The sequence below is a fragment of the Dactylosporangium salmoneum genome, assembly GCF_039532525.1.
GTDB lineage: Bacteria > Actinomycetota > Actinomycetes > Mycobacteriales > Micromonosporaceae > Dactylosporangium > Dactylosporangium salmoneum.
The window spans coordinates 395,010-448,794 of sequence record NZ_BAAARV010000005.1; the positions used below are offsets into that span (position 1 = coordinate 395,010).

A 53,785-nucleotide genomic window follows, 5' to 3' on the forward strand; every position below is an offset into this window, starting at 1 on the left:
GAATGAACCGCGGTCGAGCCGGTCGAGCCAAGTCCCGGCCGCGGTTACCCAGCATTCGTCCGCGCCTGGTTCCCGAGCGGACAGGTTGCCGCCCGAGCCCACGACGAGTCCGGCCTCCACGACCGCGCGCCCCACGAAAGAGAGCTGGTCGCGAAGGTCCCGCTGCGTCGTCAGCGAGGCGCCTTCTTGGTCGCGCGCTTGCGCGGCGGCGTCAGAAGGTCGGCGATGGTGCCGATGGCGGAGGGCACGAGGCGGTAGAACGCCCACACACCCCGCTTCTCGCGCTCCAGCAGACCGGCCTCGGTCAGAATCCGCAGGTGGTGGCTCACCGTGGGCTGCGAGAGCCCAAGCGGAGCCGTCAGGTCACAAACACACGCCTCACCGTCAGGAGCCGACTGGATCAGGCTCAGCAGCCGGAGTCGGGCCGGGTCGGCGAGCGCCTTCAGCACGCTCGCGAGACGCTCGGCGTCAGCGCGGTCAATCGGCTCGCCAGCCAGCGGCGAGGTCTGGGGCAGGGTCATCTCAGCCAGCGCAGTTCCCACGTTTCCATCCTTCCACCAACACCATCGACCCGCCTGCATATGCGCAGGTCCGAATCGACAATTTTTCAGCCCTGTTGGCCGAGGTCGGCCAACGAAAATGCTGAGCGATAGCTCAGCCCCGCGGCGCGAACCGCCTTTTCCGCGCCTCTATCGACGATAACGGCCACACCGACCACATCGGCGCCCGCCTCTCGCAGCGCCTCCACGGCAGTCAGCACACTTCCACCTGTAGTGGAGGTGTCCTCGACCGCCAGGACGCGCCGGCCGGCAACGTCGGGTCCTTCGATCCTCCGCTGCAGACCATGAGCTTTGTCACTCTTACGGACGACGAACGCGTCGAGCGGGCGTCCCCCGCGGGCAGCCGCCGCATGGAGCATCGCGGTGGCCACCGGATCGGCGCCGAGGGTCAGCCCTCCCACGGCGTCGAACTCCCAGTCGTCGACCAGATCGAGGAGGACTCGGCCGACCAACGGCGCACCAGCATGGTGCAGCGTCAAGCGACGGAGGTCCACGTACCAGTCGGCAACTTGTCCTGACGACAGCGTGACCCGTCCGTTCACCACGGAAAGTTCACGTACGAGTTTCAGCAGGTCGTCACGGTCGGTCATGACCGAAGCGTACGCGCTAAACCTCCGCGGTGAATCGATGACCCGCACTCTTGGCCAAATTTAAGGCCGTCAAGTGGACAAGGGCGAATACGAAGGTGATCGCAGCGATCACCACGAGTGACGCGAGGGGTGACGGTGACGGGGGATAACGATACGCCGATGGCCGGATGGCGAAACCGAATCTTGCTCTCATTGGATCGTTGCAATGCTCGATACATGCCCCTGACCTGGGAAAACACCCAAACGGCCAGCTCTGGACCGTCCGGACGCCCATGTGAGCGCTTCCATACGGCCATCGTCCGAACGTACGTGACTACAATCATGTTCGATACACAGGAAATTCAAAGCCAGGCTCAGCGCTCGTCGTGACCGATGCGTCCCCTCGCGTCCGTTGCCGCCCGATGCAGCAGGCCGCGCGGCATGTGCCGCAGGCCGAAGACCGCCAGCTTGTACTTCCAATCGGGCACGCTCACCATCCGCCCCCGTCGAAGGTCGCGCATCGCGGCCCGCACCACGTCCCGGGCGTCCAGCCACACCCAGCCCGGCATTCGGCCGGTGTCGATGCCGGCCCGCTCGTGGAACTCGGTGCGCGTGTACCCCGGGCACAGCGCCATGACCCGCACGCCGGACGGCCGCACCAGCAGGGCCTGCGACTCGCTGAAGTTGGTCACCCACGCCTTGCTCGCCGGGTACGTCGAGCCAGGCATCAGCGCCGCGAACCCCGACACGGACGAGACGTTGACGACGGCGCCCCGCCCGCGCTCGACCATCCCCGGGAGCGCGGCCAGGGTCAGCCGCATGACCGCGTGGATGTTGAGCCGCAGCAACGCTTCCTCGAGCTCGGCCGTGGAGCGCAGGAAGGAGCGGTTGAGCGAGCGCCCGGCGTTGTTCACGAGCAGGTCGACCGGCCGGGCCGGGTCGGCGAGCCGGGCCGCCACGGCGTCGCAGCCGGCCTCCGTGGCGAGGTCGGCGGGAAGGATCTCGACGGGGACCGGGAGCTCGGCGGCCAGGGCCGCGAGCCGGTCCCCGTCGCGGGCCACGAGGATCAGCTCGTGGCCCTCGGCGGCGAGCTCACGGGCGAACGCGGCGCCGATGCCCGCGGTCGCCCCGGTGACAAGGGCGGTCAACTTACTGCGGTGGCGGCCCGAAGCCCGGCTGGCCCGGCTGCGGGCCCTGGTACCCACCGCCGAAGCCGGGACCGGAGCCGGGGGCCGGGGGCTCCCACTCGGACTGCTGCTTGCGGAAGTACGGGTGCGAGGCCGGCAGGGCCAGCAGGATGATCGGCAGCAGGATGGCGATGATCAGCAGGATGCCCAGGACGGTGGTCACCGGGCGGTACCAGCCGGGCACCTGCGCGTAGACGATGCGCTGGTACTCGTCCCACGTCGGCAGCTCGGTGCTGGTCTTGCGGGCCTGGTCCCAGATCGTCTGGGCGAACAGGGTCGAGCCGACGGCGAAGAGGCTGCAGCAGAACGCGATGCCGCCGAAGACCCAGGTGAGGATCCGGGCCACCTGGTTGCCGCGGCCGACGAAGAAGCCGAGCAGCACCAGGATCACGATGATGATGAAGCCGATGACCACCTCGATGGTGGTCCCGGCGGTCAGGCCGGCGTTGCCGGTCTGCACGCCGGCCCGGTCGTAGATCTGCTTCGTGGCGTCCGCGATCTTCTGGGCGTACAGCAGCGACAGCACCACGCTGATGACTTCGATCGCCGCGGCCGCGAACAGCAGTACCACGGCAAGGCTGACGGTGGACGGCCGGGCGCGCGGCGCCCCGGCCGGAACGGCGAATGACATGGGGCCCACCGTATCGACGCGACGTGAATCGCGCAGGCTCAAAACTAATCGCGCAGCCGGTCCGCCGCGTAGCGCCCCACCGTCGTGCTGCCCATGATGCAGCCGTTGAACGTCTTCACCTCGGCGTGCGAGTCCTCCAGCCGCAGCCAGGCGGCCCGCCCGGCCGCCGCGTCGGCGTGCGTGAGCAGCTCGGCGGCGTAGACCTTGCCGGCCGGGGTGGCCCGGTCGAGGAGGGCCTCCAGCCGGGGACGCAGCTCGTCCCCGTGCTGGCGCAGGCCCTCCTCGACGGCGAAGTACGCCTTGGTGGCGGGCAGGAGGGTGCCGGCGATGCCGACGCCGCCGAACGCGAGCGTGTCGGCGTCGGCGAGCTGACGCAGCTCATCGTCGAACTGTTGCTTCTTCCAGAGCATCTGCCGTACCCCTTCGGACTGCACTTACCCGGCGGTCACCGTGAGCGCCTTCTTGTCGTCGGACAGGTCGACCACGACGCGGTCGCCGTCACGGATCTCGCCGGCCAGCAGCGCTCGCGCGAGCTGGTCACCGATCGACGTCTGCACCAGGCGGCGCAGGGGTCGGGCACCGTAAACGGAGTCATACCCAAGACTGGCGAGCCAGTCACGCGCCTGGTCGGACACCTCGAGCGTGAGCCGCCGCTCGGCCAGTCTCCGGCCCAACGCATTGAGCTGGATCTCTACGATCGCACGCAGATCCGCCTGCGACAATGCGTCGAACACCACCATGTCGTCGAGCCGGTTCACGAACTCCGGCTTGAAGTGGCCCCGTACGGCGGCGATCACCGCGTCGCGGCGCTGGTCGGTGTTGAGCGTCGGGTCGTCGGCCAGCACCTCCGAGCCGAGGTTCGACGTCAGGATGAGGATCGCGTTGCGGAAGTCGACCGTGCGGCCCTGCCCGTCGGTGAGCCGGCCGTCGTCGAGCACGGCCAGCAGAATGTCGAACACGTCCGGGTGGGCCTTCTCGACCTCGTCGAGCAGCACGACCGTGTACGGCCGCCGGCGCACCGCCTCGGTGAGCTGGCCGCCCTCCTCGTAGCCGACGTAGCCGGGCGGGGCGCCGACGAGCCGGGCGACGGTGTGCTTCTCGCCGTACTCGCTCATGTCGATGCGCACCATCGCGCGCTGGTCGTCGAACAGGAACTCGGCCAGCGCCTTGGCCAGCTCGGTCTTGCCGACGCCGGTCGGGCCGAGGAACAGGAAGCTGCCGGTCGGGCGGTCCGGGTCGGCGATGCCGGCCCGCGCGCGGCGCACCGCGTCGGAGACCGCCTGGATCGCCGCCTCCTGGCCGACCACCCGGGTGCGCAGGGAGTCCTCCATGCGCAGCAGCTTCGCGGTCTCGCCCTCCATGAGCCGGCCGGCCGGGATGCCGGTCCAGGACGCCACCACGGCCGCGATGTCGTCCGCGGAGACCTCCTCCTTCAGCATCGCGCCGGAGGACTGCAGGGCGGTGAGCTCGGCCTCGGCCTGGCTCAGCTCGTGCTGCAGCTGGGGGATCACGCCGTAGCGCAGCTCGGAGGCCCTCGCCAGGTCCCCGTCGCGCTCGGCCCGCTCGGCCTCGCCGCGCAGCGTCTCCAGCTGCTCCTTGGTGTTGGAGATCTTCTGGATGTGCTGCTTCTCGTTCTGCCAGCGATCGGTGAGGGCGGTGAGCTGCTCGCGCCGGTCGGCGAGCTCGGCGCGCAGCCGCTGCAGCCGCTCGGCCGAGGCGGCGTCGGGCTCCTTGGCCAGCGCCATCTCCTCGATCTCGAGCCGGCGCACGTTGCGCTCGACCTCGTCGACCTCGGTCGGCCGGGAGTCGATCTCCATGCGCAGCCGGGACGCGGCCTCGTCGACCAGGTCGATGGCCTTGTCGGGCAGGAACCGATCGGTGATGTACCGGTCGGACAGCGTCGCGGCGGCGACCAGCGCGGCGTCGGTGATCCGCACGCCGTGGTGCACCTCGTAGCGCTCCTTCAGGCCGCGCAGGATGCCGATGGTGTCCTCGGTCGAGGGCTCGCCGACGACCACGGGCTGGAAGCGCCGCTCCAGGGCGGGGTCCTTCTCGATGTGCTCACGGTATTCGTCCAGCGTGGTCGCGCCGACCATCCGCAGCTCGCCGCGGGCCAGCATCGGCTTGAGCATGTTGCCGGCGTCCATCGAACCCTCGCCCTTGCCGGCGCCCACGACGGTGTGCAGCTCGTCGAGGAAGGTGATGACCTGCCCGTTGGAGCCCTTGATCTCCTCCAGGACGGACTTGAGGCGCTCCTCGAACTGGCCGCGATACTGCGCGCCGGCCACCATGGCCCCCAGGTCGAGGCTGACCAGCCGCTTGTCCCGCAGGGACTCGGGCACGTCGCCGGCCACGATCCGCTGGGCGAGGCCCTCGACGATCGCGGTCTTGCCGACGCCGGGCTCACCGATCAGAACCGGATTGTTCTTGGTACGGCGGGAAAGCACCTGAATCACCCGGCGGATCTCGGCGTCGCGGCCGATCACCGGGTCGATCTTGCCGTCGCGGGCGGCCTGGGTCAGGTCGACGCCGTACTTCTCCAGCGCCTGGAAGGTCTGCTCCGGGTCGGCCGTGGTCACCTTACGGTCGCCGCCGCGCACCTGCGGGAAGGCCGCGACCAGGGTCTGCTCGGTCGCGCCGGCGTCCTTCAGCAGCGTGGCGACCGCCCCGCCGACCCGGGCGAGGCCGGCCAGCAGGTGCTCGGTCGAGGTGTACTCGTCGCCAAGGGGCCGCGCGATCTGCTCGGCGGCCGCGATCGCGTTGGCGAACTCGCGGGCGACGTTGGGCTCCACCACGCTCGAGCCGCGGGCGCTGGGCAGCTTCTCGACGGCGTGCAGCGCGGCGCGGCGCACGTCGGCGGGGTTGGCCCCCACCGCGCGCAGCAGGCCGGTCGCGGTCGAGCCGCCGGTGTCCAGCAGCGCCAGCAGGAGGTGCCAGGGTTCAACGGTCGCGTGTCCGCGCTGGCTCGCCGCGTCCACGGCGGCCTTGATGACCTCGCGACTCTTGGTGGTCAGGCGTTCGGCGTTCATCGACTCCTCGTTCCAGTGCGCGTCCTACGGTAGGTACGACACCACCGAACTTGAGTCTATTCCACTCAACCTAGGTTTCGCTCGTCGTCACCGCGCACTGACCGCGACGTGGGCCCATTCGCACAGTTTGTCGTGAACGGTGCACAGCCAGACCTCGCCGGACTGCTGGGCGGGGTAGCCGAGGATCGTCGTGTCGTCCAGGCGCCGGAGCCGGAAGATCAGGCGCGCGCCGGGGTCGCGGATGCGCTGGCCGGTGTCGACGATCCACACGCCCTGGTTGCTGGCGATCAGCACCGCGCCGCCGGGCAGCACCTCGGCGCTGAACACCTCGGCCACCTCGCGCATCGCGGTCGCCTCGACCCAGCTGTTCGAGCCGGGCTGGCGGCGGGCGGCGAAGTGCGCGCCGACCAGCCACACGTCGCTGCCGTCGGGGCTCACCACGGGCCGGGCGGTCATCGTCGGGTCGATGCCGTGCGCGGTGCCCTGGGCCTGCCAGGTCTTGCCGTGGTCGGCGCTGGACCACACGGTGATCGTCGCGCCAGGCTCCTGGGAGGCGGTCGAGTCGGCCTGCGCGGTCAGCCACAGCGTGCCGTCGGCCGCGGCGGTCAGGCCGGTGAACCGGTGCACCCCCGACGGGCGCGACGGCAGCGACCGGCGCACCCCGTCGTCGCCGATCACCCAGGGCTGGACGTCCGGGCAGCCGCTGGCCGCGAGGTCCTGGCAGCCGACCGAGTACTGCGGCTCGGCCAGCTGGAGCTCGGGCGGCGGCGGGGTCAGGGGGCGCTTGTCAAAGGTGCGGCCGGTGTCCCGGGAGACGAAGTAGCCGTCGGGCGCGGCCTTGATGATCAGCACGTTGCCCCGGCCGACGTGCATGTCGACGTCGATCGCATCGTTGAAGGGCAGGTCGCGGGCGACCCAGCTGCCCCCGCCGTCGAGCGTCAGGGCCAGCCCGGCCAGGCAGGCCTGCCCGGCCACGCAGGAGGTGAAGAGGGCGTAGCCGGTGTTGGGGTCGGCGAACTCGACGCCGCGGGGCGAGGTGCCCTTCGGGACCGGCAGGACGTTCTGTCGGTTGTGCGGGTCGTCGGACGGGTTGACCGTCGGGATGTCCTCGTAGGAGACGTCCTCCTGGGGCGTCTCCTGGGGCTGGGCGGAGGGTGTCGGGGCGCACGAGGCGGCGGTCAGCGTGGCCAGCAGGGCGGCGGCCAGCGCGACGGCGAGGGCCGGACGGCGCAGTCGCCGCGGGGCCGGCGCTCCTACCACCGCCACCGCCAGAACCGCCGCTGGTAGCGCACCCGCACGCTACTGCTGCGCACCTCGCCGCTGATCCGGAACACCACGCCCTGCCCGGGTGCGGCGTCGTAGGCGGCCGGGACCTTCTGCTTCAGCGAGCTCGCGCGCGGGGCGATGCTGTCGATGTCGGCCGTGGCGCCGCGCGGCAGCACCAGCTCGATCGAGCTGGAGCGGGCCTCGAGCTGCACCTGCACCGACTGGCTGGTGAACACCGCCTCGGTGAAGTCGAGCTTCACGTTGCCGGCCCGGGTGGTGATGAGCACCCGGCGGGGCACGGTCCAGCGGCCCTGGCGCTTGAGGCTGGAGGCCTGGTTGCGGATCTCGATCTGCTCGGGGACCGTCATCGGCCCCTTCTGCGGCAGGTCGCCGACGTAGGGCTCGATCTCGCCGTAGGTGCGCGAGCGCAGCACGCCGTCCACTCGCTCCTCGAACTCCGCGAGGGTGAGCCGGCCTTCGGACACCGCCGTGTTGAGCTGGGCGACCACGAGCTCCCGCTCGGCGTCGGAGATCCGCATGTCCGGACGGTCCGTGCTCACGACGACACTGTAGACCCCATCGGGAGTCATTGACATCCTGCGTTTCCGCGCCCTCTTTCGGGCGAATCATCCGCTTTTATCGACGTTCACCGAGAGTAAGGGGCCGCTTCCCCTCTTCCCATGCCGCCTGGTGGCGGGCTAAGTTGTCGCCGAAACCAGGACCACGGCGATGTGGCGGCATCGCCGGTGATCCACCCGCTGGCCACGGGAGCTGATGGTGAGCGTGACACAGGCGGGATTCCGGGGCTTTGACAACCCGGTCGACCCTACCGCTGCGGAACTGCGCGCGTGGGCCTACCACCCCGACGCCTCCGTGCTGCAGACGATGCCCCCGGACTGGGACCTGCTGGTCGCCGGCGACCGGCTGATCGGCACGCTGTTCGAGCTGGCGATGGACCCGGCCTGCCCGGCCCGCCGCTTCGCGCTGCACTGCCTCTACATCTACGCGGCGGACGGGATCCGCACGCACTTCCGGGCCCATCCGAAGCGGCGGCTGAAGAAGTTCGTGGAGCAGGCCGAGGAGAACGGCGACGAGCTGCTGACCACCTGGGCGCACAACGCCCGGATGCTGCTGGCCCGGCCGGAGCTCTTCGAGTACCACGACTGGTGCGAGGGCGGCCTGGTCCGCCAGCCCCGGCGGATCAGCTGAAAAAGGGGAGAGGCCGACGGCCCCTCCCCTTTCACACGAGCGTTTCGCGCGAGCCCGGACTCCCGGGCTAGCTGCGCATCTTCAGGCAGAGCACGAAGTCCTGCGCGTTGTCCTGGCTGTCGAAGAAGTAGTGATGCGAGTAGCCGGGAGTGCCCTCGCACTTGCTCTTGTCGGTCGTACCCATGACCCGCTTGAGCACCTCGTAGGTTCCGACCGCGCACGGCGTCTTCTGCATCACCGGCTTGTCGTCGTTGCCGCTGACGTTCTTCAGGCACTCGCCGATCTTCACGGACGCCGCATCGCCGGCTTGGATGCCGCCGCCGCTGGCCTTGCCCGACGGGTTGCCGCTGGGCGCGCCGCCCGAGGGCTTGCCGCTGCTGTTGTTCGCGGGGGCCGACGAGGAGGTGCCGCCCGGCGAGGCGGTCTTGTCGTCCTTCTTGTCGCCCTTCAGCATGTACCAGGCACCGGCCCCGACGCCGCCGATCAGGAGCAGCACGAGCAGGCCGACCAGCACCGTGGCGCCGCCGGAGCGCTTCTTCGGCGGCTCGGACGGCGGGGCCCACTGCGGCGGGCCGTCGTTGTAGCCCGGCGGCTCGTCGTCGTAGGGCCGGTAGCCACCCGACTGCTGGTAGGTGCGGTCGTCGCCGTAGCCGGGGCGGTCGTCGTACCCCTGGCCGGGGTAACCGCCCTGGTTGCCGTAGCCCTGATTGCCGTAACCCTGGTTGCCGTACCCTTGGTTCCCGTAGCCCTGGTTGCCTTGGCCACCTTGGCCACCTTGGCCACCTTGGCCACCTTGGCCGCCGTAGCCGCCGGCACCGGAGCCCGGATACGGCTCCGGCTCGCCCCACGACGGCTGGCCGTATGGGTCATTCTGGCCGCCCCCGCCCCCCTGCTGCCAGGGGTCCTGAGGTTGACCCCGGTACGGTCCGCCCGGCGGTCCGTAACCCGACATGATGCCCTCCTGGTCCTCGGCCGGTGGTAGGCGTCGTGAGCCTATCCGCGTCGATGCAGCCACGGTAGCGCCACCCGGGCCGCCGGGACCTCACGGATCCGCGCCAGTCAGCCTTCGGACAGGCGTCAGATCAGTCGAAGCTGTCGATCTTTGGGCTTACGCGGGGCCGCCGCGCCGCGCCGCTCCAGCAGGCCGGGGTCGATCGCGGCGAGGAACGGCGAGGGCGCCATCTCCCGCTCCGAGCCGTGCCGGAAGCGGCTGCGGCTGTGCGAGACGAAGAGCCGGTCCTGGGCCCGGGTGAGGCCGACGAAGAACAGCCGGCGTTCCTCGGCGACGTCGTCCTCGGACTGCCGGGCGCCGGCGTAGGCGCGCAGCGGCAGCAGCCCGTCCTCGACGCCGACCAGGAACACGACCGGGAACTCGAGGCCCTTCGAGGCGTGCAGGGTGAGCAGGTTCACGCGGTCGGCCCGCGGGTCCCAGCCGTCGACCTCCGCGCCGGTGGCCAGCGCGCCGAGGAACTCGTCGAGGTCGGCGCCGGCGCGCAGCGCGAGCGGCGTCATCAGGTCGACCGCGTTCCACACGTCGGCCTCGCTCAGCCCGATCAGGTCGCTGTCCAGCTGGCCGCAGCGGCCGGCCACGACCTGGCCGGCCAGGCGCACCCGGGCCGCGATCGAGCCGCCGAGGCCGTCGGCGTAACGCAGCTCGCGGGCGATGGCGGCCACGCCGGGGCGGTCGAGCAGCCGGTCGTGCGAGCGCTTCTGCACCGGCACGCCGGCCCGCGACAGCGCGTCGACGACCGGGGCGGCCTGGGCGTCGGTGCGGTAGAGCACCGCGATGTCGGAGAACGACATCGCCCCGACCGCGGTCCGGGAGTCGACCCGCCCGTCGTGGGAGCGGTGCGTGAGGCCGCCGACCAGCTCGTCGACGGTCCGCACGACGAAGTCGGCCTCGTCGGCGACGGAGTTGGCCGGGTACAGCCCGACCATCGGCGCTTCCAGGTCCAGCCGGGCCGGGTCGAGGCGCCGCCCGGGCACCAGCGTGGTGGGGGCGATGGCCTGCACGGCGGCGGCCAGGATCGGCGCCGACGAGCGGTAGTTGCGGGTCAGCCGGACCACCCGGGCGTCGACCTCGGTGGTGCTGAAGTCGGCCGTGAAGCGCAGGAAGAAGGAGACCTCGGCGCCGCGGAAGGCGTAGATGGCCTGGTCGGGGTCGCCGATCGCGCACAGGTTGCCGCCCGGCGGGCACAGCAGCCGCAGCAGCTCGTACTGCACCGGGTCGACGTCCTGGTACTCGTCCACGAAGATCCACTGCCAGCGCGCCCGGTAGCGGTCGACCAGCGCCGGCGACTCGCTCAGCAGCTGCACGGTGAGCGTGAGCAGCTCGTCCAGCGACACCAGGTCGCGCGCCCGCAGCGCCTTGGCCAGCGACTCCTTCGTGGCCGGCTCCATCGTGGCGAGCGCCTTGCGGGCCTCCCGCTCCGGCAGCGGCTCGAGGGCGGCCAGCAGGTCGGCCTCCTCGGCGATGCGGAACTGCGGGGTCAGCCCGACCGCGGCCGCGTGCTCCCGCAGGATCGACAGGCCCAGCGCGTGGAACGTGGAGACCGTCACCGCCTCGGTCACCGGCCCGAGCAGCCCCTCCAGGCGCTCGCGCAGCTCCTCGGCGGCCCGCCGGGTGAACGTGATGGCCAGGCACTCCTCGGGGTAGACGTCGAGCTCGGCGCACAGGTAGGCGATGCGGTGCGTGAGCGTGCGGGTCTTGCCGGTGCCGGGGCCGGCCACGATGAGCAGCGGCCCGCCGGGCGCGGAGGCGGCCACCCGCTGCAGCGCGTCGAGCCGGTCGAGCAGCCCGGTGCCGACCTCCTCCATGCCGGCCAGCATCGGTTCGAGCGGCTCGTGCGGGGAGGGCGGCGGCGCGATCGGGGGCGGGGGCGGCGCGGGCTCCGCGGGTTGGGGCCGGCGCCGCTTGGCCTGGGCCTTCGGGGCCGCTTCCGCTTTGCGCTGCTTGGGAAGAACCGGCATCGGTACGTCGAACAGCACGTCCTCGTGCGCGCTCCCGCGCAGCTCGGAGGGCTCGAACAGGCGGATCACGCCGTACTCGCCGTCGTACCCGGGCGTGCGGTGCACCTGCCCGCGGCGCAGCCGCGCGATGCCCTCCCCGAGCAGCTCGCCACCGGCCCGGGTCACGTCCTCGACCGGCACGTCGCGCAGGATGGCCAGCTCCGGCCCGAGCTCGGCGACGAGCCCGGCCAGCTTCTCGTCGACCGTCTTGGACTTCGCCCCGACGCCGTTGATCTCGCCGAGGATCTCGTGCAGCTGGATGAGGTGGGTGACCTTGGGGGCGCCGTCCGGCACGTAGCCGTCGGGCCGGTCGGCCAGCTCCTCGACGCGGTGCAGGACGCCCACGGTGAGCGGCTTGCCGCACTCCGGGCAGCGCCCCTGGGCCTCCCGGGTGCGGGCCGGCGGCCAGTTGACGTCGCACGCCCGGTGCCCGTCGGCGTGGTACTTGCCCTCCTCGGGGAAGAACTCCAGCGTGCCGGCCAGCCCGTCGCCGGTGCGCAGCATGTCGCGCACGCCGGTGTAGGACAGCTCGCCCCGCAGTACCGTCGCCTCGCGGGCCAGCGCCGGCGCCGAGTGCGCATCCGAGTTGGAGACCAGGCGGTAGCGGTCCAGCGACGACACCCGCCAGTTCATCTCCGGGTCGGAGGACAGGCCGGTCTCCACGGCGAAGATGTGCTCGGCCAGGTCGGCGTAGCAGTCGGCGATCGCGTCGAAGCCCGACTTCGAGCCCAGGGCCGAGAACCACGGCGTCCAGATGTGGGCGGGCACCAGGAACCCGTCCGGGCTCGCCTCGAGGGTGATCTCCAGCAGGTCGCGGGAGTCCAGCCCGAGGATCGGCCGGCCGTCGGAGCCGAGGTTGCCGATGCGCCCCAGCGCGGTGTTGAACCGCCCGACCGCCTCGAAGTCGGGCTGGTAGATCAGGTGGTGGACCTTGCGGGTGCGGTCGCCGCGCTTGTAGATCGTGGAGATCTCGACCGACAGCATGAACCGCACGGCCTGCTCCGAGATCGCCAGCCGGGCCGGCAGCCGGCGCAGGATGTCGGCCTCGCGGTCCGGGTGCAGCCGGAACAGGCCCGGCTCGGCCGGCACGAGCGCCTCGCGCAGGTGGTCGTGCCAGGCGGGGTGGGTGAAGTCCCCGGTGCCGAGCAGCGTGATGCCCTTGCGCCGCGCCCACCAGGTGAGCGTCTCGATGCTGAGGTCGCGACTGCACGCCCGGGAGTACCGCGAGTGAATGTGCAGGTCGGCGACGAACGTCTCGGGAGGAGCGGCGTTCGAAGGCACGCTGCATCCAATCACAGGCGCCAAGGGCGGCGCCGCTTACGCGCCGTGCAGCTCCACCACCGAGATGTCCGGCGGCGCGCCGAAGCGCACCGGCGGGCCCCAGAAGCCCGCACCCCGGGTGACGTACACCTGCGTGCCGCCCACCTTGCCAAGGCCCGCCACGACCGGCTGCTGCAGCCCGACGAGCAGGTTGAACGGCACCATCTGCCCGCCGTGCGTGTGGCCGGACAGCTGCAGGTCGACGCCGCGCTTCGCCGCCTCGTGGGCCTGGACCGGCTGGTGTGCGAGCAGCACCACGGGCCGGGCGGCGTCGCGGCCGTCGAGCGCCTTGGCGTAGTCGGGGGCGTCGCCGGAGCCACCGCCCGTGGCGTCGTTCACCCCGGCGAGGTCAAGGCCCTGGATCTCCAGCCGCTCGTTGCGCAGGACCCGCACGCCGAACGAGTTCACCTCGTCCACCCACTCGCGGTAGCCGGAGAAGTACTCGTGGTTGCCGGTCACGAAGAAGCTGCCGTGCCTGGCCCGCAGGTCCTGCAGCGGCTCGGCGGCCGGGCCGAGCTCGGCGACGGTGCCGTCCACGAGGTCGCCGACGATCGCCACGAGGTCGGCCTCCACCCCGTTGATCATCCGCACGATCCGCTCGGTGTGGGCGCGGCCGAGCAGCGGGCCGAGGTGGATGTCGGAGACGAGCGCGATGCGGAACCCGTCCATGGAGGCCGGCAGCTTGGCCAGGCGGATCGGGACCCGCTTGAGGTTGGGCGGCCCGAGCGCCTGGTACGCCCCGATCCCCACGGCGCTCGCGGACAGCACCCCGGCGGTGGCGGCGAGGGACCGCCCGAGGAACAGCCGCCGCGACTCGGAGACGTCCTCCTCCGGTGCCGCCGGCGCCTCGACCACGTCGACGGCCGCGGCCACCACCTTGGCGGGGCGCTTCCACAGGCGCAGGGCCAGCCGCGGGATCTCCAGGATCAGCAGGGTCACCAGCAGGTAGAACATCAGCGCGAGCCACAGGAAGCCGGGCCACGCGACCAGCGCCTGCCGGGAGTGGGGCAGCGTCCGCGACAGGGCCAGCGTGGCCGGGATGACCAGCGCCAGGAGGACGACCAGGGCCGTGCCGATCCGGCGGGCGCGACGGGTGCGGGTGGTGTCCTTGACGAGGCGCTTCCAGAGGTACCAGTGCAGCGCCCCGACGATCAGGAGCACAACCGCCAGTAACGCGACGATCACCGGCTCAGCCGCCCGCGAACGGCGGGAGCACGTCGACCGTGGCGGAGGCCGGCAGGGCCGCCGCCCGGTCGCGCCAGGACACGCCGTCGACCAGGAAGGAGCAGGCGGTGAGGACGGCGGCCAGGCGCGGGCGGTCCGCGGTGATCGCGGCCTCCAGCTCGCCCAGCGTCGCCGCCTCGAGCTTCTCCTCGGACACGCCGGCGGCCGCGCGGGCCCCGGCGAAGTAGCGCACGAGCAGCACCTTGAGGTTCAGCCTCCGATCGCGGACATCGGGCGGGCGGGCTGCAGGAACCTGGGGTCGTCGATGCCGTGCCCGGCCGGCTTCGCCCACATCGCCTTGCGCCACAGGTCGGCGATCTCCTCGTCCGTCGCCCCGGCGCGCAGGGCCCCGCGCAGGTCGGTCTCCTCCTGGGCGAACAGGCACGAGCGCACCGCCCCGTCGGCGGTGAGCCGGGTGCGGTCGCAGGCGCCGCAGAAGGGGCTGGACACGCTGGCGATGACGCCGACCCGGGCCGGGCCGCCGCCGACCGCGGTATACCCGTCGACGACCCAGGTCTCGGCGGGGGCGCCGCCGCGGGCCTGCGGGTCGGGGTGCAGGACGAACGCGGCGCGCAGCCGGGCCAGGATCTCGGCGCCGGTGACCATCTCCTCGCGCCGCCAGGTGTGCCCGGCGTCCAGCGGCATCTGCTCGATGAAGCGCAGCTCGTAGCCCCGCTCGAGGGCGAAGCGCAGCAGCTCGACGGGCTCGTCGTCGTTGAGGCCCCGCAGCAGTACCGCGTTCATCTTGACCGGCAGCAGGCCCGCCTCGGCCGCGGCGGTGAGGCCCGCGACCACGTCGGCGTGGCGGTCCCGGCGGGTGAGCTCGCGGAACCGGGCCGGGTCGGTGGTGTCCAGCGAGACGTTCACCCGGTCCAGGCCGGCGGCGGCCAGCGGGGCGGCCAGCCGGGCCAGGCCGATGCCGTTGGTGGTGAGCATCGTGCGGGGACGGCCGGGCAGCGCGGCCACGGCGCGGACAATGTCGACCAGCCCGCGGCGCAGCAGCGGCTCGCCGCCGGTGAAGCGGACCTCGGTGACGCCGAGGCGGTGCACGGCGAGGTCGATCAGGCGCACGACCTCGGCGTCGGTGAGCAGCGACGGGTTGGGCAGCCAGTCGAGGCCCTCGGCGGGCATGCAGTACGTGCAGCGCAGGTTGCACCGGTCGGTGAGGGAGACCCGCAGGTCCGTCGCCACGCGGCCGTGCCGGTCGGCAAGTCCGGCCCCTGGCGGCTCGTGCGGCTCCGAACGGGTCATGGTTCGAACGGTACCCGAATACCCGGGCGTCACTACAGCGTGCGCAGAAGGGCCCTTACCGACTCGCGGTAGGCCGCGCCGAACAGCGCCGTGTGGACCAGCATGAGGTACAGGCGGTGCAGCCCCAGCCGCTCCTGCCAGCCGTCGGCGAGCGGCCACGCCTCCTGATAGGCGGCCAGCACCCGGTCGTGGTGCGGCACCCCGCCCCACAGGCCGAGCAGCGCGACGTCGGTCTCCCGGTGCCCGCCGTGCGCGGCGGGGTCGACCAGCCAGGCCCGGCCGCGGCGGTCCCACAGCACGTTGCCCGGCCACAGGTCGCCGTGGATGCGGGCGGGCGCCTCGTCACCGCCGTATGCGGCGATCCCGGCCATGATGTGCTCGACGCCCGCGATGTCGTCGGGCGCGAGCACGTCGACCGACGCCTCCAGGAACGGCCGCAGCCGGCACTGGGCGAACCAGGGGCCCCACGGCAGCGCCGAGGGCTCGTTGGGCATCGGGAGCCTGCCGATGTACCCCGGCCAGGGCGCCCCGAACGCGTCGGCCCCCGCGCGGTGCAGCTCGGCCAGGCCGCGCCCGAGCTCCTCGGCGCCCTGCGGGGTCGCCTCACCGTGGTCGATCCACTCCAGGGCGAGCAGGCCCGGGGTCTCGGCGATGATCTCCGGCACCGCGACCGCGCCGGCCTCGCGCAGCCACCGCAGGCCGGCCGCCTCGGTGGCGAAGAACCCCGGCGGCGCGTCGGCCAGGGACTTGGCGAAGACCGAGGTGCCGTCGTCGAGGGTGAGCCGCTGGGCGGCGCAGATCGACCCGCCCGGCACCGGAGTCTCGCGGATGCGCTGGTGCTGGATGAACGTCGGGAGCTGGGCCGGGTGCTCCCTGAGGTACTGCAGGTCCATCAGCCAGACTCTTCCAGGTGGTGGGTGGCCGCGAGGGCGGGTGGCAGGAGTGCCCCACCGACGAGGCTCAACAGGCTCAGCACCCGGTCGGCGGTGCCCATCTGCCCGCCGTGCAGGGCGTGGAACCCGAAGTGCAGCGTCCCGAAGACCGCGGTGGCCAGCCCGGTCAGCCAGCTCACGGCCGGCCGGTCGGCCACGGCGGCGCCGAGGAACAGCACGGCCAGCGTCAGCATGGTGGCGCCCAGATCGACGATCAGATGTTGGTTGTACGGCGGATAGGCCGCCGTCCAGTGCAGCCCGCCGCCGGGGAAGGTGGCGAAGAAGTGCCGCGGCGCGGCGACGGCCCACCCGCCCCAGGCCAGGTTGAGCAGGCCGAGCAGGGCGAAGCCGCCCCGGCGGACGGCCCGGACGACCCCGGGCGGCGGCAGCAGTGAGCGCAGCACGGGCGTCATCGTACGAGCGCGGCGCTGTCCCCCTCCCTCGGGCGGCATGGCGGCACGGACCGCGTCGTGCTGTCCCGACACGTCACGCCGCGGCGGCAAGGGCGGCACAGGCCTCGTCGTACGAGCGCAGGACGTCGTGCACCGGTTCGACGATGTGCGTGGCGGCCACCGAGGCGATCGACGCGCGCAGCCGGCGCTCGGCCCGGGCCCGGGCGCGGCGGGCGCCGATGGCGACGAAGGGGCGCACCACGATGGCCAGCAGGAGCCCGAAGAGCAGGCCGCCGCCGAGCAGCACGGTGGCCAGCGGGACACCGGCGCCGACCGTCGGCCCCTCCACGCTGGGCAGGCCGAGCAGCGCGAAGACCGCCCGCACGGCCAGCCAGAGCAGCCCGGCCAGCGCGGTCGCGGCGCCGAGCCACTGCAGCGCGCCGACCATCCGCCACCACAGCGGCCGGCGGTCCACCCCCAGGTCGGCCGAGGCCACGGCCACGTCGAGCGCGTCGGGCACGTCGTCGACCCGCGAGCGCGACGCGGCGGCGATCGCGGCCGGCCACGGCTCGGGCAGCCCCTCGGCGGCCACCGCGGCCACGTCGCGGGACGCGAGCCCGACGGCCGCCTTCTGCGCGGCCGTGGACTCCGGCAGGGAGCTGGCCGCGGGGCGCTCGGTCGGGCCGGACTCCAGGTGCAGGCGGCGCAGCGGGTCCGGGCGCAGCCGGCGGCCCCAGCGCAGCAGCGGCCAGCCGAGCGTGCCGGTGGCGCGGTGCCGGTAGGTGCGCTCGGTCGCCGCGGCCACGATCGGGGCGCCCGCCGCGTCGCCGAGGGCCCCGGCGAGGCGGTCGACCGCTGCCTGCGGTACCGCGGCGGGAACCTTGGCGGGCGAGGACACCAGTGGCTGCAGGCCGGCCACCGCGTCGGTGACGTCGCCGCCGAGCCGCAGCAGTGCGGCCTGCCGGGTGGCCACCGCGCGCTCCAGCGCGGCGCGCAGCTGGCCCTGCCCGGGCTGGCCCTTGGCCGAGGTGGCGAACGCGGGCACGCCGGTCAGGCCGTCGGCGTCGAGCAGCCGGCGCAGGTCGGCCACGAGCCGCTCGGTGTCGGCCCGGACGAGCCGGTCGGCCTGGTTGAGCACGACCGCGGTCACGTCGCGATGGCGCTGGAAGTGGGCGAGGTACTGCTGGTGCACCACGCGGTCGGCGTACTTCTGCGGGTCGAGCACCCACACCACGAGGTCCACCAGGCGCAGCATCCGGTCGACCTCGAGCCGGTGGCGCTCCTCGACCGAGTCGAAGTCGGGCAGGTCGAGCAGGACCAGGCCGCGCAGGGCGGCCTCGTCGTTGCCGTCCAGCGCGCTCTCCCGGGTGAAGCGCCGGTTGGGCGGCACGCCGAGCCAGTCCAGCAGCGGGGTGGCCCCGGCCTGGCCCCAGACGCAGGCGTGCGCGACGCCGGTGGTGGGGCGGCGCACCCCGACCCGGGACAGCTGGAAGCCGGAGATGGCGTTGAACAGGCTGGACTTGCCGCTGCCGGTGGCCCCGGCCAGGGCCACCACCGTGTGCGCGCGGGAGAGGGCGAGGCGCTCACCGGACCGGTCGATCACCGTGCGCGCGGCGACCAGCCGGTCCTCGGGCACGTGCCCCTCGGCGGCCCGCACGAACCGCTGGAGCCCCTCGACCCGCGTGACGAGGTCGTCCACGTCGACCGGCGTGGCCTGACGCGGTACAACCTGCTGCTTGATCTTGTCGACCAGGCTCATTCGTCAACCTCGGACCGCGCGTGATGGATGGTGACACTCAGCGCCCGCAGGCGGGGCGACAGTTCCTCGTCGACGCCGGCCCCCTCCAGCGCGCTGCGGAAGCGGCCGGCCTCCTCGTCGAACAGACCGGCGACGCGCTCCTCGAGCTCGCGGCGGGCCCGGTCGGCCAGCGAGCGCACCGCCTGGTCGCCGAAGATCGCCTCGAGGACCTTCTGCGCCGCGAGCGTGGTGCCGCCGGCCACCACCACCTCGGCCCCGGTCGGGATGAAGGCGGTGGTCGCGAAGACGCTGATCATGACCAGCAGGCCGGTCGCGTTGACCGCGTAGGCGCTGGCCTTGGCGATCACCCGCTTGTCGCCGGCCTCCCGGCGGACCAGGTCGAGCACCGAGCGCTGCCAGTCGCGGATGAGCCGGTCGATGCGGGCGGCGAGGTCGGACGACGGGCGGACCAGCTCGGGCGCGGCCTCCAGCAGGGCGGCCCCGGCCGGGTGGGACCGCCAGGCGCTGCCGGCCCGCTCGGCGGCGTCGGTGGCCGCCCCCTCGAGCAGCATCCCGAGCCCGGAGCCGAGCGCCTCCTGGAACTGCTCGCCCGGGGCGGGCCGGCCGGTGATGGCGGCCACCGCCCGGTCGCGCAGCTTGCCGACCCGGGCCTGCAGGGCGCGCATGATGTCGCCGGTGCCGACCAGCTCCTGCCAGCGGGCCAGCACCTCGCCGCGCAGCAGCGCGCCGTCGTGGATGCCGTGGTCGACCGACTCGGTCGCCGCCCGGTAGGACGAGTGCACCGCCTCGGCGAGCGCCCCGGCCGCCGCGACCTGGTCCTCGGCCGCGGCGGCCAGGATGACCACGTCGACGGTGAGCGCGTCGATGGCGCCGCCGACGGTCTGGCGCACCACGGCGGCCCGGGCCTCGGCATCGCGGGCCAGCCGGCCCAGCCAGCCCTGCAGCGGGCCGATCTGCGCCTCGGCGAGCAGCCCCTGGCTGTCGAGGCGGGTCTCCGGCAGGACGAACAGGGGCACCCCGCCGAGGTCGTGGTCGCGCAGCATCTGGGTGAGGTGCGGCCCGATCTCGTCGGCCGCCCCGTCGCCGGGCACCCGGTCGAGCACGAGCGCGACGGCGGTCCCGCGGTTGCGGGCGGTGCGCAGCATGCCCCAGGGCACGGCGTCGGCGTACCGGGCGGCGGTGGTGACGAACAGCCAGAGGTCGGCCGCGGCCAGCAGCTGCCCGGCCAGCTGCCGGTTGGCGTCGACCACGGAGTCGATGTCGGGCGCGTCGAGCAGGGCCAGGCCCGGGCTCAGCGCCGGGGCGGAGACGACCTGCAGCGAGCGCGGGTCGCTGCTCGGGCCGGACGTGCGGGTCAGCGTGGGCAGCAGGTTGGCCCGGGAGAACCACGACATGTCGGCCGGATGGCAGACCAGGACAGGGGCGCGGGTCGTCGGGCGCAGCACCCCGGCCGGGCTGACCGGAGTGCGGATCAGGCTGTTGACCAGGGTGGACTTGCCGGCGCCGGTGGAGCCGCCGACGACCACGAGCAGCGGGGCGTCGAGCCGTTCCAGCCGCGGCAGCAGGTAGTCGTCGAGCTGGCCGACCATGCCGGCGGCGACGGTGGCGGCCCGCTCGGCGCTGGGCAGCGGGAGCGTGAACCGGGTCGCCTTCACGCTGTCGCGGAGGCGGACGAGGGCCTCCGAGAGAGGCTCCTTCTGCTCATCCGCGGGGCGCGGGCGTGGTGGACGATCGGTGGACGGCCCATCCGCCGAAGGGGTCACGGCCGTCGACCGGACGGACGCCGACTCGCCCTGAGTGGTCACGGGTAAAGCGTGCCCGATGCGGCTCGTCAGCGCTACGCAATGCGCGTGACCATCGATACCACCGAGCGCAAACCAACCCGGGAATCACCCGGGCCCTCCGAAGGTTGCGTCTGTCAGGCTCAAGGTTCCACTTGACGATCGTGAGTCTCGTGGCACTATTGAGTGACAGTCACTCAACTTCGCAGCCGGCGGACCGCGCCGACTGCCGCATGGAGGTCTAGCAGCTATGGCACGTGCGGTCGGCATCGACCTCGGAACCACCAACTCGGTGGTCAGTGTCCTGGAGGGCGGCGAGCCCAGCGTCATCGCCAACGCCGAAGGTGCGCGCACGACGCCCTCGATCGTCGCCTTCGCCCGCAACGGCGAGGTCCTCGTCGGTGAGGTCGCCAAGCGGCAGGCCGTCACCAACCCGGACCGGACCATCCGCTCCGTCAAGCGTGAGATGGGCACCAACTGGGCCATCGACATCGACGGCAAGAAGTACACCCCGCAGGAGATCTCCGCGCGGGTGCTCATGAAGCTCAAGCGCGACGCCGAAGCCTACCTCGGCGAGCAGATCACCGACGCGGTCATCACCGTGCCGGCATACTTCAACGACGCGCAGCGCACCGCCACCAAGGAGGCCGGCGAGATCGCCGGGTTCAACGTCCTGCGCATCGTCAACGAGCCCACCGCCGCCGCGCTCGCGTACGGCCTGGACAAGGGCTCCAAGGAGCAGACCGTCCTGGTCTTCGACCTCGGCGGCGGCACCTTCGACGTGTCCGTCCTGGAGCTCGCCGAGGGCGTCGTGGAGGTCAAGTCGACCTCCGGCGACAACCACCTCGGTGGCGACGACTGGGACGAGCGCGTCATCGACCACCTGGTCAAGACCTTCCGCGGCCAGCACGGCATCGACCTGTCGGCCGACAAGATGGCGATGCAGCGCCTGCGCGAGGCGGCCGAGAAGGCCAAGATCGAGCTGTCCGCGGCCACCACGACCTCGATCAACCTGCCCTACATCACCGCCGGCCCCGACGGCCCGCTGCACCTGGACACCCAGCTGTCGCGCTCGGAGTTCCAGCGGATGACGCAGGACCTGCTGGACCGCACCAAGGTGCCGTTCGAGCAGGCGATCAAGGACGCCGGCATCAACGTGTCCAAGCTCGACCACGTCATCCTGGTCGGCGGCTCGACCCGTATGCCGGCCGTGACCGACCTGGTCAAGCAGCTCACCGGCAAGGAGCCCAACAAGGGCGTCAACCCGGACGAGGTCGTCGCCGTCGGCGCCGCCCTGCAGGCCGGCGTGCTCAAGGGCGAGGTCAAGGACGTCCTGCTGCTCGATGTCACCCCGCTGTCGCTGGGCATCGAGACCAAGGGCGGCATCATGCACAAGCTGGTCGAGCGCAACACGACCATCCCGACCAAGCGCTCCGAGGTCTACACCACCGCGGACGACAACCAGCCCTCCGTGCTCATCCAGGTCTTCCAGGGCGAGCGGGAGATGGCGGCGTACAACAAGCGGCTCGGCACCTTCGAGCTGACCGGCATCGCGCCGGCGCCGCGTGGCGTGCCGCAGATCGAGGTCACCTTCGACATCGACGCCAACGGCATCGTGCACGTGTCCGCGAAGGACCTGGGCACGGGCAAGGAGCAGTCGATGACGATCACCGGCGGCTCGGCGCTGCCGAAGGACGACATCGAGCGGATGATGCGCGACGCGCAGGACCACGCCGACGAGGACAAGCGCCGCCGCGAGGAGGCCGAGACCCGCAACCTGGCCGAGGCCCTGCAGTGGCAGACCGAGAAGTTCCTGGCCGAGAGCGGTGACAAGATCCCGGCCGACGCCCGCGAGCAGATGAACGAGGCGCTGGGCGACCTGCGCAGCGCGCTCGGCGGCAACGACACCGAGCGGATCAAGGCGGCGCACGAGAAGCTCGCCCAGGTCTCCCAGCAGGCCGGCAGCGCGCTCTACGAGCAGCAGCGGCAGCAGTCTGCCGGCGACGCGAGCGGCGCCACCGGCGGCGCGGGCAGCACCGGCGCCCAGGCCGGCAACGGCCCGGACGACGTCGTCGACGCCGAGATCATCGACGAGGACAACAAGAAGTGACGGATGCTCAGGAGCCGGCCGCGCCGGAGGCGCCCGCAGCCGAGGCCGACGCGGTCGAGGAGACCGTGACGGCCGAGGCCCCTCCGGAGCCGGAAGCAGAAGAGGAGAAGCCGGTGGAGGGCGAGATCGTGGACGAGGAGTTCACGGTCCACGCCCCGCCCACCGAAGCACCGAACCAGGCGGCGGCGCAGGGCACGACCGACGACGCGCACCAGCACGGGCTGGGCGCGGAGCTGGCGGCCCTGCGCACCGAGCTCGACGAGCGCACGCGTGACGTGCAGCGGGTCTCCGCGGAGTACGCCAACTACCGCAAGCGGGTCGACCGCGACCGGGCGTTGGTGGTCGAGCAGGCCAGCGCCAACGTGCTGGGCGCGCTGCTGCCCATCCTCGACGACCTCGACCGGGCCCGTGACCACGGCGACCTGGTCGGGCCGTTCGGGGCGGTGGCGGACCAGCTCACCACGGCGCTGACCAAGTTCGGGCTGACCGTTTTCGGGGCCAAGGGCGACCCGTTCGACCCGACCCGCCACGAGGCGGTGGCCCACCTGACCTCGGCCGAGGTGACCGAGCCCACCTGCATCGACGTGATGCGCCGCGGCTACCTTCTCGGCGAACGGCTACTGCGACCGGCGCTGGTCGCGGTAGCCGACCCGGAGTAGACGAACGCCTGGAGGAGGTGGCGCAATGAGTTCGAAGGACTGGTTGGAAAAGGATTTCTACGCGGTTCTGGGCGTCACCAAATCCGCTCCCACCGACGAGATCAAGAAGGCGTACCGGAAGCTCGCGCGCGAGCTGCACCCCGACCGCAACCCCAACAACGCGGCGGCCGAGGAGCAGTTCAAGGCGGTGTCGGAGGCGTATGACGTGCTCTCCGACCCGGCGCGGCGCAAAGAGTACGACGAGATGCGGTCGCTGTTCGGCGCCGGCCAGTTCCGCCGTAACGCCCGGGCCGGCGGCCCGGCGGGCGCGGGCGGGCCGGGGTTCGACTTCACCGATCTGTTCGGCAACAACGCCGGGGCGGGCGGGCCCGGCCCGTCCGCCGGCGGCGACCGCCGCTTCGGCGGGGCCGGCTTCTCGGACCTCTTCAGCTCGATCTTCTCGGGCGGCGGGGGCGGCGGCACGGCGACGGCCGGGCGCCGCAGCCGCGGGCGCGACGTCGAGACCGAGGTCGTGCTCAACTTCGTCGACGCGGTGCAAGGGGCGACACTGCCGATCACCCTGCGCACGCCGGGCACCTGCGAGACCTGCCACGGCAACGGCGCCGCCCCGGGCTCGTCCCCGCGGACCTGCCCCAAGTGCCGCGGCCTGGGCGTGGTGAGCAGCAACCAGGGCTCGTTCAGCTTCACCGAGCCCTGCCGCGAGTGCCAGGGCGTGGGCACGATCGTCGACGAGAAGTGCCCGGAGTGCTACGGCACCGGCGGGGTCACCAAGACCCGCACGATCAACGTGCGGATCCCCGCCGGCGTCTCCGACGGCCAGCGCATCCGGCTGGCCGGCCGGGGCGAGCCGGGCGCTCGGGGCGGGTCGCCCGGCGACCTGTTCGTGCTCATCAAGGTCCGGCCCGACCCGGTCTTCGGCCGCAGCGGTGACGACCTGACGCTGACGGTGCCGGTGACGTTCGCGGAGGCGGCCCTCGGTGCCGACCTGCGCGTACCGACCCTCGACGCGGCCGTGACGCTGCGGGTGCCCCCGGGCACGCCGAGCGGGCGGACGCTGCGGGTGCGCGGCAAGGGCGTCGCCCGGCGCGACGGCAATGTCGGCGACCTGCTGGTCACCGTCGACGTTCACGTGCCGGCCGAGCTGTCCGAGGCGGCCCGGAAGGCTCTGTCCGACTATGCGGCCGCGGCGCCGCCGGCTCCACGCGAGCGGCTCGACGCGATCGCACGGGAGCGCAGCAGCTATGAACATTGACGATGGCGCGCACGAGCACGAGATCTTCCTCAGCTTCGAGGCGGTCTCCGACGCCAAGGTGCTGATCATCTCCATCGCGGCCCGGCTGGCCGGGATGCACCCGCAGACCCTGCGGCAGTACGACCGCATGGGCCTGGTGCAGCCCGGCCGGACCTCCGGCGGCGGGCGCCGCTACAGCGAGCGCGACGTCGCACTGCTGCGTGAGGTCCAGCGGCTGAGCCAGGAGGAGGGCGTCAACCTCGCCGGCATCAAGCGGATCATCGAGCTCGAAGGCATGGTCAGCGACCTGCGCCAGCGGGTCGCGGAGCTCGAGGACGAGCTGGTCCGCACGCGCACGCGGCTGGCCCACATCGAGTCCCAGGGCTTCCCGCGCCGCGACGTCGTACCCCTGAGCCAGCACCAGACGGCCCTGGTCGTGTGGCGCCCGTCGAAGAACACGTAGGTCCACGTTTGGCCCCGCGCGGAGATGGGCAACCCGATTGACGGGAATGGTGCGGTGCGTTCCGGAGGCTGACCGGGATGCACGCAAAGGGTGTGGTCACATCTGAGGGGCGCTCCGGCGACGGGGCGCCCCTCAGATGTTTTTGGGGCCCCCTTGCCACGGCCGATCCCGGGGGTGTAGTACATTAGTTCGAGCCCGCCATCGAACGCCTGTTCGGTAGTCTTCGATGGTGCCTTATAAGGCTTTCTTGCGTGCACCCTAGAAAGCCGTAGATATTCCACGACGACACGCCGTAGAGGTTCCTCTACGCGGTTCTAGCCTGCACGCTAGAAAGCCCGATACTGTGCGATTCGTGGACCCGGTTCGGAATCCCTACGCGCCCGGCGCCGGTCAGCGCCCGCCCGAGCTCGCCGGGCGGGACCGCGAGCTGCACGCCTTCGACGTGGTGCTGGAGCGGGTCGCCCGGGGCCGGCCCGAGCGCTCGCTGATGCTCACCGGCCTGCGCGGCGTGGGCAAGACGGTGCTGCTCAACACCCTGCGCTCCGAGGCCATCTCGCGCCTGTGGGGCACCGGCAAGATCGAGGCCCGGCCCGACCAGTCGCTGCGCCGCCCGGTCTCGGCCGCCCTGCACATGGCCATCCGCGAGCTGGCCCCGCACCACCGCGCCCCCGACCGCATCGACGAGTTCCTGGGCGTGCTGAAGGCCTTCGCGCTGCGCGAGGACCCGCGCAAGCCCCCGTCGAAGCTGCGCGACCGGTGGCAGCCCGGCATCGACGTGCCCGCCGCGACCGGCCGGGCCGACTCCGGCGACATCGAGATCGACCTGGTCGAGCTCTTCACCGACGCCGCCAGCGTGGCCGCGGACGTGGGCACGGGCGTCGCGCTCTTCATCGACGAGCTGCAGGACCTCGCGGCCGACGACATCTCCGCCCTCTGCGCCGCCTGCCACGAGCTGTCCCAGACCGGCGCCCCGCTGATCGTGGTCGGCGCCGGCCTGCCGCACGTGCCCGCGCTGCTGTCGGCCTCGAAGTCGTACTCCGAGCGGCTCTTCCGCTACCAGCGCATCGACCGCCTCGACCGGATCGCGGCCGACCTCGCGCTCACCGCGCCGGCCGAGCGCGAGGAGGTCGAGTACGAGCCCAAGGCCCTCGACGCCCTCTACGAGGCGTCGGGCGGGTACCCGTACTTCGTGCAGGCCTACGGCAAGGCCACCTGGGACCACGCCCCGCGCTCCCCGATCACCGCCGCCGACGTGCGGGTCGCCTCCCCGGAGGCCGAGGCGGAGCTGGCGGTGGGTTTCTTCGGCTCGCGCTACGAGCGGGCCACCCCGGCCGAGCGCGAGTACATGCGCACGATGGCCGCCATGCTCCCCGCCGTGGACGTGTCGGAGGCGGTCGCCACCTCGGAGATCGCCCGCGCCCTGGGCCGCCGCCCGGCCAGCCTGTCCCCGGCCCGCGACGCGCTCATCAAGAAGGGGCTCATCTACTCGGGCGAGCGGGGCACGGTCGCCTTCACCGTCCCCCACTTCGCCCGCTACCTGCGCACCCAGCCCGCCGAGTAGCGCCCCACCGGCAGCGAACCGGGCGCGCAACGGCGTCGAGCCCGCACCGCCGCCCCGTCCCCCACCACCCGCCAGCAGGCGGCGGCCCCAGGCGCGCTGCCGCACCCCGCCACGCCGGAGTGGCGGCTCGCCCGCGGCGGCCTCAGGTGCGCTGCCTGCCCTCTCCCGCGGCGCGCTCCATGACGGTGCGCAGGTCGCGGCGCTCGATCGCGGCCGCCATCAGCTCCGGGAACACGTCGGGCGTGCAGGCGAAGGCGGGCACCCCGAGGGCCGCCAGCGACGCCGCGTTCTCCCGGTCGTAGTCCGGCGCGCCCTCGTCCGACAGCGCCAGCAGCGTGATCACCTGCACCCCGGCCGCCGTCATCGCCGCCACCCGGCGCAGCATCTCCTCCCGCACCCCGCCCTCGTACAGGTCGCTGATCAGCACGAAGATCGTGTCGCGGGGCCGGGTGATGAGCTGCTGGCCGTACGCGATCGCCCGGTTGATGTCCGTCCCGCCGCCCAGCTGGGTCCCGAACAGCACGTCCACCGGGTCGGCCAGCCGGTCGGTCAGGTCCACCACCGCCGTGTCGAACACGACCAGCGACGTCTTCAGCGACCGCATCGAGGCCAGCACCGCCGCGAACACCCCGGAGTACACGACCGACGCCGCCATCGACCCCGACTGGTCCACGCACAGCACGATGTCGCGCTGCACGGCCTGGGCCCGCCGCCCGTACCCCACCAGCCGCTCCGGCACGACCGTGCGCTGCTGCGCCTGGTAGTGCTTGAGGTTCGCCCGGATCGTCCGGTGCCAGTCGATGTCGTGGTGCCGCGGCCGGTTGATCCGCGCCGCCCGGTTGAGCGCCCCGCTCAGCGCGGTCCGGGTCGGCTGCGCGATCCGCCGCTCGAGCTCGGCCACCACCTTGGCCACCACCTTGCGCGCGGCCCGCTTGCTCTTGTCGGGCATGACCCGGTTGAGCGACAGCAGCGTCCCGACCAGGTGCACGTCGGGCTCGACCGCGTCCAGCATCTCGGGCTCGAGCAGCAGCCGGGTCAGGTTGAGCCGCTCGATCGCGTCGGCCTGCATCACCTGCACGACCGTCGACGGGAAGTACTGCCGGATGTCCCCCAGCCACCGCGCCACCCGCGGCGCCGACGCCCCGAGCCCCGCCCCGCGCGGGCCGCCCCCGCCGTCGCCGCCCCCGTCGTACAGCGCGCCGAGCGCGGCGTCCACCGCCGCGTCGGTCCCGCTCAGCCCGTACCCGGTGCCCTCGGCCCCCGGCTCGCCGCCCAGCGCGAGCCGCCACCGCCGCAGCCGCTCGTCACCGTCGTCCAGCTGCTCAGACATGCAGCTCCCTCCCCAGCAGGCGGGCGACGACCGGGAGCAGCAGCGCGCCCCGGTCCGGGTCCACGTCTTCGTCCGTGCCGGCGCCCGGGCGGCCGGTGCCGATGTGCGCCGCGCGCTCCCCGATCATCCGGCGCTGCGGGGCCGGATACCCGCTGAAGGTGCGGCGCAGCAGCGGCAGCACCTCCAGGAAGGCCTCGGCCGGTATGCCCGTCAGCCAGGCGTCGACCAGGGCCAGGAGCCGCTCGTCGTGGACCAGCAGCAGGCCGTCGCCGGCCAGGAAGCCCTCGATCCAGGCGGCGCTGCGGGCCACCGGCACGCCGACCGTGAGCACCAGCGCCATCCGGGCGCCGATCTCCTCGGCCCCGACCGCGCCGGCGTCCAGCAGCAGGCGGTTCATCCGGCCGGTGAGCAGGCCGTGCAGGTCGTCACGGGTGGACAGCCCGGCCAGGACGGCCTGCCAGCGGTCCTGGGCCTCGGCGTGCTCGACCAGCGCGAGCGCCGCCTGGACCCCGTCGATCCGGTCGCGCATCACCGCGGCCGCCGAGTCGTCGAGGCCGCCGACCGCCGCCGGCAGGCCCACGCAGATCCGGGTGATCATCCCGAGGGTCACGTCGCGCAGCGCGGACAGGTCGGTGCCGCGCACGTCGCCGTACCGCAGCGTGCGCGCCAGCGCCGGCAGCGCGTCCATCAGGTGCGCCACGTCGGCGTCCAGCGCCATCCGCTCGTCGAGCGCGTCGAGCACCCCGGGCAGCGCGTCCGGCAGGTCGGCGAGCAGGCACCGCTCCACCAGCGCGGTCACGTCGGCCAGCGTCGCCGCAGCCGCGGCCTGCTCGGCGACGCGGGCGGTGGCCGCCTCGAGGACCGTCGTGCCGTACACCCCGGCCTCGACCAGGTCCACCGCGAACTCCGGCTGCCAGGCGATCTCCCACTCCTCGCGGAACGTGCCCTTGCCCTTCGACGCGGCGAGCACCTTGCCCCACTCCACCCCGAGCAGCCGGAGCCGGTGCAGCAGCCGGCTGCGCTCCAGGTCGAACGGCTGGCGCAGGTCCAGCCGCAGCTCCCGGCGGTCGGCCCGGGGCGGCAGCCGCAGCCGCCGCTGGCTGCCGGCCACGTCCTTGGCGATCGGCACCCCAGGCGTGCGGTCCGGCACCCGGCCGAGCCGGTCGCCCACCACGAGCCGCCGGTTGATCAGCGCCAGCCGCAGGTCGTCGCCGTCGCACAGCACCGCGTGGGCCGCGTCGGTGACCTCGGCCAGCCCCGCCAGCGGCCGCCCCCGCATCGTGGCCAGCGCCTCGGCGAGCCGGGTCGCCTCGATCACGTGGGCGCTCGACACCGGCACGCCGTCCTTGCGCAGCACCCCGGCCGCCCGCACCAGCCACCGCTCGATCACGTGCGCGTCCACGGAGGTGAACAGGTGGTGGTACCAACCGGGCGAGCGGACCCCCGCGCCGTACCCCTGCCAGGACGCCAGCCGCGCGTGCGTCCACGGCACCCAGGTCATCGCCACCTTGACCTTCGGCAGGCCGCGCACCACGGCCGCGTCGGCGGAGGCGCTGGGCAGCGGGGCGGACAGCGCCGGCACGTGCCAGGCCCCGCAGACCACCGCCACCCGCTCGAACTCCTTCAGCGCGGCCCGCAGCCCGATCCGCATGTAGGCCTCGCGCCGCTCCTCCTCGACCCGCTCCGCCTCGGGCGGCCGCGGCGCGCTGCCCCGCACGACGGCCATCGCCTCAGCGATGGCCTCGAACGGCCCGGACGCCGCCCGCAGCTCCTCCTCGTCGATGTCGACCTCGGGCGCGAACAGCCCCACGCCCCCCATGCCGGAAAAGTCGGACTCGGCCGCCTCTGCTGGCGGCGAGTCCGCGGCGGTGGGCGACGGCTGGTTGAAGCGGTGCTCGACGACGTCCTCCCACCAGCGCTCGGGGTCGTCGTACCCCGCCGCCTCGGCCAGCGCCCCGATCGGGTCGATGCGGACCCCGTCCTCCCCCTCCGCGGCCCGGGCCTCGGGCGGGGCCGGCGGCGCGGCCAGCCGGACGGCGGCCGGCATGTCGATGAAGCGGACCGGCACCTCCCGCGCGACCGCCCACCGGATCGCCTGCCACTCCGGCGAGAACTCGGCCAACGGCCAGAACGACGCCCGCAGCTTCGGGTCGGGGTTGTCCGCCGGATAGGCCAGCAGCGCGACCGGGGCCCGCATGTCCTCGTCGCCGGCGAAGGGCACCAGCGGGTCGGCCTCGGGCGGGCCCTCGATCAGCACGACCTCGGGCTGGAAGGCGGCCAGCGCGCGGCGTACCGCACGAGCCGACCCCGGTCCGTGATGCCGGATGCCGAGCAGCAGGGGCCGGTCACTCGCCACGGCGGGCCGCTCGGTAGAAGTCCCGCCAGCCCTCGCGTTCGCGGATGACGGTCTCCAGGTACTCCTGCCACACGACCTGGTCGGAGACCGGGTCCTTGACCACGGCGCCGAGGATGCCCGCGGCCACGTCGCCGGCCCGCAGGACGCCGTCGCCGAAGTGGGCGGCCAGCGCCATGCCGTTGGTGACGACCGAGATGGCCTCCGCGGTGGAGAGGGTGCCGCTGGGCGACTTGAGCTTCGTGCGCCCGTCCTCGGTGACGCCGTTGCGCAGTTCGCGGAAGACGGTGACGACGCGCCGGATCTCGTCGGCCGCGGGCGGCAGCTCGGGCAGCTCCAGCGCCTTGCCCAGCGCGGCGACCCGCCGGGCCACGATGTCGACCTCCTCCTCGACGCCGGACGGCACGGGCAGCACCACCGTGTTGAACCGGCGGCGAAGCGCGGAGGACAGCTCGTTGACCCCGCGGTCGCGGTCGTTGGCGGTGGCGATGACGTTGAAGCCCTTGCGGGCCTGGACCTCCTCGCCGAGCTCCGGCACCGGCAGGGTCTTCTCCGACAGGATCGTGATCAGGGTGTCCTGCACGTCGGAGGGCACCCGGGTGAGCTCCTCGATCCGGGCGATCCGCCCGTCGGCCATGGCCCGCAGCACCGGGCTGGGCACGAGCGCGGCGCGCGTCGGCCCCTCGGCGAGGAGGCGGGCATAGTTCCAGCCGTACCGGATCGCCTCCTCCGGCGTGCCCGCGGTGCCCTGCACGAGCAGGGTCGAGTCGCCGCTGATGGCCGCCGCGAGGTGCTCGGACACCCAGGTCTTGGCCGTGCCGGGCACCCCGAGCAGCAGCAGCGCCCGGTCGGTGGCGATCGTGGCGACCGCGACCTCGATGAGGCGGCGCGGCCCGACGTACTTCGGCGCGATCACGGTCCCGTCCGCCGCCTCCCCGCCGAGCAGGTAGGTGACGACCGCCGCCGGCGAGAGCCGCCACCCGGGCGGCCGCGGCCGCTCGTCCCCGGCCGCGAGCGCCACGAGCTCCGCGGCGAACTCGTCCTCGGCGTGCCGCCGCTGCACCGTCTCGGCGACGGGCGCCCCGTCGACGTGGGCGACTGTGACATCGACTGTGGTCACGCGAGCTCCTCGAGCATGTCGTGGCGGAAACGGAGGGTGTCGGCGAACCGGCCGACGATGTTGGACATCGGGTCGTCGGAGGGCAGGCCGATGGCCAGCGCCGTGGCCCGGTCAGCCGTGCCGGCCGGCAGCCGCAGGGCGGCCAGCTCGCACAGCCCGGCCAGGCGCCAGCCCGCGGAGCGGCGCCCGCCCAGGTCGTCCAGCGCCCCGAAGACCGCCTCGACCAGGGCGGGCGGCCACGGCCGCGGGCACAGCTCCAGCACGTGCTCCACGCCGACGGCGGCGGCGCCGGCCAGGCCGCGGCGCAGGACCTGCACGGCGATGCTGGCCAGGGCCTCGGAGGGCAGGGCGTCGTAGAGGGCCTCGAGCAGCAGCCGGTCGTCGGGGCGCCCGCCGGCGGCGACCTCCTCGGTCAGGCGGCCGGTGAGGGCGGCGGCCCACTCCTGGTCGCGCTGGCCGGCCGCGGCCCGGGCCAGGCCGCGGCGCAGGACCGCGGCCCACTCGTCCGTCACCTGCCGGGACAGGAACTCCTCCGGGTCGCCCCACACCCGCAGCGGCGTGCGGGTCAGCAGCTCCTCGAGCCACCAGGCGCGCTCGCCGACGCCCGCCGGCGGCCGGGGAACGATCCCGTCGCGGCGCATGCCCTTGTCGCAGGCGGCGGGCGGGACGACCTGGATGCGGCCGCCGGCGGTGCGCACGCAGGCGGTGGTGCGCTCGGTCATGCGCCGGGCGTACCCGCTGTCGGGCAGCAGCGCGAGCAAGTCGAGGGCGGCGAGGCGGACCTCCTTGCGCCGGTCGTCCAGCGCGGTCTCCAGCATCGGCTCGTCGTCCCCCGACAGGCCGGTGGCCAGGGCGCCGAGCAGTGCCGCCCGGTCGTCGGGGGTCTCGGCCGCCCACACCTGGGCGAGCATGTCGCGGCCCCGCTGCTGGCCCTGCGGCCCGCCACGGCGCACGGCGGTGAGGATGCCGACCCGCCGGCCGATCGAGCCCAGCTCCCAGCCCTGCCGGTCGTCGGCGGGCGCCTCGACCACGCCGGCGCCGAGATACCCCCACTCGGGCCGCTGCCGCGCCAGCCACTCGGCCCGGGCCCCGCCGGCCGCCGCGACGAAGGGCCGCAGCGCCCGGTGCCGCCGGCCGACCTCCAGCAGGGCCGGCAGCAGCTCGCCGGGCACTCGCCGGCCGCCGACCGCGCCGAGCAACTCGGCGAGCAGCTCCAGCCGCCCGTCGGCGTCGCGGACCGGGACGGCGTTGCTCGTGCCGTACCCGACCGCGTCGACCGCCAGCAGGTCCGCCGCCCGGGCGGCCGCCGCCCAGCTGACCAGCGGGATCGCGGAGTCGTCGGGGGCCGGCTCGGGCACCCGCAGCCCGGTGCGGGCCCGGAACCCCGCCCGCCGGTACAGCGTCAGCGCCCCCGCCGCGTCCAGCAGCGCGTCGGCCGGGTCCTCGCCGGGCGCGCCCACCCCGGCCGGCAGCGTCCGCCGCTGCGTGCCGACGAGCGCCGTGGCCAGCACGTCGCCCCAGTCGGGAAGCTCGCCCGCCATCAGCACCCCACCGATCTCTCGAACCCCGTCGCCCATCGAGCCCGACGGACAGGCAACCGACCGGCCGGCCAACCTTGCGGGAAGCGCGCGGTCATCACAGGCGCACCAGGCGGTCGTCGGACCAGACGCCCAAGGGGCGCAGGCCGGCGGCGGACCACTCCCCGGTCACGGTGGCGAACCGGCCGCCCGTGACCGCGACCAGCCGCCAGGGCTCACCCGCCGCCGGATCGAGGGGCAGGGCGGCCCCGGACGAGTCGGCGAGCGCCCAGCCGTTGCCGTCCCGGACCGGGCAGACGGCGTCGAGGGCCATCGGCCAGAAGTCCAGCCAGGGGTCGGCGGCGAGGGCCTCGGCGTGCGCGCGCAGGTTGGCCTCGATGCCCGCGCCGCCGGCGACGGCGTGCATGCGCTCGGGCGGGGCGTGGCGCCGGGCGATGAGGGCGCGGGCCGGCTGGCCGCCGGGATAGAGGCAGACGTCGGCGTCGAGCTCGGTGCCGGGGAGCAGATCGATCGGCAGCGACTGACCGGCGACGGCGAACGACAGGATGATCAGCGGCCGGTGCGAGCCGGCGCCGCGCAGCCAGGCCCGCCGGACGGTGAGCTGGTCCTCGATCTCGTCCCGCACGCCGTGGACCTGCCAGCGGTCGCGGACGGGCGGCCCGGCGAGCACGGCCTCGGTGGCGATGGGGACGCCGACGCGCATGCGGACGCTGGCGGCGAGCTCCTCGGGCAGGTCGGCGAGGCGCCGGTAGCCGCCGACGAGCAGGTGCAGCCGGGCCAGCTCGCCGAGCAGGCGCTCGGGGGAGCCCATGACCGCGGTGGTGCGGCGCAGGATGCCGGCGGCGCTGGCGGCCTGGGCGTCGACCAGCCGGGCGATCATGTTGTCCCAGGCGGCGCCGTCGCGGCCGGCCCCGGCCAGCCCGGCGCGGGCCTGGTCGGCCAGCCAGCGGTCCAGCTCATCGAGCCCGCCGGCGATCCGGTCGGCCCGCCGGGCCTGGGCCTTCTCGCTGGGTGCGGACCTGCTCGCCGTATCACTGCCGGGGTTTGGTTTCTCTTCGGACGGCGGCGCGGCGGCGGCGCGATTGGCGCGCGCGGCCCTCGAGGCCTGCCAGGCGCTCGCCCACGAGGGCGCGACGGCCGCGGGCACCACGCCGGACGACCACCGCAGCAGCAGGCCGAGTGCGTGCTTGCAGGGCAGCTTCCGGCTGGGGCAGGTGCACTTGAAGGCCGGCCCGGTGAGGTCGACCGCGGTCTGGTACGGCATCGAGTCGCTGCCCTGGCACAGCCCCCACAGGGTCGGGTCGATGTCCTCGCCGGCGCTCAGCCCGGTCTCCAGCCAGGCCCGGTCGCCGGCGAGCCCGCGCGCCGCCCGCTGGGCGGACGAGTCGGGTGCCAGCGCCATCACCTGGTCGGTGGTCCAGACCGTGGTGACCGTCGTTGTTTCGGCCATGCTGCTTACCGTAGTGAGGGGGTACGACATTTCGCGGCTGGGTATGTTTCCGCCATGAGACCCGTACGCACCGTCGCCCGCTCGCTGATCGCCACCCTCTTCGTGGTCCAGGGCTGGGCCGCGTTCCGCACGCCGGCGAAGCTGGCCGACCGGGCACGCCCGGTCACCGACCGGCTGGAGCCGGCGATCCGCGCGGTGCACCCCAACCTGCCCACCGACGCCGAGACGCTCGTGCGGGTGAACGGCGCGGCGCAGGTGCTCGGCGGCGTGATGCTCGCGACCGGGCACGCGACGCGGCCGGCGGCGCTGCTGCTGGCGGGGTCGCTGGTGCCGACGACGCTGGCAGGGCACGCGTTCTGGGCGATCGAGGACCCGCAGCAGCGCGCACAGCAGCGCATCCAGTTCATGAAGAACATGGGCCTGGTCGGCGGGCTGCTCCTGGCGGCGGTCGACCGTGAGGGCCGCCCTGACCTGCGCTGGCGGGCCGGGCACGCGGCCAAGACGCTCCGGCGGGCCCGCAAGCACCTCAGGGACAGTTCACCCATTCCTCTTCGCCATCGGTGAACACCTGACGCTTCCACACCGGCAGCCGGGCCTTGACCTCGTCGACCAGGCGGGCGCACAGCGCGAAGGCCTCGGCCCGGTGCGCAGTGGAGACGGCGGCGGCCAGCGCCACATCGCCGATCTCCAGGCGGCCGACGCGGTGCGACACGGCGAGCCCGCGCACGGCCGGGTCGGCGGCGATCTCGGCGGCCACCTCGGCGAGCACGTCGGCCGCGCTCGGGTGCCCCTCGTACTCGAGCTCCACCACGCCCCGCCCGCCGTCGTGGTCGCGCACGACCCCGGCGAAGGAGACGACGGCGCCGGCCGCGCGGTCCTCGACCGCCTGCTCGTGCGCCCGGACGTCCAGCGGCTCGGTGGTGACGGCGGTCCTGATCACGAGCGCTCCCCGTCCAGCAGCGGCACCATCTGGGCGACCGTGCCCTCGCGCCCCTCGGCGCCGGGCGGGATCACCGCGAAGCCGACCGAGTTGGCCAGGCCCCGCAGCATCGCCGAGCCGACGTGCGCGACCGGCAGGGCCCGCCCACCGGCCAGCGTGACCAGCGCCAGGTGCGTGAAGTCGCCGCGACCGGGCACGTCGGCGCCGAGGGTCACAGTCCCCAGCGTCGGCAGCGGGCGCCCGGAGAGGCCGGCGAGCAGGGGCAGTACCAGGGAGACCAGGGCGACGAATGTGGACTGCGGGTTGCCGGGCAGCCCGGCCACGAACTGACCGCCGGGCAGGCGCGCCACGAGCATCGGGAAGCCGGGGCGCACGGCGACGGTGTTGACGACGTACTGCGCGCCGAGCTCCGCCAGCGCCGGGTGCAGGTGGTCGACCGGGCCGTGCATGGTGCCGCCGGTCGTGCAGATCAGCTGGGCGCCCGCGTCGATCGCGCCGCGCAGGGCGGCGACGTGGTCCTCGAGCGTGTCGGCGACGGGGCCGCGCTCGTGCACGACCTGCGCGCCAGCCCGGCGCAGCCACGAGGGCAGGGACGGGCCGAGGGCGTCGCGCACCCGGCCGGCGCCGGGCGTGCCGGCGGTGAGCAGCTCGTCGCCGAAGACCAGCAGGGCGGCGCGGGGGGCCGGGCGGCAGCTCAGCTCGTCGTACCCGCAGGACGCGGCCAGCCCGATCACGCCCGGCGTGACGGGGATGCCCGCCGGCAGCAGCTCCTCGCCGGCGGCGGCCTCCTCGCCCTGGCGGCGCCAGTCGGGCAGGCGGCGGGGCTCGCCCGTGACGGCGCCATCGGTCGTGGTGGAGTCCTCGACCCGCACGATCGCCGTGGTACCGCGGGGAACCATCCCCCCGGTGGCGATCTCCACGCAGGTGCCGTCCTCGTCGAGCGGCTCCGCGCGGTTGCCCGCGAGCACGCGGCCGACGATCCGCCACGGTGCGGGGCCGCGGGCCGCCCAGCCGTCGACGCTGGACGTCGGGAAGGCGGGCAGGTCGGTCAGGGTCACCAGGGGAGCGGCGAGCGTGAGGCCGTCGGACGCGGCGAGCGGGACCGGCACCGGACCCGGCGCGGCCGCGGAGCCCGCTGCGAACACCGCCTCGCGGGCGGCGGCCCAGGCGATCGGTAACGTCACGCGGGAAAGCCTAGTGGTCCCCGCCGCGCAGCTGGTCGACGGCGTGGGCCAGCACCGGCCCCAGGACGGCAAGGCCATCCTTGGCGCCCCCTCGCGAGCCCGGCAGGTTGACGATCAGGGTGCGCCCGGCGACGCCGGACAGCCCGCGCGACAGGATCGCCGTGGGCACCTTGGCCGCCCCGGCCGCCCGGATCGCCTCCGCGATCCCCGGCACCTCGTAGTCGAGCACCCGCCGGGTCATCTCCGGCGTCGCGTCGGTCGGCGTGATCCCGGTCCCGCCGCTGGTCAGCACGACATCGGCTCCCTCGGCCACGGCCGCGCGCAGCGCCGCCTCGACCGGCTCCCCGTCGGGCACCACGACCGGCTCGCCGACCTCGAAGCCCAGGCCACGCAGGCCCTCGGCGAGCAGCGGTCCGCTGGTGTCGGCGTAGACCCCGGCCGCGGCCCGGTTGGAGGCCACCACCACGACGGCCTTCACCGCTGCCACACCCCGGTCTTACCGCCCTCCTTGCGCAGCACGCGCACGGCGTCGAGCGAGGCCGCCGGGTCGACCGCCTTGATCATGTCGATGAGGGCGAGGCCGGCCGTCGCGACCGCCGTGAGCGCCTCCATCTCCACTCCGGTGCGGTCGGCGGTGCGGGTCACGACCTCGATGGAGATCGAGTCGTCACCCAGCGTCAACTCCACCGTCACCCCGTGCAGGGCGATCGGATGGCACAGCGGGATCAGGTCCGGCGTGCGCTTGGCCCCCATGATCCCGGCGATGCGGGCCACGGCCAGCGCATCCCCCTTGGGCAGGGCGCCGTCGCGCAACAGGTCGACCACTTCGGTTGTGGTGCGGACGATTCCCGCCGCGACCGCTCGCCGCGCGGTGACGTCCTTGGCGGCCACGTCGACCATGCGGGCGGCACCCGACGCGTCCACGTGGGTCAGCTCTCTCGACACCTGGTGAGCTTAGTCCTCGCCGCGCGGACAGCGACTTGATCATGCAGGCTAGGGGCTAGCCATGTGGATCTAGCTGCACAGAGCGTCACATTCGCCTCACCAAATCGTGACAAAGGCCGCTATAGTTCGCAAACTATGATTCGACCGACAAATCGCCTTGAGCATCTTGCGATTTGCACCCTAGGCTGCGTTCAGCGCTTATGGCTTCGATGAACTTCGATGCCTGAGCACAACGGGGGTCGTATCAGCAGGCGACCTTTGGGGGCGAAAGATGCGCAAGGACCACGAGTGGCTCTAACCCGGTCGACGGGTTGACAACACCGGCACACCGTCGGCAACGATAGGCATCAACGGCGATGCAGAACAGACCGCGAACCGACGACGCGACCAACCAGCGCCCGTGGCGTCTCGTTGGTCCCGTCGTCGTCGGCGCGGCCGGCCTCAACCTCTGGGCTCTCTGGCGCATCTCCGAGTACGAACGCCTGTTCCTGCCCATGTTGCTGCTGGCGCTCGTCATGGTCGGCAACGGCTTCGTGATGATCCGGATCCGGGTCCGCTCGACGAACATCGGCACGTCGCCGACCACCGCGATCATGACCGTCGCCGCGGCGTTGCTGCCCGCGCCACCGCTCATTCTCGGCACGGTTTGCGGTAAATTGCTCTATTTGCTCACCCGGCGCGATGTCGATCCGGTAAAGGCAAGCTTCAATGTCGCGAAGGAAACGCTGTGCGCGTCCGCGGCGACGTTCGCCGCCACCGCGGCCGGCATCCATCCGATGCTGCTCGAGCCGCACTCTTCCTTTCTCGACGTCATTCCCGGGATGTTCGCCGGCTTCCTGGCCTACACGCTGAGCGACGAGATCATCTCGCAGGCGTTGTTCGCGCTGGTCACCCACACGTCGTACCGGCAGCGCCTCGCCGTACAGGCCAGCACCCAGGTGGTACCCCGGCTGGGGCTCTTCGCGGTCGCCTTGGCCACCATCGCCGCCTACCACATCAGCGAGTGGCTGCTGCTCGTCCTGCCGCCGCTGGTCTACGCGATCCACCTCGCCGCGGCCAACCAGGTCCGCACCCGCCAGGGCAACGAGGCCTGGCAGCGCCTCGCCGAGGCCACCGACGAGTTCAACTCCGTCGACCAGACCGCCGTGCTCTACGCCGCCGTCCGGCGCGCCGCCGACATCTTCTCCACCGACGAGGCCGAGGTCGAGATCCACCCGCCGACCGGTGGCGCCCGCCTGGTGCGCAGCAACGGCACCCAGATCCTCTTCGACGGCGCCCCCGAGGACGCGCCGACCGCCGAGGGCTTCCTGATCCCGGTCGCGCTGGAGAGCTACCGCGGCGACGCGGACCTCGGCGAGCTGCGGCTGCGCTGGCGCGGGCACAGCCCCGTCCGGTTCACCGAGCGCGAGCAGTACACCCTGCGCACCTTCACCGCCGCCCTGTGCACCGCGATCCGCAACGCCGCCACGTTCGCCGAGACGCAGCGGCTGGCCGACAGCCACGCGCGGGCCGCGGCCCAGGACCCGCTGACCCGGCTGGCCAACCGACGGCGGCTGCAGCAGCACGGCGACGAGATCCTGGCCGCCGGCTCGGGCGCCGGCGTGGTCGGCGTGGTGCTCATCGACCTCAACCACTTCAAAGAGGTCAACGACACCCTCGGGCACGCCGAGGGCGACCGGGTGCTCATCGCCGTCGCCGAGCGACTGACCGCCGCCGCCCGCCCCGGCGACCTGGTCGCCCGCTTCGGCGGCGACGAGTTCGCGGTCATCCTCGCCGGGCTCAGCGCCCCCGCCCTCGCCGAGCTGCGCGCGCAGACCATGCTCAACGCGCTCACCCCGCCGATCGCGCTCGACGACATGCGCATCAGCGTCGAGGCCAGCTGCGGCGTGACCACCGGCAGCGGCGGCACGATCGGGGAGCTGCTGCGCCGGGCCGACGTCGCGTTGTACCAGGCCAAGCAGGAGGGCCAGCGCATCGTCGTCTACGCCCAGTCCCGCGACACCGCCGACGTCGGCAGCCTCACCCTCGGCGGCGACCTCGCCCGGGCCCTCGCCGAGCAGCAGTTCACCGTGCACTTCCAGCCCATCGTCGACCTGGCCAGCGGGCGGGTCATCGCCGCCGAGGCGCTGACCCGGTGGCACCACCCCGACCGCGGGTACCTGCCGCCGGACCGCTTCCTCGGCGCCATCGAGCGCTCCGGGCAGCTCGCCGCCTTCGCCGACGCCGTTCTCGACCAGGCCCTCATCGCGGTGATCGAGTGGGGCGACGCCGGCTACCCGGTGCCGGTCGCGGTCAACGTCTCCCCGCGAAGCCTGCTCGACCCCTCGTTCCCCGACGCGGTCGCCCGCCGGCTCGGCGCCCGCGGGGTGCCCTCCTCGGCGCTGGTCATCGAGCTCACCGAGTCGGTCACGCTCAGCAAGCTCGAGGTCGTCGACGACGTCCTTGCCGCCCTGCGCGACCTGGGCATCCGCCTCGCCCTCGACGACTTCGGCACCGGCTTCTCGTCCCTGGCCACCCTCGCCCGGGTGCCGGTCGACGAGCTCAAGATCGACCGCAGCTTCGTGGCCGCGATGGAGGCCTCCGCGCCCGGCGCCGTCGTGCGCTCCACCATCGACCTCAGCCGCAGCCTCGACCTGCTCGTGGTGGCCGAGGGCGTGGAGCGGGAGGACCAACGCCAGCAGCTGTGGGAGCTCGGCTGCCCGGCCGGCCAGGGCCACCTCTTCGCCCGGGCCATGCCGGCCGACCGGATGCTGGCCGCCCTGGACCGCGGCGAGGGCCACCTCGCCGCCCCGCTGCACGACACAGGCGCGGTCATCCGCATGTCCCGCAGCCGCCGGGCCCGCCGGATGAGCATGGGCGGCGAGCCCCAGGGCCGCGAACGCTCGACCTGAGCCGCCTGGGCCAGAATGGGCACATCGCCACCGACCTGCGCCCCCGCCTCCTCGACGCCGCCGGCTACGCGCTCTGCGCCGCCTTCGCCGGCGTCACCGCGCTGACCTCCACCCTGCTGCCCCACCGCGCGTGGGGCGCCATCGCCTGGATCGGCTACGCGGCGGCCGTTGCCCTGGTGCTGTTCCTGGGCCGGCGGCCGGTGACGTACCTGGCCTTCGCCGCCACCGCCCTGCTCCCGCTCGTCGTCGAGGCGGTGCAGCGCGCCGGCGGCCGCACCGATCGCGCGCAGGAGGAGGTGCTGGTCGTCGAGCAGATGGGCCGGCGGCTGGTGGACACCGGCACGCCGTACCTGGGCCACGACGGCATCGCCGCCCTCCCCGACGCCGACCGCCTGCTGGGCTACGCGCCGTACCAGCCGGGCATGGCCGTCTTCGGCCTGCCGCGCGCAGCCTTCGGTGCCGCGTGGTGGACCGACGCCCGCGTCTGGTTCGCGATCGTCACGGCGTTCTGCCTGTTGTACTGCATGAGCCTGCTCCGCCCCCTGGCCCCCGACGACCGGACGCTGCGCCCGCTGCAGGCCGTGGCCGCCCTCCCCCTGGCCACGCTGACCCTCGCCACCGGCGGCGACGACCTGCCCGTCCTCGCCCTGTGCCTGCTGGCCATCGCCCTCGCCGCCCGCGACCGCTTCGGCGCCGCCGGGATCGCGATCGGCGCCGCCGGGGCGCTCAAGCTCTTCGCGCTCCCGGTCGCCCTGGTGCTGCTCGTCCTGGCGATCCGCCGCGGGAGGACGGCCTTGGCGGGCCGGTTCGCCGCCGGGGCGTTCGGCCTGCCGATCCTCGCCCTGATACCGGCGCTGGTGGTGGACCCCGACGCGTACGTCGAAAACGCCCTCCGCTTCCCGTCCGGCCACGGCCTCGTCGAGAGCCCGGCGCAGTCCCCGCTGCCCGGACACCTCATCGCGGCGGCCACCGCGGGCGGGCGCAGCATCGCGCTCGCCCTGCTCCTGCTGGCGGGCGCGGCGATCGCGGTCCGGCTGCTGCGCAGGCCGCCGGCCGACGCCGGGGCGGCCGCCGCGTACGTGGCCGCCGGGCTGACCGCCGCCATCATGCTCACGCCGAGCACCCGCTTCGGCTACCTGCTGTACCCGGTCGCCTTCCTCGCCCTGTGGTGGTCTTTGCGTTTACCGAGGCCCGACCCGGTGTAGACAAGGGGCATGGGCTTTCGCAACCGGGTCGAGGCCGGCGCAGCCCTGGCCGAGCTCCTGAAGGAATACGCCGACCGCCCCGACGTCGTGACCCTGGGCCTGGTCCGCGGCGGCGTGCCGGTGGCCGCCGAGGTCGCCCGCCGCCTCCACCTGCCGCTCGACGTGCTCGTCGTGCGCAAGCTCGGCGTGCCCTGGGCGCCCGAGGTCGCGTTCGGCGCCCTCGGCCCGGGCGGCGTGCAGGTGCTCAACGACGAGATCGCCGAACGGCTCGACCCCGACGAGATCGACATGGTCGTGCGGCACGAGAAGGCCGAGCTCGAGCGCCGCGACCGGCTCTTCCGGCTCGGCCGCGACCCGCTCGACCTCACCGGCCGGGTTGCCCTCGTCGTCGACGACGGCCTGGCCACCGGGGCGACGGCGGGGGCCGCGATCGCCGTGGCCCGCGGCCTCGGCGCCGCCCGGGTGGTCCTGGCCGCCCCGGTCGGCGCCGACACCGCCGTCGTCCGCCTGCGCCGCGCCGCCGACGAGGTGATCTGCCCCATCGCCGAGTCCGACTTCGGCGCCGTGAGCCGGTACTACGACGACTTCCGCCAGCTCGCCGACGCCGACGTCACCCGCCTGCTTCAGGCGTAGAGCTTGGCCGCCGCGTTGATCGTCTCCACCAGCTCCCGGACCTGGCGCCCGTCGCCCGCGCGCGCCGCGATCGCCTCGAGGTCGGACAGCCGCACCTCGTCGCCGTAGCGGCTGGCCCGCAGTACCTCGGCCAGGTACGCCGCCGCGTAGCAGACCCGCACCGGCGCCGGGGCGCCGTCGAAGTCCTCGTCCAGCACGGTCACCGTCACCGGCCGGCTCAGCTCGCTCGCCTCCCGCGTCTTCGGGTCCTGCCAGCGCACCCGCACGTCGGCGAGGTGGCCCTGCGCGCCGGGCCGCAGGTGCAGCGCGTAGAGGGCGGTCACCGCGTGGCCGGGCCCGACCTCGCCGCCGTCGACCCGGTCGTTGCGAAACTCCGAGGCCGACAGCACTCGGTCGTCGTAGCCGATCAAGCGGTACGACAGCACGGTCTTCGAGTCGAACTCGACCTGCGCCTTCGCGTCGAGGGCGCGCAGCGCGACGGTCGCCGGGAGCTGCTGCACGAAGACCCGGTCGGTCTCGGCCTCGTCGCTGACGTACACGACGTAGCCGTCGCCCTTGTCGGCCAGCTGCTCCATGAACTTGTCGCCGTAGTCGCTGCCCACGCCGACGCCCAGCAGGCTGATCTGCTTCGCCGCCGCCTCCTGCACCGTCCTGACCAGCGCCGTCGCGTCGGTCGTGCCCACGTTCGGCAGGCCGTCGGAGAGCAGGACGACCCGGTTGGTGGCCGAGGCGCGGAATGCCTCGCGGGCCGTGTCGTACCCCAGCCGCAGGCCCGCCTCCAGGTTCGTGCTCCCGGAGACCTTCAGCCGCCCGATCGCGTCCCGCAGGCCCTGCCGGTCGCGCACCGGGGTCATCGGGCGCAGCAGCTCGGCCCGGTCGGAGTACGCCACGACGGCCACCGAGTCGGTCGGGCGCAACTGGTCGACGAGCATGCTCAGGCCGTGCTGGACCAGGTCGAGCTTGCCCGGCTCGGCCATCGACCCGGACACGTCCACGACGAAGGTCAGCGCCGCGTCCGGGCGGGTCGCGTCGGACTCGCCACGGGTCTGCAGCCCGACGCGCAGCAGCCGCGCGCCGTCCCCGGCATTGCGGTGCGAGTTCGGCAGCCGGGCCCCGTCCGCGCTGATCGCGAAGCCATTGCCCTCCGGCTCGCGGTACTGCTGGTCGAACGCGTTGACGAACTCCTCCGGCCGGATCGTGCCGGCCTGGGGCCGGCGCCCGGCCATGAGGGTGCGCCGCGCGAAGCCGTACGAGGCCGTGTCGACGTCCACCGCAAACGTCGAAACGGGCCGGTCGGCCGCCGCGACCTCACCCTCGGCCCCGCCGGCGGCGGCCTCGCCGGTCGCGGCGCCCTTGGCGAGGCCTTCCGGGGTGCCGGGCGGCCCGTAGCCGGTGATCCCGGGCGCCGCCTTGCCGCTGTCCGAGCTGCTGCGGTCCTCCGCACTCGACCCGCAAGCGGCGAGCACTGTGAGCGCGAGCGCCGCGACCGCGGCCATGCGCAGCTGACTGACCATCGATGCCCTCCCTGAGGTATGTGGTCAGTCAGACGAGGGCTCGTCGCCGGCGGCTCCCGGCGTGACCGGACGGTGACCCAACGGTGATCTATACGTTGATTTGCGTTTTGAGTACCGCGAACGCCACCGTCGCCACGCCGGCCCCCAGCACGGCGCTGGCGAACCCGATCGCGAACGGCCGCCAGCCCGTCGTCACCTTGCCCAGGATCATGGCGATCACGATGCTGATGGCCATCGCCACCGCGATCTCGGGCACCTCGTTCATGAGGTTGCTCAGCGACTCCGAGCGCGGCGCCGGGCACGGCAGCCCGAAGGCGTTGGTGCAGCCCGGGCGCGGCTGCGACGACAGCGTGAACGACCAGCCGGCGTACGCGGTGAGCGGGATCAGGTACCAGCCGGCGGTCGCCACGAACGAGCGGATGTAGACGCTGTGCTGGTCCGGCTCGTCGTCCTCGGCGTCGGCGTCGTCCTCGACCCAGTCGTCGTGGTCGAGGACCCGGCCCTGCCCTGGCCGGCGCGGGTCGGAACGCGCCGGGAACGGCTCGATGCCGTAGTCGTCCCGCTCGGACGCGCGCTGCTGGGGTATCCACCGCTCCTGCCGCGGATCCCACCGCCCGGTCTCCGTCCCCTGGCGCTCGCGGCCGCCGCGAGACCTCTCCCAATCCGGGTAACCCACGTGCCGGAGCGTCACCTGTTCGTGACCTTCGCGCAATCGGCCGTCCAGCCGAAAGATCTGTGCCACCCTTTTTTCCACACACAGGCTGTGGATGACGAAAGCCCAGTTCAAGACCCATGCGACGGTACCGCATGAGAAGTTATCCACAGCCCTGTGCACAACGTTTCCCAAGCCAGAGCCCCGTGTTCCACAGGTTGTCCAGAGCCTTTTCCACCGGCTAACTTTGTTCGAACGCCAGTCGCCCCATACGGTTGCGCAGGCGCGTTGCGCGCCGGCGAGGACTCGTCACACCCGCGAGCGGGCGTGACGTTGGGGGGCGAAGTGTCGATCACAGACGACCAGCGAACGGATCCGTGGGACGACGCGAGCCCTGAACCGCCGGGCCAGCGCCCCGAGCGCGAGCGCACCGAGCGCACCTCCGAGACCTTCGAGCGCACCCCACCCCAGGACGTGGCGGCCGAGCAGAGCGTCCTCGGCGGCATGCTGCTGTCCAAGGACGCCGTGGCCGACGTCGTGGAGATCCTGAAGACCCACGACTTCTACAAGCCGGCCCACAGCATCATCTTCGACGCGATCCTGGACCTCTACGGCCGCGGCGAGCCGGCCGACGCCGTGACGGTCGCCGCCACCCTGACCGACGCGGGCAACATCGCCAAAATCGGCGGCGCCGCGTACCTCCACACCCTCATGACGACGGTCCCGACCGCCGCCAACGCCAGCTACTACGCCCGCATCGTCGCCGAGCGCGCCGTGCTGCGCCGCGTCATCGAGGCCGGCACCCGCATCGTCCAGCTCGGCTACGGCTCCGGCGGCCAGGGCGGCCGCGACGTCGACGACGTGGTCGACCTGGCCCAGCAGGCCATCTACGACGTCACCGAGAAGCGCGTGAGCGAGGACTTCGCCGTCCTCGCCGAGATGCTCCAGCCCACCCTGGACGAGATCGAGGCCGTCGGCGCCCAGGGCGGCATGATGACCGGCGTCCCGACAGGCTTCAGCGACCTGGACCGCCTCCTGAACGGCCTGCACGCCGGCCAGTTGATCATCGTCGCCGGCCGACCCGGTCTCGGAAAGGCCCTGGCCCTCGACACGCCGCTGCCCACGCCTGACGGCTGGACCACGATGGGCGACGTCCGCGCCGGCGATCGGCTGCTGGGCGCCGACGGCCGCCCGACGACCGTGGTCAACGCCTTCGACGTCCTCCACGACCGTCCGTGCTACGAGGTGGAGTTCTCCGACGGCAGCGTCATCGTGGCCGACGCCGACCACCCGTGGAGGACGAGCACCCGCAGCGATCGCCGCGGCCGCCGGCCGGGCCGCGTGGTGACCACCCGGGAGATCGCCGAGACGCTGACCTGCGACACCGCCGACCAGCGACTGAACCACTCCGTTGGCAACTGCGCGTCCCTGGAGCTGCCGCACCGGCCTGACCTGGCCATCCCGCCCTACACGCTGGGCGCCTGGCTCGGCGACGGCGAGACCCGCGGGGCCCGGATCACGTCGGCGGACCCCGAGGTCCTCGTGTTCATCGAGCTCGACGGCTTCGATACCGCGCCGTCCGGCCCGATGGTCTATACGATCCACCCGCCGGAGCTGCCGCCGATCGAGGACCGCGTCTGCATCGTCTGCCACGCCACCTTCACCCCGCAAGCGGTCTCGGTGCTCACCTGCGGCCGCAGCTGTGGGGGTCGATCTCCCAGGCCCGCGCGAAGCGCGGAAGCGGGCCGGCGTCTCGCGGGCGAGGGAGAGCGGCCGGGGTGCTTCAACTGCGGGACCGTGACCAAGGGAAGCGCCACCGGCACCCGGCGCTGCGCCACCTGCCATGCGCGCTGGGGGTCGTTCGTCGGCTACCTGCGCGCAGCCGGGGTGCTTGGCGACAAGCACATTCCGGCGGAGTATCTGCGCAGCGACGAGAAGCAGCGCCGGGCCCTGCTGGCGGGACTGCTCGACACCGACGGCGCGGTCGGCAACAACGGCCACGTGCAGTACACGAGTACGTCCCGCCGACTGACCGACGACGTCTACGAGTTGGTGGTCAGCCTCGGGTATCGCGCCCAGGTGAGCCGCCGGACCGTGCGCGGCCGGACCGCGGAGACGTCGGTGGCGTACACGATCACCTTCAGCACGATCGACGAGGTGTTCCGGCTCGAGCGCAAGCGGCTCGCCCACGCCGAGCGGCGGCGGGCGGCGTCGACGGCGGAGACCGGGCTGCGTTACGTCACAGCCGTCCGTCCGGTGCCGAGCGTGCCGGTGCGCTGCGTGCAGGTCGACAACGCCGATCACATGTACCTCGCCGGGCGAGCGATGATCCCCACGCACAACTCCACGGCCGCCATGGACTTCAGCCGCGCGGCTTCGGTCAAGCACAACATGGCCTCGGCGATCTTCAGCCTGGAAATGTCCAAGGTCGAGATCGTCATGCGTCTGCTCTCGGCCGAGGCCCGCGTGCCCCTCCACGTGCTGCGCTCGGGCCAGCTCTCCGACGACGACTGGACCAAGCTGGCCCGGCGCATGGGCGAGATCAGCGAGGCGCCGCTCTTCGTCGACGACACCCCGAGCATGAACCTGATGGAGATCCGCGCGAAGGCCCGCCGGCTCAAGCAGCGCCACGACCTGAAGCTCATCGTGGTCGACTACCTGCAGCTGATGACCAGCCCGAAGCGCACGGAGAGCCGTCAGCAGGAGGTCGCCGACCTGTCCCGTGGCCTGAAGCTGCTGGCCAAGGAGGTCGAGTGCCCGGTCGTCGCGGTGAGCCAGCTCAACCGTGGCCCGGAGCAGCGCACCGACAAGCGCCCCCAGCTGTCCGACCTTCGCGAATCGGGATCTATCGAACAGGACGCCGACGTCGTCATCCTGCTGCACCGCGACGACTACTACGACAAGGAGTCCCCGCGCGCGGGCGAGGCCGACTTCATCGTCGCCAAGCACCGTAACGGCCCGACTGACACCGTGACGGTTGCCGCGCAGCTCCACCTGTCCCGCTTCGTCGACATGGCCATCTGACCCTTCGCCCCTGGGCTGCGGCCGTCGCCGCCCCCTCGTGCCTTGGGCGTCGCAGCGGGTGCCTGCTGCTTGCACTCCCGCCAGAGTCCAGCTCGCGGGCTGCCTTCTAGGCTCCCGGCCGTGCCGCAGTTACGACCACCGCGCGGCCGGTTCGCCGTTTCCGCCCCGGCATGCCGCTTCGTCGTGCCCCGCATCGCTCTCGCGCATTCCCCCAGCCGCCCGCGGCGCACCGGCGGCCCGCTGCCGCGCTTCGCGCTTGCCTGGGCCGGCATGCCGCTTCGTCGTGCCCCGCATCGCTCTCGCGCATTCCCCCAGCCGCCCGCGGCGCACCGGCGGCCCGCTGCCGCGCTTCGCGCTTGCCTGGGCCGGCATGCCGCTTCGTCGTGCCCTGCATCGCTCCTCGCGCATTCCCCAGCCGCCCGCGGCGCACCGGCGGCCCGCTGCCGCGCTTCGCGCTTGCCTGGACAGGCGCCGGCTTGCGTCGGTCCGGCACCGTGGCCGTCACCCGTGGGCCGGTGGGAATGCGAAAGGGGCCCCTCGTGTGAGGGACCCCTTCTGCCGTGCCAGGTGTTGCTACTTCGCGGCCGAGACCTTCAGCGTGAAGACCGCGGCGACCTCCGGGTGCAGCTTGATCTGCACCTTGTAGTCGCCGACCGTCTTGACGTGGCCCGGCAGCTCGAGGCGGCGGCGGTCCAGCTGGGGCCCGCCGGCCTTCTGCACGGCGTCGACGACCTCGGCCGGCGTGACCGAGCCGTAGAGGCGGCCTTCCTTGCCGGCGCGGAGCGACAGCTTGACCGTCAGGCCCTCGAGCTGGGCCTTGACCTCGTTGGCGTGGCCGAGATCGCGGATCTCGCGGGCCGAGCGGGCGCGCTTGATCGTCACGATCTGCTTCTCGCCGCCCTTGGACCACGGGATCGCGAAGCCCTGCGGGAGCAGGTAGTTACGGCCGTAACCGTCCTTGACCTCGACGATGTCGCCGGGGGTCCCGAGGCCGGTGACCTCCTGGGTGAGGATGATCTTCATGTCGGCCGTCCCTTAGCGCGTGGTCGCGGTGTAGGGGAGCAGCGCCATCTCGCGCGCGTTCTTGACGGCGCGCGCGATCTGCCGCTGCTGCTGGGCGGTCACGCCGGTCACCCGCCGAGCGCGGATCTTGCCGCGGTCGGAGATGAACTTCCGCAGCAGGGCGGTGTCCTTGTAGTCGATGTAGGCGATGCCCTCCTTGTCGAGAGGGTTCACCTTCTTCTTCGGTTTGCGCAGGGCCGCAGCCTTCGCCATTGCTCTTGCTCCTGATGCCATTAGAACGGGGGCTCGTCGTCGAAGGATGAGCTCGACCTGCCGCCGCCGCCACCGCCGCCGGCCGGCGTCGCGTTGGCCCACGGGTCATCGTTGTACCCGCCGCCTCCGCCTCCGCCACCGCCGCCGTTGCCGCCGCCCGAACCGAAGCCACCGCCACCACCGGAGCTGCGCGACATCTTCTGCACCTTGGCAGTCGCGTAGCGCAGCGACGGGCCGACCTCGTCGACCTCCAGCTCGATGACGGTGCGCTTCTCACCCTCGCGCGTCTCGTAGGTCCGCTGCTTGAGCCGACCGGAGACGATGACCCGAGACCCGCGGGTCAGCGACTCGGCGACGTTTTCGGCCGCCTGCCGCCACACAGTGCAGGACAGGAACAGCGGCTCGCCGTCCTTCCACTCGTTGGTCTGACGGTCCATGAACCGGGGGGTGGATGCCACCCGGAACTTGGCGACCGCTGCTCCCGACGGAGTGAAACGCAACTCAGGGTCCTCGGTCAGGTTACCGATGACCGTGATGGTGGTATCTCCCGCTGCCATATGAGTCAACTCCTCGCGCGCTGGTGTATGGCCACGATGTCACAGGGGTACGACAGTTTTTGCCGTCGCGCCCGCGACCGTGGCCGGGCGAAGCAGATCGATCTCGCCCGGGGTTCCGCTTAGCGGACCTCGGGCCGGATGACCTTGGTGCGCAGCACGGACTCGTTGAGTCGCAGCTGACGGTCCAGCTCGGCAACCGACTCCGGCGAGGCCTGGAGGTCGATGACGGCGTAGATACCCTCGGTCTTCTTGTTGATCTCGTACGAGAGGCGCCTGCGGCCCCACACGTCGAGCTTCTCCACCGAGCCACCCGACGTCCGGATCACGTTGAGATACGTGTCGAGCGACGGGGCGACGGTGCGCTCCTCGAGACTTCCGTCGAGGATCACCATGATCTCGTAATGACGCAAGACGTTCTCACCTCCTACGGGCTAAGCGGCCGCGGTCCATCCGCGGCAGGAGGTCATGCGTCGTCCATCGGCGCGAAATGCCGATGGACCGAACCAGAGTACACGCTGAGGTGTCAAGACAGAAAAAGACCGCGGGGCGCGCCATCCGCTTCGTTGGGTGGGACCTGGGGAGGAACGACCACACCGGTGCGTTGGATGACTGCGCCCCGCGGAGCTAGGGAAATCGTACCTTATGCGAAGCTCGCACGTGATGCCCGTTGAGCAATAATAGCCCGAATTGAGGCGATTCCAACGCCGACCACACAGACCGTCGCCACGAGCGCCAGCAGGCCGGCAGGGCCGTTGCGCGCCGGTCCGCTCGCCGCCACCGGCTCCTCTACCATCACCCGGTCGTCGACCGCGACGCTCGGGTCGGCGCCCACGGCCGGTGCCGCGGCGGCGCTCGGGTCGAGCAGCGACGGGTCGACCGGCTCGGTGCCGGACTCGCCGGCGGCGCCCGTGGCGGTCGCCGAACCGTCCTGGCCTTGCGGTGATTTCGTCGAGTGGGCCGCTGCGCCGGTGCTCATCGCGTGGTTCGCCGCGCCGGCCGCGGCCCCGGCGGGCCCAGCGGGTGCGGCCTGGGTCCCGCCGCCGGTGCGGGCCTGCCCGGTCGTCGCCTGCGCGGCGGTCGGGGTCGGCGCCGCGGTCACGCCGACCGAGACCGGCTTGAACTGCTGCACCACGCCGACGCCGCAGTCGAAGGTCATCGCGACCTCGACCGGTCCCTTCTTGAACAGGACCGGTACCTGCTGATTGGGCTGCACCGTGGCAACGCTCTGGCCGTCGACCTTCAGGTTCGCATTCTGGCCGAGGCGGTTGACGAAGTTCACCCGCGAGTCGGCCGGCACCGAGACGTTGCCCGTGTTCGGCTGGGACTTGCAGACCAGCAGGCTCAGCACGCTGCCGCCAGAGAATTCCACCGTCGGGGTCTCGGGGGCGGCGCTCACCGGGCCGGCGCCCACGGTCAGGGCCGCAGCGGCGAGTGCCGCGGCGGTAGCCGCCAGGCGTACTGCCGATCGGTGTCCGGACAAGGTAGCCATTCCAGTAGCCATCCAGGGTTCGGGGGATCGATTGGGGGTCGTTCCATCGAGCTGTACGAGGCCCGCCGATCGCCGGGGAGCGATCACGGGCGGCTACGTGCGTAACGACGAGGGCGACTGGACGGTGACGGAAGCCCGGCATTCCGGACCCTTCGGTCCGCACCCCGGGGCACGCCGCACAAACTGTCACACCCACGTCGTAGGCTCTGCGGCATGCGAATCGGTGCTCACGTCGACCCCGCTGAGCCGCTGGCCGAGGCGGCCGCCCGGGGCGCCGACCTCATCCAGTTCTTCTTGACAGATCCGCAGGGTTGGATCGATCCGGTGGATCGCGACGATGCGGAGGCGCTCCGCAGCGCCGAGACCGACGTCTATATCCACGCGCCTTACCGGATCAACGTCGCATCGTCGAACAACCGCATCCGGATTCCCAGCCGCAAGCTGCTGTTCAGCCACGCGGCCGGCGCGGCCAAGGTCGGCGCCAAGGGCATCATCGTCCACGGCGGCCACGTCGAGAAGGCCGACGGCCTGGCGGCAGGCTTCGACAACTGGCGCAAGACCTTCGCCTACGCCGCCGACCAGGGCGGATTCGCAACGCCGGTCCTGATCGAGAACACCGCCGGTGGCGACAACGCCTGCGCCCGCCGCTTCGACAACCTCGCCCGGCTCTGGGACGCGATCGGCGACTACGAGGTCGGCTTCTGCCTCGACACGTGCCACGCCTTCGCCGGCGGCGAGAATCTCCTCGACATCGTCGACCGCGTGAAGGCCATCACCGGCCGCATCGACCTGATCCACGCGAACAACTCGCGCGACGGTTTCGACTCCGGCCGCGATCGGCACGACAACATGACCGCCGGCGAGATCGATCCGGAGCTGATCGTGGCGGTCATCCGTGCGGCGGGCGCGCCGGCGCTCGTCGAGACCCCCGGCGGGGCCGAAGGCCAGACCGCCGACATCAACTACCTGCGGGAGCGGCTGGCGTGAGCAACGTTTCGTCGGAGCCGACGGTGTCCGAGGAGCCGCCGTCGGACGGCCGTCCCCGGACCCACGGCCGCTCCAATGACCTCACCCCCGGCGATCAGGGCAGCACTGAGGCCGAGCCCGCCGAGAGACCCTCCGCCGAGGGCGGGGCCGAGCCCGGCGCCGACGCGGCCCGGGACGACGGCTCCGACCGGGAACCGGCTTCGGCCGGGGCCAGCCCCGACGGCGTGGAGCCGGACGGGGAGGCCGCGGGCGACGAAGACCCGGGCGACACCGAGCCGGCGGGGAAGGCGCCTGGCGATGAGCCGGCCGCCGCTCGGCCGGGTGAGGACGAGCCGGGGACCGGCAAGCAGGCCGACGACAGGGCCGACGGCGACAAGCAGGAAGCCGTCGGGGCTGACAGCGGCAAGCAGGACGCCGTCGGGGCTGACGGCGACAAGCAGGCCGACGCCCCGGCGGCGAGCGAGGAGCCGGCGGACCCGTTCAACGCGTTCGCGCCGGAGCCGGAGTTCGTGCCGAGCCGGTTCGGGCGGGTCACGCGGCGGAGCAGGTCGGGCCTGGCTCGGTTCTTCGCACACGAGTGGACGCTGGCCGCGCTCGGGTCGGTGCTGCTCGCGGCGGCCATGACGTGGCCGGCGCTGCAGCACCCCGCCACGACGATCCCGCAGGACATCTGGGACCCGACGCTGCAGGCGTGGCAGATGTCGTGGGCCGGGCACATCCTCACGACCGACCCGCTGCAGCTCTGGCAGGCCAACGCGTTCTATCCGAACCAGTACACCTACGCGTTCTCGGACACGCTGCTCGGGTACGCGCCGGCCGGGATGATCGGGTCGGGGCCCGAAGCGGCCATCGTGCGGTACAACATCATCTTTGTTCTGATCTTCGCCTTCGCGTTCTTCGGCGCCTACGCGCTGGCGCGCCAGCTCGGGGCCGGGCGCACGGGGGCAGCGGTGGCCGGGGCGGCGTTCGCGTATGCGCCGTGGCGGCTGGGGCAGGCCGGGCACCTGCACGTGCTGTCGATCGGCGGCATCGCGCTGGCGCTGGCGATGCTGGCGCGGGGGCACGGGTTCTCGCTGCGGCGCGGGTACGAGCCGGAGAAGCGGCGGTGGGGCTGGGTGCTCGCCGGTTGGCTGGTCGCGGCGTGGCAGATCAGCCTGGGCTTCGGCATCGGCCTTCCGTTCGCGTATGCGCTGCTGATCGCCGTGCTGGCCTCGGCCGTCACGTGGGGGTACAAGCACCTGCGGAACCGAGGGGCCGGGCGCCGGCCGTTCGGGTGGAAGCTGCTCTTCGCCAACCTCGGCGGCGGGCTGGTGTTCGTCGCGGTGAGCGCGATGATGGCCTACCCGTACCGGCAGGTCCTGAACCAGCACCAGGAGGCCGAGCGCAGCGCGGACATCATCGGGCTGTTCTCCCCACCGCTGAAGGGGCTCTTCATCTCGCCGCCGGAGTCGTGGCTGTGGGGCGACGCCTACGCGAATGCCCGGTCGACGCTGGGGTGGGCGCCGGAGATGGCGCTGCTGCCCGGGTTCTTCCTGTACGGGCTGGCGTTCGCGGGCCTGTTCGTGTCGACCTGGCGGCTGCAGCACCGGATCCTGCTCGGCGTCGGGGTCGTGGGCACGGCGATGCTCGCGATGGGCACCAACGGGCCGGGTGACGGGGACTTCGGGTACATGGCGCTGTACCGGGTGCTGCCGGGCTTCGAGGGCATTCGTACCTCGGGCCGGCTGATGGTCTGGGTGACGCTGTTCCTGGCGCTGCTCGCGGCCGGCGCGGTCAGCGCGTTCGCGGAGCGGGCCGTCGAGCTCTTCGCCGACCGCACGCAGTCCGACGTCGGCAACCAGGCCGGGGTCTGGCGGATCGTGACGCTGATCCCGCTGGTGCTGGTGCTGGCCGAGGGCATTCACCAGCGAGGCCCGAACCCGACGGTACCGGCCGCGCCGGTGGCGATGAGCACCGTGCAGGGTCCGGTGATGGTGCTGCCGTCCAGCGAGCTGTTCGACATGAACGTCATGCTCTGGAGCACCGACGGCTTCCCGAAGATGGTCAACGGCGGCAGCGGGTTCACCCCGAGCAACCAGGAGATCCTGCGGCTCAACATGGAGCAGTTCCCGGACGAGGCGACCGTGACCCAGCTGCGCGAGATGAAGATCCGCACGGTGGTCGTGCTGCGGGACGAGGCCGCCGGGACGCCGTACGCGCGCGCTGTCGACGCGCCGATCGACGGCCTGGGCATCACCCGGACCGAACAGGGCGACGTGATCACCTACAAGATCGACGGCTAGGCGCGGCGAAGCGGACGGACCCGGGACGGCGGCGGGCCCGAGGCCGGGCCTGCCGTGCCCGAGCCAGGCCTCGGAGGCGAGCCCAGCCGCGAGGGTGAGCCGCGCTGCCCGGCCGCGCCGCGCCGCGAGGTTGGGCGTGGCCGTGGGTGGACAACCAGGCCGTGAGGGCGAACCGGGCCGTGGACGAGAGCCAGCCTCGCGAACGCGAGCCCAGCCGGCCCGCATCGCCGCCGCGAGGCCGCGCCGCCGCGCCGCCGCGCCGCCGCCAGGCCG

At 73.0% G+C, this 53,785-nt stretch carries 46 protein-coding genes; 13 read left to right on the forward strand and 33 right to left on the reverse strand.

Features of this window, described 5'->3' with window-relative positions:
* Positions 1-170: 170 nt before the first annotated feature.
* The 8 genes from ABD352_RS04635 to ABD352_RS04670 all read right to left on the reverse strand — a co-directional run bounded on the left by ABD352_RS04635 (position 171) and on the right by ABD352_RS04670 (position 7,802).
* Entirely contained in the window at positions 171-521 is a 351-nt protein-coding gene (locus ABD352_RS04635) for an ArsR/SmtB family transcription factor (RefSeq protein WP_344610977.1), read from the reverse strand.
* 86 nt (positions 522-607) lie between these two features.
* A complete protein-coding gene (pyrE, locus tag ABD352_RS04640) occupies positions 608-1,150 on the reverse strand; it encodes an orotate phosphoribosyltransferase (protein WP_344610917.1) in 543 nt (180 codons plus the stop codon).
* A 353-nt stretch (positions 1,151-1,503) separates the two neighbouring features.
* A complete protein-coding gene (locus tag ABD352_RS04645) occupies positions 1,504-2,277 on the reverse strand; it encodes an SDR family NAD(P)-dependent oxidoreductase (protein WP_344610918.1) in 774 nt (257 codons plus the stop codon).
* 1 nt (position 2,278) lies between these two features.
* Positions 2,279-2,947 carry a hypothetical protein gene (locus ABD352_RS04650; protein ID WP_344610919.1) on the reverse strand — a complete coding sequence of 223 codons (669 nt, stop codon included), beginning with the start codon at positions 2,945-2,947 and terminating at the stop codon, positions 2,279-2,281.
* A gap of 44 nt (positions 2,948-2,991) precedes the next feature.
* Complete coding sequence (locus tag ABD352_RS04655) at positions 2,992-3,357, reverse strand: hypothetical protein (RefSeq protein WP_344610920.1); 366 nt, start codon at positions 3,355-3,357, stop codon at positions 2,992-2,994.
* A gap of 24 nt (positions 3,358-3,381) precedes the next feature.
* Positions 3,382-5,976, reverse strand: a complete 2,595-nt coding sequence (gene clpB, locus ABD352_RS04660) for an ATP-dependent chaperone ClpB (protein WP_344610921.1) — start codon at positions 5,974-5,976, stop codon at positions 3,382-3,384.
* Between the two features lie 87 nt (positions 5,977-6,063).
* Complete coding sequence (locus ABD352_RS04665; protein ID WP_344610922.1) at positions 6,064-7,242, reverse strand: beta propeller repeat protein; 1,179 nt, start codon at positions 7,240-7,242, stop codon at positions 6,064-6,066.
* Entirely contained in the window at positions 7,230-7,802 is a 573-nt protein-coding gene (locus ABD352_RS04670; protein WP_344610923.1) for a DUF1707 SHOCT-like domain-containing protein, read from the reverse strand. Before ABD352_RS04670 ends, ABD352_RS04665 begins: the two co-directional genes overlap by 13 nt.
* 217 nt (positions 7,803-8,019) lie before the next feature.
* Between ABD352_RS04670 and ABD352_RS04675 the strand changes: the two genes are divergently transcribed.
* Positions 8,020-8,451 carry a hypothetical protein gene (locus ABD352_RS04675; protein ID WP_344610924.1) on the forward strand — a complete coding sequence of 144 codons (432 nt, stop codon included), beginning with the start codon at positions 8,020-8,022 and terminating at the stop codon, positions 8,449-8,451.
* A gap of 67 nt (positions 8,452-8,518) precedes the next feature.
* On the opposite strand, the gene ABD352_RS04680 is transcribed toward ABD352_RS04675, so the two are convergent.
* The 9 genes from ABD352_RS04680 to ABD352_RS04720 all read right to left on the reverse strand — a co-directional run bounded on the left by ABD352_RS04680 (position 8,519) and on the right by ABD352_RS04720 (position 20,143).
* The gene (locus tag ABD352_RS04680; RefSeq protein ID WP_344610925.1) at positions 8,519-9,403 is read right to left on the reverse strand and encodes an LppU/SCO3897 family protein; all 885 of its coding nucleotides are present in this window, start codon (positions 9,401-9,403) and stop codon (positions 8,519-8,521) included.
* Positions 9,404-9,528: 125 nt separating this feature from the next.
* Complete coding sequence (locus ABD352_RS04685) at positions 9,529-12,756, reverse strand: UvrD-helicase domain-containing protein (RefSeq protein WP_344610926.1); 3,228 nt, start codon at positions 12,754-12,756, stop codon at positions 9,529-9,531.
* A 21-nt stretch (positions 12,757-12,777) separates the two neighbouring features.
* A complete protein-coding gene (locus ABD352_RS04690) occupies positions 12,778-13,965 on the reverse strand; it encodes a metallophosphoesterase (protein WP_344610927.1) in 1,188 nt (395 codons plus the stop codon).
* A gap of 4 nt (positions 13,966-13,969) precedes the next feature.
* Positions 13,970-14,206: a MoaD/ThiS family protein gene (locus ABD352_RS04695; protein WP_344610928.1), complete on the reverse strand. Its 237-nt coding sequence runs from the start codon at positions 14,204-14,206 to the stop codon at positions 13,970-13,972.
* An 8-nt stretch (positions 14,207-14,214) separates the two neighbouring features.
* A complete protein-coding gene (moaA, locus tag ABD352_RS04700; RefSeq protein ID WP_344610929.1) occupies positions 14,215-15,255 on the reverse strand; it encodes a GTP 3',8-cyclase MoaA in 1,041 nt (346 codons plus the stop codon).
* 32 nt (positions 15,256-15,287) lie between these two features.
* The gene (locus ABD352_RS04705; protein ID WP_344610930.1) at positions 15,288-16,148 is read right to left on the reverse strand and encodes a fructosamine kinase family protein; all 861 of its coding nucleotides are present in this window, start codon (positions 16,146-16,148) and stop codon (positions 15,288-15,290) included.
* Positions 16,148-16,591, reverse strand: a complete 444-nt coding sequence (locus ABD352_RS04710; protein WP_344610931.1) for a hypothetical protein — start codon at positions 16,589-16,591, stop codon at positions 16,148-16,150. The genes ABD352_RS04705 and ABD352_RS04710 overlap by 1 nt, the downstream gene beginning before the upstream one ends.
* An 82-nt stretch (positions 16,592-16,673) precedes the next feature.
* A complete protein-coding gene (locus ABD352_RS04715; protein WP_344610932.1) occupies positions 16,674-18,338 on the reverse strand; it encodes a GTPase in 1,665 nt (554 codons plus the stop codon).
* Positions 18,335-20,143 (reverse strand): ABC transporter, encoded by a 1,809-nt coding sequence (locus tag ABD352_RS04720; RefSeq protein ID WP_425553457.1) that lies wholly within the window; start codon positions 20,141-20,143, stop codon positions 18,335-18,337. The genes ABD352_RS04715 and ABD352_RS04720 overlap by 4 nt, the downstream gene beginning before the upstream one ends.
* A 226-nt stretch (positions 20,144-20,369) precedes the next feature.
* Between ABD352_RS04720 and dnaK the strand changes: the two genes are divergently transcribed.
* The 5 genes from dnaK (at position 20,370) to ABD352_RS04745 (ending at position 26,143) form a co-directional block, all read left to right on the forward strand.
* A complete protein-coding gene (gene dnaK / locus ABD352_RS04725) occupies positions 20,370-22,229 on the forward strand; it encodes a molecular chaperone DnaK (protein ID WP_344610934.1) in 1,860 nt (619 codons plus the stop codon).
* Entirely contained in the window at positions 22,226-22,888 is a 663-nt protein-coding gene (grpE, locus tag ABD352_RS04730) for a nucleotide exchange factor GrpE (RefSeq protein WP_344610935.1), read from the forward strand. Before dnaK ends, grpE begins: the two co-directional genes overlap by 4 nt.
* A gap of 25 nt (positions 22,889-22,913) precedes the next feature.
* Complete coding sequence (gene dnaJ, locus ABD352_RS04735) at positions 22,914-24,140, forward strand: molecular chaperone DnaJ (RefSeq protein WP_344610936.1); 1,227 nt, start codon at positions 22,914-22,916, stop codon at positions 24,138-24,140.
* Entirely contained in the window at positions 24,130-24,582 is a 453-nt protein-coding gene (locus ABD352_RS04740; RefSeq protein ID WP_344610937.1) for a heat shock protein transcriptional repressor HspR, read from the forward strand. The genes dnaJ and ABD352_RS04740 overlap by 11 nt, the downstream gene beginning before the upstream one ends.
* A gap of 352 nt (positions 24,583-24,934) precedes the next feature.
* Positions 24,935-26,143, forward strand: a complete 1,209-nt coding sequence (locus ABD352_RS04745) for an ATP-binding protein (RefSeq protein WP_344610938.1) — start codon at positions 24,935-24,937, stop codon at positions 26,141-26,143.
* A 142-nt stretch (positions 26,144-26,285) separates the two neighbouring features.
* Here the strand turns inward: ABD352_RS04745 and ABD352_RS04750 are convergent, their stop codons facing one another.
* From ABD352_RS04750 to ABD352_RS04770, 5 genes are all read right to left on the reverse strand, one after another.
* A complete protein-coding gene (locus ABD352_RS04750) occupies positions 26,286-27,473 on the reverse strand; it encodes a VWA domain-containing protein (RefSeq protein WP_344610939.1) in 1,188 nt (395 codons plus the stop codon).
* The gene (locus tag ABD352_RS04755; protein WP_344610940.1) at positions 27,466-29,829 is read right to left on the reverse strand and encodes a DUF5682 family protein; all 2,364 of its coding nucleotides are present in this window, start codon (positions 29,827-29,829) and stop codon (positions 27,466-27,468) included. Before ABD352_RS04755 ends, ABD352_RS04750 begins: the two co-directional genes overlap by 8 nt.
* Positions 29,819-30,946 carry an ATP-binding protein gene (locus ABD352_RS04760; RefSeq protein ID WP_344610941.1) on the reverse strand — a complete coding sequence of 376 codons (1,128 nt, stop codon included), beginning with the start codon at positions 30,944-30,946 and terminating at the stop codon, positions 29,819-29,821. Before ABD352_RS04760 ends, ABD352_RS04755 begins: the two co-directional genes overlap by 11 nt.
* A complete protein-coding gene (locus ABD352_RS04765) occupies positions 30,943-32,487 on the reverse strand; it encodes a DUF5691 domain-containing protein (RefSeq protein ID WP_344610942.1) in 1,545 nt (514 codons plus the stop codon). Before ABD352_RS04765 ends, ABD352_RS04760 begins: the two co-directional genes overlap by 4 nt.
* Positions 32,488-32,581: 94 nt before the next feature.
* Positions 32,582-33,934, reverse strand: coding sequence for an SWIM zinc finger family protein (locus ABD352_RS04770; RefSeq protein ID WP_344610943.1), 1,353 nt, complete (start codon positions 33,932-33,934; stop codon positions 32,582-32,584).
* 54 nt (positions 33,935-33,988) lie between these two features.
* On the opposite strand from ABD352_RS04770, the gene ABD352_RS04775 reads away from it, so the two are divergent.
* The gene (locus ABD352_RS04775) at positions 33,989-34,498 is read left to right on the forward strand and encodes a DoxX family protein (protein ID WP_344610944.1); all 510 of its coding nucleotides are present in this window, start codon (positions 33,989-33,991) and stop codon (positions 34,496-34,498) included.
* Here the strand turns inward: ABD352_RS04775 and ABD352_RS04780 are convergent.
* Genes ABD352_RS04780 through moaC form a run of 4 tightly spaced genes read right to left on the reverse strand, consistent with a single transcriptional unit; the run spans position 34,461 to position 37,003 of the window.
* On the reverse strand, positions 34,461-34,874 hold the full coding sequence (locus ABD352_RS04780; protein ID WP_344610945.1) for a molybdenum cofactor biosynthesis protein MoaE: 414 nt from the start codon (positions 34,872-34,874) through the stop codon (positions 34,461-34,463). The genes ABD352_RS04775 and ABD352_RS04780 overlap by 38 nt on opposite strands.
* Positions 34,871-36,136 carry a molybdopterin molybdotransferase MoeA gene (locus tag ABD352_RS04785; RefSeq protein WP_425553458.1) on the reverse strand — a complete coding sequence of 422 codons (1,266 nt, stop codon included), beginning with the start codon at positions 36,134-36,136 and terminating at the stop codon, positions 34,871-34,873. Before ABD352_RS04785 ends, ABD352_RS04780 begins: the two co-directional genes overlap by 4 nt.
* Complete coding sequence (locus ABD352_RS04790; protein ID WP_344610978.1) at positions 36,069-36,536, reverse strand: MogA/MoaB family molybdenum cofactor biosynthesis protein; 468 nt, start codon at positions 36,534-36,536, stop codon at positions 36,069-36,071. Before ABD352_RS04790 ends, ABD352_RS04785 begins: the two co-directional genes overlap by 68 nt.
* Complete coding sequence (gene moaC / locus ABD352_RS04795; RefSeq protein ID WP_344610947.1) at positions 36,533-37,003, reverse strand: cyclic pyranopterin monophosphate synthase MoaC; 471 nt, start codon at positions 37,001-37,003, stop codon at positions 36,533-36,535. Before moaC ends, ABD352_RS04790 begins: the two co-directional genes overlap by 4 nt.
* Positions 37,004-37,359: 356 nt before the next feature.
* On the opposite strand from moaC, the gene ABD352_RS04800 reads away from it, so the two are divergent.
* Genes ABD352_RS04800 through ABD352_RS04810 form a run of 3 tightly spaced genes read left to right on the forward strand, consistent with a single transcriptional unit; the run spans position 37,360 to position 41,732 of the window.
* The gene (locus ABD352_RS04800; RefSeq protein ID WP_344610948.1) at positions 37,360-39,894 is read left to right on the forward strand and encodes a putative bifunctional diguanylate cyclase/phosphodiesterase; all 2,535 of its coding nucleotides are present in this window, start codon (positions 37,360-37,362) and stop codon (positions 39,892-39,894) included.
* Between the two features lie 5 nt (positions 39,895-39,899).
* Entirely contained in the window at positions 39,900-41,099 is a 1,200-nt protein-coding gene (locus tag ABD352_RS04805) for a glycosyltransferase 87 family protein (protein ID WP_425553465.1), read from the forward strand.
* A 9-nt stretch (positions 41,100-41,108) separates the two neighbouring features.
* Positions 41,109-41,732 carry a phosphoribosyltransferase gene (locus tag ABD352_RS04810; RefSeq protein ID WP_344610949.1) on the forward strand — a complete coding sequence of 208 codons (624 nt, stop codon included), beginning with the start codon at positions 41,109-41,111 and terminating at the stop codon, positions 41,730-41,732.
* Here the strand turns inward: ABD352_RS04810 and ABD352_RS04815 are convergent.
* Positions 41,723-43,246 (reverse strand): vWA domain-containing protein, encoded by a 1,524-nt coding sequence (locus ABD352_RS04815; RefSeq protein WP_344610950.1) that lies wholly within the window; start codon positions 43,244-43,246, stop codon positions 41,723-41,725. The two genes, ABD352_RS04810 and ABD352_RS04815, sit on opposite strands and share 10 nt — an antisense overlap.
* An 88-nt stretch (positions 43,247-43,334) precedes the next feature.
* Positions 43,335-43,922: a hypothetical protein gene (locus ABD352_RS04820; protein ID WP_344610951.1), complete on the reverse strand. Its 588-nt coding sequence runs from the start codon at positions 43,920-43,922 to the stop codon at positions 43,335-43,337.
* Between the two features lie 321 nt (positions 43,923-44,243).
* On the opposite strand from ABD352_RS04820, the gene dnaB reads away from it, so the two are divergent.
* Complete coding sequence (gene dnaB, locus ABD352_RS04825; RefSeq protein ID WP_486303850.1) at positions 44,244-46,922, forward strand: replicative DNA helicase; 2,679 nt, start codon at positions 44,244-44,246, stop codon at positions 46,920-46,922.
* A gap of 573 nt (positions 46,923-47,495) precedes the next feature.
* Here the strand turns inward: dnaB and rplI are convergent.
* The 5 genes from rplI to ABD352_RS04850 all read right to left on the reverse strand — a co-directional run bounded on the left by rplI (position 47,496) and on the right by ABD352_RS04850 (position 50,234).
* Positions 47,496-47,945 (reverse strand): 50S ribosomal protein L9, encoded by a 450-nt coding sequence (gene rplI / locus ABD352_RS04830; RefSeq protein WP_344610952.1) that lies wholly within the window; start codon positions 47,943-47,945, stop codon positions 47,496-47,498.
* A 12-nt stretch (positions 47,946-47,957) separates the two neighbouring features.
* The gene (gene rpsR, locus ABD352_RS04835; protein ID WP_223100246.1) at positions 47,958-48,197 is read right to left on the reverse strand and encodes a 30S ribosomal protein S18; all 240 of its coding nucleotides are present in this window, start codon (positions 48,195-48,197) and stop codon (positions 47,958-47,960) included.
* A 20-nt stretch (positions 48,198-48,217) separates the two neighbouring features.
* On the reverse strand, positions 48,218-48,754 hold the full coding sequence (locus ABD352_RS04840) for a single-stranded DNA-binding protein (protein WP_344610953.1): 537 nt from the start codon (positions 48,752-48,754) through the stop codon (positions 48,218-48,220).
* Positions 48,755-48,873: 119 nt separating this feature from the next.
* Complete coding sequence (gene rpsF / locus ABD352_RS04845; RefSeq protein ID WP_033359943.1) at positions 48,874-49,164, reverse strand: 30S ribosomal protein S6; 291 nt, start codon at positions 49,162-49,164, stop codon at positions 48,874-48,876.
* Positions 49,165-49,394: 230 nt separating this feature from the next.
* On the reverse strand, positions 49,395-50,234 hold the full coding sequence (locus ABD352_RS04850; protein ID WP_344610954.1) for a hypothetical protein: 840 nt from the start codon (positions 50,232-50,234) through the stop codon (positions 49,395-49,397).
* A 222-nt stretch (positions 50,235-50,456) separates the two neighbouring features.
* On the opposite strand from ABD352_RS04850, the gene ABD352_RS04855 reads away from it, so the two are divergent.
* Both ABD352_RS04855 and ABD352_RS04860 read left to right on the forward strand, forming a co-directional pair.
* Positions 50,457-51,230, forward strand: a complete 774-nt coding sequence (locus ABD352_RS04855; protein ID WP_344610955.1) for a deoxyribonuclease IV — start codon at positions 50,457-50,459, stop codon at positions 51,228-51,230.
* Positions 51,231-51,454: 224 nt separating this feature from the next.
* The gene (locus tag ABD352_RS04860; RefSeq protein ID WP_425553466.1) at positions 51,455-53,512 is read left to right on the forward strand and encodes a hypothetical protein; all 2,058 of its coding nucleotides are present in this window, start codon (positions 51,455-51,457) and stop codon (positions 53,510-53,512) included.
* Positions 53,513-53,785: the final 273 nt, after the last annotated feature.

Coding starts and splice junctions, on each gene's coding strand:
- ABD352_RS04705 (WP_344610930.1), bottom strand. CDS start 16,148: ATGGACCTGCAGTACCTCAGGGAGCACCCGGCCCAGCTCCCGACGTTC.
- ABD352_RS04840 (WP_344610953.1), bottom strand. CDS start 48,754: ATGGCAGCGGGAGATACCACCATCACGGTCATCGGTAACCTGACCGAG.
- rpsR (WP_223100246.1), bottom strand. CDS start 48,197: ATGGCGAAGGCTGCGGCCCTGCGCAAACCGAAGAAGAAGGTGAACCCT.
- ABD352_RS04815 (WP_344610950.1), bottom strand. CDS start 43,246: ATGGTCAGTCAGCTGCGCATGGCCGCGGTCGCGGCGCTCGCGCTCACA.
- ABD352_RS04770 (WP_344610943.1), bottom strand. CDS start 33,934: ATGGCCGAAACAACGACGGTCACCACGGTCTGGACCACCGACCAGGTG.
- pyrE (WP_344610917.1), bottom strand. CDS start 1,150: ATGACCGACCGTGACGACCTGCTGAAACTCGTACGTGAACTTTCCGTG.
- ABD352_RS04750 (WP_344610939.1), bottom strand. CDS start 27,473: ATGTCTGAGCAGCTGGACGACGGTGACGAGCGGCTGCGGCGGTGGCGG.
- ABD352_RS04855 (WP_344610955.1), top strand. CDS start 50,457: ATGCGAATCGGTGCTCACGTCGACCCCGCTGAGCCGCTGGCCGAGGCG.
- ABD352_RS04715 (WP_344610932.1), bottom strand. CDS start 18,338: ATGAGCCTGGTCGACAAGATCAAGCAGCAGGTTGTACCGCGTCAGGCC.
- ABD352_RS04800 (WP_344610948.1), top strand. CDS start 37,360: ATGCAGAACAGACCGCGAACCGACGACGCGACCAACCAGCGCCCGTGG.
- dnaJ (WP_344610936.1), top strand. CDS start 22,914: ATGAGTTCGAAGGACTGGTTGGAAAAGGATTTCTACGCGGTTCTGGGC.
- ABD352_RS04775 (WP_344610944.1), top strand. CDS start 33,989: ATGAGACCCGTACGCACCGTCGCCCGCTCGCTGATCGCCACCCTCTTC.
- ABD352_RS04680 (WP_344610925.1), bottom strand. CDS start 9,403: ATGTCGGGTTACGGACCGCCGGGCGGACCGTACCGGGGTCAACCTCAG.
- rplI (WP_344610952.1), bottom strand. CDS start 47,945: ATGAAGATCATCCTCACCCAGGAGGTCACCGGCCTCGGGACCCCCGGC.
- ABD352_RS04785 (WP_425553458.1), bottom strand. CDS start 36,136: ATGGCCTTGCCGTCCTGGGGCCGGTGCTGGCCCACGCCGTCGACCAGC.
- ABD352_RS04765 (WP_344610942.1), bottom strand. CDS start 32,487: ATGGCGGGCGAGCTTCCCGACTGGGGCGACGTGCTGGCCACGGCGCTC.
- ABD352_RS04635 (WP_344610977.1), bottom strand. CDS start 521: ATGACCCTGCCCCAGACCTCGCCGCTGGCTGGCGAGCCGATTGACCGC.
- moaA (WP_344610929.1), bottom strand. CDS start 15,255: ATGACCCGTTCGGAGCCGCACGAGCCGCCAGGGGCCGGACTTGCCGAC.
- ABD352_RS04650 (WP_344610919.1), bottom strand. CDS start 2,947: ATGTCATTCGCCGTTCCGGCCGGGGCGCCGCGCGCCCGGCCGTCCACC.
- ABD352_RS04740 (WP_344610937.1), top strand. CDS start 24,130: ATGAACATTGACGATGGCGCGCACGAGCACGAGATCTTCCTCAGCTTC.
- dnaK (WP_344610934.1), top strand. CDS start 20,370: ATGGCACGTGCGGTCGGCATCGACCTCGGAACCACCAACTCGGTGGTC.
- clpB (WP_344610921.1), bottom strand. CDS start 5,976: ATGAACGCCGAACGCCTGACCACCAAGAGTCGCGAGGTCATCAAGGCC.
- ABD352_RS04810 (WP_344610949.1), top strand. CDS start 41,109: ATGGGCTTTCGCAACCGGGTCGAGGCCGGCGCAGCCCTGGCCGAGCTC.
- ABD352_RS04655 (WP_344610920.1), bottom strand. CDS start 3,357: ATGCTCTGGAAGAAGCAACAGTTCGACGATGAGCTGCGTCAGCTCGCC.